This is a genomic window from Fibrobacter sp. (genome assembly GCF_017545445.1).
Lineage (GTDB): Bacteria > Fibrobacterota > Fibrobacteria > Fibrobacterales > Fibrobacteraceae > Fibrobacter.
On sequence record NZ_JAFWOM010000132.1, the window covers coordinates 1 to 57,671 of the forward strand.

General features: G+C 48.4%; 44 protein-coding genes (1 of these 44 running past the window's edge). 17 read left to right on the forward strand and 27 right to left on the reverse strand.

The window, feature by feature from the left end:
- Nucleotides 1-163: 163 nt before the first annotated feature.
- From IKG78_RS14210 to IKG78_RS14235, 6 genes are all read left to right on the forward strand, one after another.
- The gene (locus tag IKG78_RS14210) at nt 164-883 is read left to right on the forward strand and encodes a hypothetical protein (protein ID WP_290944647.1); all 720 of its coding nucleotides are present in this window, start codon (nt 164-166) and stop codon (nt 881-883) included.
- A 166-nt stretch (nt 884-1,049) separates the two neighbouring features.
- Nucleotides 1,050-2,189 carry a glutamate 5-kinase gene (proB, locus tag IKG78_RS14215; protein WP_290944649.1) on the forward strand — a complete coding sequence of 380 codons (1,140 nt, stop codon included), beginning with the start codon at nt 1,050-1,052 and terminating at the stop codon, nt 2,187-2,189.
- A 95-nt stretch (nt 2,190-2,284) separates the two neighbouring features.
- On the forward strand, nt 2,285-7,963 hold the full coding sequence (locus IKG78_RS14220; protein WP_290944651.1) for a glycoside hydrolase family 9 protein: 5,679 nt from the start codon (nt 2,285-2,287) through the stop codon (nt 7,961-7,963).
- A gap of 82 nt (nt 7,964-8,045) precedes the next feature.
- On the forward strand, nt 8,046-8,750 hold the full coding sequence (gene scpB / locus IKG78_RS14225; RefSeq protein WP_290944654.1) for an SMC-Scp complex subunit ScpB: 705 nt from the start codon (nt 8,046-8,048) through the stop codon (nt 8,748-8,750).
- Nucleotides 8,750-11,389, forward strand: coding sequence for a DNA mismatch repair protein MutS (mutS, locus tag IKG78_RS14230; RefSeq protein ID WP_290944656.1), 2,640 nt, complete (start codon nt 8,750-8,752; stop codon nt 11,387-11,389). The genes scpB and mutS overlap by 1 nt, the downstream gene beginning before the upstream one ends.
- A gap of 134 nt (nt 11,390-11,523) precedes the next feature.
- Nucleotides 11,524-12,027, forward strand: a complete 504-nt coding sequence (locus tag IKG78_RS14235; RefSeq protein WP_290944658.1) for a hypothetical protein — start codon at nt 11,524-11,526, stop codon at nt 12,025-12,027.
- Between the two features lie 319 nt (nt 12,028-12,346).
- Here the strand turns inward: IKG78_RS14235 and IKG78_RS14240 are convergent, their stop codons facing one another.
- Together IKG78_RS14240 and IKG78_RS14245 are read right to left on the reverse strand one after the other, a co-directional pair.
- Nucleotides 12,347-12,814 carry a RidA family protein gene (locus tag IKG78_RS14240; protein ID WP_290944659.1) on the reverse strand — a complete coding sequence of 156 codons (468 nt, stop codon included), beginning with the start codon at nt 12,812-12,814 and terminating at the stop codon, nt 12,347-12,349.
- Nucleotides 12,815-13,005: 191 nt separating this feature from the next.
- Nucleotides 13,006-15,045 carry a T9SS type A sorting domain-containing protein gene (locus tag IKG78_RS14245; protein ID WP_290944660.1) on the reverse strand — a complete coding sequence of 680 codons (2,040 nt, stop codon included), beginning with the start codon at nt 15,043-15,045 and terminating at the stop codon, nt 13,006-13,008.
- A 486-nt stretch (nt 15,046-15,531) separates the two neighbouring features.
- Between IKG78_RS14245 and IKG78_RS20425 the strand changes: the two genes are divergently transcribed.
- Nucleotides 15,532-15,639 (forward strand): type II toxin-antitoxin system RelE/ParE family toxin, encoded by a 108-nt coding sequence (locus IKG78_RS20425; protein WP_366075533.1) that lies wholly within the window; start codon nt 15,532-15,534, stop codon nt 15,637-15,639.
- 377 nt (nt 15,640-16,016) lie between these two features.
- On the opposite strand, the gene IKG78_RS14255 is transcribed toward IKG78_RS20425, so the two are convergent.
- The 12 genes from IKG78_RS14255 to IKG78_RS14310 all read right to left on the reverse strand — a co-directional run bounded on the left by IKG78_RS14255 (nt 16,017) and on the right by IKG78_RS14310 (nt 29,378).
- On the reverse strand, nt 16,017-17,453 hold the full coding sequence (locus tag IKG78_RS14255; RefSeq protein ID WP_290944664.1) for an NADH-quinone oxidoreductase subunit N: 1,437 nt from the start codon (nt 17,451-17,453) through the stop codon (nt 16,017-16,019).
- 77 nt (nt 17,454-17,530) lie between these two features.
- On the reverse strand, nt 17,531-19,027 hold the full coding sequence (locus IKG78_RS14260) for an NADH-quinone oxidoreductase subunit M (protein WP_290944666.1): 1,497 nt from the start codon (nt 19,025-19,027) through the stop codon (nt 17,531-17,533).
- 9 nt (nt 19,028-19,036) lie between these two features.
- On the reverse strand, nt 19,037-20,989 hold the full coding sequence (gene nuoL, locus IKG78_RS14265; RefSeq protein ID WP_290944668.1) for an NADH-quinone oxidoreductase subunit L: 1,953 nt from the start codon (nt 20,987-20,989) through the stop codon (nt 19,037-19,039).
- A complete protein-coding gene (gene nuoK, locus IKG78_RS14270) occupies nt 20,982-21,287 on the reverse strand; it encodes an NADH-quinone oxidoreductase subunit NuoK (protein ID WP_014546971.1) in 306 nt (101 codons plus the stop codon). The genes nuoL and nuoK overlap by 8 nt, the downstream gene beginning before the upstream one ends.
- Nucleotides 21,284-21,868, reverse strand: a complete 585-nt coding sequence (locus tag IKG78_RS14275) for an NADH-quinone oxidoreductase subunit J (protein ID WP_290944670.1) — start codon at nt 21,866-21,868, stop codon at nt 21,284-21,286. Before IKG78_RS14275 ends, nuoK begins: the two co-directional genes overlap by 4 nt.
- Entirely contained in the window at nt 21,868-22,341 is a 474-nt protein-coding gene (locus IKG78_RS14280) for an NADH-quinone oxidoreductase subunit I (RefSeq protein ID WP_290944671.1), read from the reverse strand. The genes IKG78_RS14275 and IKG78_RS14280 overlap by 1 nt, the downstream gene beginning before the upstream one ends.
- Nucleotides 22,342-22,472: 131 nt before the next feature.
- Nucleotides 22,473-23,594, reverse strand: a complete 1,122-nt coding sequence (locus tag IKG78_RS14285) for a complex I subunit 1 family protein (protein ID WP_290944672.1) — start codon at nt 23,592-23,594, stop codon at nt 22,473-22,475.
- Between the two features lie 3 nt (nt 23,595-23,597).
- Complete coding sequence (locus IKG78_RS14290; RefSeq protein WP_290944675.1) at nt 23,598-24,737, reverse strand: NADH-quinone oxidoreductase subunit D; 1,140 nt, start codon at nt 24,735-24,737, stop codon at nt 23,598-23,600.
- Entirely contained in the window at nt 24,734-25,993 is a 1,260-nt protein-coding gene (nuoB, locus tag IKG78_RS14295; protein ID WP_290944677.1) for an NADH-quinone oxidoreductase subunit NuoB, read from the reverse strand. Before nuoB ends, IKG78_RS14290 begins: the two co-directional genes overlap by 4 nt.
- Entirely contained in the window at nt 25,984-26,364 is a 381-nt protein-coding gene (ndhC, locus tag IKG78_RS14300; RefSeq protein WP_290944679.1) for an NADH-quinone oxidoreductase subunit A, read from the reverse strand. Before ndhC ends, nuoB begins: the two co-directional genes overlap by 10 nt.
- Nucleotides 26,365-26,610: 246 nt before the next feature.
- Nucleotides 26,611-27,204, reverse strand: coding sequence for a hypothetical protein (locus IKG78_RS14305; RefSeq protein WP_290944681.1), 594 nt, complete (start codon nt 27,202-27,204; stop codon nt 26,611-26,613).
- Nucleotides 27,201-29,378 (reverse strand): bifunctional (p)ppGpp synthetase/guanosine-3',5'-bis(diphosphate) 3'-pyrophosphohydrolase, encoded by a 2,178-nt coding sequence (locus tag IKG78_RS14310; protein WP_290944683.1) that lies wholly within the window; start codon nt 29,376-29,378, stop codon nt 27,201-27,203. Before IKG78_RS14310 ends, IKG78_RS14305 begins: the two co-directional genes overlap by 4 nt.
- A gap of 217 nt (nt 29,379-29,595) precedes the next feature.
- Between IKG78_RS14310 and IKG78_RS14315 the strand changes: the two genes are divergently transcribed.
- Nucleotides 29,596-31,233, forward strand: coding sequence for a hypothetical protein (locus IKG78_RS14315; RefSeq protein WP_290944686.1), 1,638 nt, complete (start codon nt 29,596-29,598; stop codon nt 31,231-31,233).
- A gap of 61 nt (nt 31,234-31,294) precedes the next feature.
- On the opposite strand, the gene IKG78_RS14320 is transcribed toward IKG78_RS14315, so the two are convergent.
- Nucleotides 31,295-32,248, reverse strand: a complete 954-nt coding sequence (locus tag IKG78_RS14320; RefSeq protein WP_290944688.1) for a metalloregulator ArsR/SmtB family transcription factor — start codon at nt 32,246-32,248, stop codon at nt 31,295-31,297.
- Between the two features lie 106 nt (nt 32,249-32,354).
- Here IKG78_RS14320 and IKG78_RS14325 point away from each other — a divergent pair, with 106 nt between their 5' ends.
- Together IKG78_RS14325 and IKG78_RS14330 are read left to right on the forward strand one after the other, a co-directional pair.
- On the forward strand, nt 32,355-33,176 hold the full coding sequence (locus IKG78_RS14325; protein ID WP_290944690.1) for a phosphatase PAP2 family protein: 822 nt from the start codon (nt 32,355-32,357) through the stop codon (nt 33,174-33,176).
- Nucleotides 33,177-33,308: 132 nt separating this feature from the next.
- Nucleotides 33,309-34,283: an FISUMP domain-containing protein gene (locus IKG78_RS14330; protein WP_290944692.1), complete on the forward strand. Its 975-nt coding sequence runs from the start codon at nt 33,309-33,311 to the stop codon at nt 34,281-34,283.
- Between the two features lie 180 nt (nt 34,284-34,463).
- Here IKG78_RS14330 and IKG78_RS14335 read toward each other — a convergent pair whose 3' ends face one another.
- Nucleotides 34,464-34,709, reverse strand: coding sequence for a hypothetical protein (locus IKG78_RS14335; protein ID WP_290944694.1), 246 nt, complete (start codon nt 34,707-34,709; stop codon nt 34,464-34,466).
- Nucleotides 34,710-34,854: 145 nt separating this feature from the next.
- Here IKG78_RS14335 and IKG78_RS14340 point away from each other — a divergent pair, with 145 nt between their 5' ends.
- The 3 genes from IKG78_RS14340 to IKG78_RS14350 all read left to right on the forward strand — a co-directional run bounded on the left by IKG78_RS14340 (nt 34,855) and on the right by IKG78_RS14350 (nt 37,673).
- Entirely contained in the window at nt 34,855-36,141 is a 1,287-nt protein-coding gene (locus IKG78_RS14340; RefSeq protein ID WP_290944696.1) for a tetratricopeptide repeat protein, read from the forward strand.
- A gap of 378 nt (nt 36,142-36,519) precedes the next feature.
- Entirely contained in the window at nt 36,520-36,930 is a 411-nt protein-coding gene (locus IKG78_RS14345) for a hypothetical protein (protein WP_290944698.1), read from the forward strand.
- Nucleotides 36,927-37,673, forward strand: coding sequence for a hypothetical protein (locus IKG78_RS14350; protein WP_290944700.1), 747 nt, complete (start codon nt 36,927-36,929; stop codon nt 37,671-37,673). Before IKG78_RS14345 ends, IKG78_RS14350 begins: the two co-directional genes overlap by 4 nt.
- A gap of 77 nt (nt 37,674-37,750) precedes the next feature.
- Here the strand turns inward: IKG78_RS14350 and IKG78_RS14355 are convergent, their stop codons facing one another.
- Complete coding sequence (locus tag IKG78_RS14355) at nt 37,751-39,280, reverse strand: FGGY-family carbohydrate kinase (RefSeq protein ID WP_290944702.1); 1,530 nt, start codon at nt 39,278-39,280, stop codon at nt 37,751-37,753.
- Between the two features lie 440 nt (nt 39,281-39,720).
- Nucleotides 39,721-40,923 carry a class I SAM-dependent rRNA methyltransferase gene (locus IKG78_RS14360; RefSeq protein ID WP_290944704.1) on the reverse strand — a complete coding sequence of 401 codons (1,203 nt, stop codon included), beginning with the start codon at nt 40,921-40,923 and terminating at the stop codon, nt 39,721-39,723.
- Between the two features lie 183 nt (nt 40,924-41,106).
- Here IKG78_RS14360 and IKG78_RS14365 point away from each other — a divergent pair, with 183 nt between their 5' ends.
- Together IKG78_RS14365 and IKG78_RS14370 are read left to right on the forward strand one after the other, a co-directional pair.
- On the forward strand, nt 41,107-42,642 hold the full coding sequence (locus IKG78_RS14365; protein WP_290944706.1) for a FecR domain-containing protein: 1,536 nt from the start codon (nt 41,107-41,109) through the stop codon (nt 42,640-42,642).
- Nucleotides 42,643-42,668: 26 nt separating this feature from the next.
- Complete coding sequence (locus tag IKG78_RS14370) at nt 42,669-43,073, forward strand: VanZ family protein (protein WP_290944707.1); 405 nt, start codon at nt 42,669-42,671, stop codon at nt 43,071-43,073.
- Here the strand turns inward: IKG78_RS14370 and murB are convergent.
- Nucleotides 43,070-43,996, reverse strand: a complete 927-nt coding sequence (gene murB, locus IKG78_RS14375; protein WP_290944709.1) for a UDP-N-acetylmuramate dehydrogenase — start codon at nt 43,994-43,996, stop codon at nt 43,070-43,072. The genes IKG78_RS14370 and murB overlap by 4 nt on opposite strands.
- A gap of 27 nt (nt 43,997-44,023) precedes the next feature.
- Between murB and IKG78_RS14380 the strand changes: the two genes are divergently transcribed.
- Complete coding sequence (locus tag IKG78_RS14380) at nt 44,024-45,178, forward strand: CHC2 zinc finger domain-containing protein (RefSeq protein WP_290944711.1); 1,155 nt, start codon at nt 44,024-44,026, stop codon at nt 45,176-45,178.
- Nucleotides 45,179-45,278: 100 nt separating this feature from the next.
- Here the strand turns inward: IKG78_RS14380 and IKG78_RS14385 are convergent, their stop codons facing one another.
- The 6 genes from IKG78_RS14385 to dnaX all read right to left on the reverse strand — a co-directional run bounded on the left by IKG78_RS14385 (nt 45,279) and on the right by dnaX (nt 54,917).
- Nucleotides 45,279-46,544, reverse strand: coding sequence for a GspE/PulE family protein (locus IKG78_RS14385; protein ID WP_290944713.1), 1,266 nt, complete (start codon nt 46,542-46,544; stop codon nt 45,279-45,281).
- A 354-nt stretch (nt 46,545-46,898) separates the two neighbouring features.
- The gene (locus IKG78_RS14390; protein ID WP_290944715.1) at nt 46,899-50,066 is read right to left on the reverse strand and encodes an efflux RND transporter permease subunit; all 3,168 of its coding nucleotides are present in this window, start codon (nt 50,064-50,066) and stop codon (nt 46,899-46,901) included.
- Between the two features lie 20 nt (nt 50,067-50,086).
- Nucleotides 50,087-51,136, reverse strand: a complete 1,050-nt coding sequence (locus tag IKG78_RS14395; RefSeq protein ID WP_290944717.1) for an efflux RND transporter periplasmic adaptor subunit — start codon at nt 51,134-51,136, stop codon at nt 50,087-50,089.
- A 23-nt stretch (nt 51,137-51,159) separates the two neighbouring features.
- Nucleotides 51,160-52,551 (reverse strand): TolC family protein, encoded by a 1,392-nt coding sequence (locus IKG78_RS14400; protein ID WP_290944719.1) that lies wholly within the window; start codon nt 52,549-52,551, stop codon nt 51,160-51,162.
- A 112-nt stretch (nt 52,552-52,663) separates the two neighbouring features.
- Nucleotides 52,664-52,966: a YbaB/EbfC family nucleoid-associated protein gene (locus tag IKG78_RS14405; RefSeq protein WP_290944721.1), complete on the reverse strand. Its 303-nt coding sequence runs from the start codon at nt 52,964-52,966 to the stop codon at nt 52,664-52,666.
- Between the two features lie 223 nt (nt 52,967-53,189).
- Nucleotides 53,190-54,917, reverse strand: a complete 1,728-nt coding sequence (dnaX, locus tag IKG78_RS14410; RefSeq protein ID WP_290944723.1) for a DNA polymerase III subunit gamma/tau — start codon at nt 54,915-54,917, stop codon at nt 53,190-53,192.
- Nucleotides 54,918-55,541: 624 nt separating this feature from the next.
- Here dnaX and IKG78_RS14415 point away from each other — a divergent pair.
- Nucleotides 55,542-55,925 carry a hypothetical protein gene (locus IKG78_RS14415; protein ID WP_290944725.1) on the forward strand — a complete coding sequence of 128 codons (384 nt, stop codon included), beginning with the start codon at nt 55,542-55,544 and terminating at the stop codon, nt 55,923-55,925.
- Nucleotides 55,926-55,980: 55 nt separating this feature from the next.
- On the opposite strand, the gene IKG78_RS14420 is transcribed toward IKG78_RS14415, so the two are convergent.
- Both IKG78_RS14420 and pheT read right to left on the reverse strand, forming a co-directional pair.
- Nucleotides 55,981-56,613 (reverse strand): nitroreductase family protein, encoded by a 633-nt coding sequence (locus IKG78_RS14420; protein ID WP_290944727.1) that lies wholly within the window; start codon nt 56,611-56,613, stop codon nt 55,981-55,983.
- Between the two features lie 167 nt (nt 56,614-56,780).
- On the reverse strand, nt 56,781-57,671 hold part of the coding region annotated (pheT, locus tag IKG78_RS14425) for a phenylalanine--tRNA ligase subunit beta (RefSeq protein ID WP_290944729.1) (this coding region is incomplete at its 5' end). The annotated region continues 1,152 nt past the right edge of the window; 891 of 2,043 annotated nt are visible.

Sequence of the window (57,671 nt, forward strand, 5' to 3'; positions counted from 1 at the left end):
AGAACGTCGAAAAGTACTGATTTCAGGACTATTAATCGCCCACAGGCCTTATAGAACAAGGGGTAAACATGAAATCGGGTCTCCAAATGACACTTAAATGAAAATGAGGCCTTGTTCAGGTCTCATTTTGACACTTAAGCCGAAATTTATATTTGCATGCTTTTTGTTCCTTGCCGTTTCGGCGTGGTCTAATATTTTCTCTATTGATGCGGGTGTTAGTTTTGAGAAAGGGTATCTGGAAATTGATACGACAAAAACGTGCAATGTTGATACGTCCTATATCAACTGTTCGCTGGAAAAGGGTTTAGCATATTACTCGACATTGGATACTGCTGTTGCAGTGTTCTTTATGCCTCGTATTGCAAAAGCTTCTGTCTATGCCTTGCAATCGAATCCGAATACGCGTTCCTTGACGGAAATATTGCGCTATGAGTTCATAAAATGGGTCGAATGGGGAATCATCGTTATGACGAAGGATAGTGCCCAACGCTTATTGGACCGCATTTTGCCGGATTCGCTGCAAATGAATAATCGTCACATTCTCCATAAAAAAGTATGTGATACAGATCCTTCGCAGTGTCCTAATTGGGGACCGTATGGAGGCGGTTTGGGTGGCGGAATTTCTGATGAAGAAGCGAATCGACTCCCACAAAAGAAGGTTCTGCTGAATGCGAAATCCGAAAATCCGGGTAGAACTTCTTTGAAGCGAGAATCTCGAATGTCGTCTCAAAGCGTTGGAAAAATTCCGCAGGGAACCGGCTATAAGATTTTCGATATGAATGGAATTTATCTGTACCGCGGCACTTGGCAGGGCGAGTTTAAGTCTCCTAGCGGTGCGGTTATCCTCAAGTTTGATAACGGACGAACCGCTTTATTCCGCTAGTAGCCCTTAACCTCTAGCCTATAATAACTAATGACCATTGACCAATGACTATTGACTAATGACTATTGACTAATGACCAATAGCCAATCCTTTGTATCGTCTTTTTTTGGCGAGTTTTAACGGACGAAACGAGCACCTGCGAGTATATATTCTATCTTTAGCATATATGAGTGAATTAAGAAAGAATATTCTGGATGAAGCCCGTCGCGTTGTTGTGAAGATTGGATCTCGCATTCTTGTGGATTCCGAACGTGGTGGGGTCCGTACACGTTACATTCAAAAACTTGCAGATTCCGTCGCACGCTTGATGGATGCTGGCAAGGAAGTTGTCGTTGTCACGAGTGGTGCCGTGGGAACAGGCATGGCTGAACTTGGCTATAAGCAGAAACCGACCGTCTTGGCCGAGAAACAGGCTTGTGCCGCTGTGGGCCAGATTGACCTCATGTACGCATACCGTGAAATGTTCCGCTGGGTTGAACTCTCCGTCGGTCAGATTCTTTTGTCCGCAGAAGACTTCCGCGACCGTGCACGTTACAAGAATTTGCAGAATACCATCAAGGCGATGCTTGCCAAAAAGATTGTTCCGATTATCAACGAGAACGATTCCTTGGCCGTGGCAGAAATCAAGGTGGGTGATAACGACAAGCTTTCGAGCGATGTGGCGCTGTTCCTCGATGCAGATTTGCTCCTCATCTTTACGGATGAAGACGGCTTGTTCGATGACAACCCGAAGAAAAATCCGAACGCTCGTTTGTTGAACTTTGTTCCTGAAATTACGCCTGCCATTTTGGCGCTTGCCGGAAAGCCGGGTGAAGCGGGGTCCGCAGTGAGTACCGGCGGCATGCGTAGCAAACTCGAAGCGATTCGCAATGTGACGAAGAGCGGTGCAAATGCATTCCTCGCGAATGGCATGAAGGTGCTCCCGCATCAGGTGTTCTTTGAAAATGCAAATGGTACTTTGTTTGCCGGTTCCAAGAAAAAGCTTAATAGTCGTCAACGTTGGCTGAGCTTTGTCACGACGCCGCGTGGAAGCGTTGTTGTGGATGAAGGCGGCGTGAAGGCTTTGCGTGAAAAGCATTCGAGCTTGTTGCCGGTGGGCGTTGTCGCTGTGCAGAAACATTTCGACAAGGGCGACTTGATTGAGGTCTTTGACGAAAAGAAAAATCCGGTGGCACGCGGCGTTGCTGGCTTTGATAGCGAAACGCTCAAACTTGTACTGCGCAAGAAGACTGCACAGGTGCATGAAATTCTGGGCAAGAACGTTCCCGATGAACTTATCCACAAGAACGACTTGGTAGTGTTTTAGCAAATCTGAGCTTATGGCGGACTGGTCTAGTCCGCCTTTTTTGCATTTTAGGAATTTTTTATTTATATTGAATTAGATGGTTCAATGAGGTTCCGATGCTTAAAAAATTTTTAGCAGCCCTACTCTTCTTTTCCACGTTGGTCTTTGCCAACTGGGATGGTTCTGTAAAGAAACCCTCTATTCGCGAAATCGACGGCAAAGAATTTTACGAGATAGCGACTCCTGAAAATTTGGCATGGTTTGCGGTTCAGGTGAACAAGGGAAAACTGAATTATAACGCTGTCCTCGTGAATGATATTGTTGTCTGGGACAGTCCGGTGTCAAGCGAAACGACGCCGTGGATTCCGATTGGTATTGAACGTGATACGGATTTGCAAGGCTTCAAGGGAGTCTTTGATGGTAATGGCTATAAAGTATCGGGAGTTTATATTAACTCGGAGCTATATGGCAAGACCGGTTTTTTTGGAGTTCTTGGTCAAGGAGCTGTTGTCAAGAATCTTACTATCGAAAACGCTTCGATTCAGGGACGTATGACAACGGCTAGTTATTCGGGTGGTATTACTGGCGTGTTTAGCGGTGATTCCATCATTAATTGTGAATTCCATGGAGCAGTCAAGGATTCCATTGCTGGAGGTCTTGTTGGCAAAGCTGAAGTGTTCGGAAGTAAAGAAGGCCGAGCGGTTGCCATTAGAAACAGTCGTAATTATGGAAATGTCGAATCGCTTTATTATGGTGGCGGTCTTGTAGCTGTCGCGGATGGCGCGAAAATAATTGCCTGTGAAAACTTTGGAAATGTGACGGGAGGCAAAAACGGAGGATTGATTGGCATTACGCTGAATGCGCGAATGGAAGATTCTCGCATGACGAAAATCGACAGTTGTGCAAATCATGCGATAATTTCGACAACGACCAAATACGGATATTCGGGTGGTATTATTGCTGAAGTTTATAAGTATTCTCGTGTATTTATTCAAAATACAGTCAATGATGGCGAAGTGTATTCGGGGGCTGATTCTGACCGCGGCTATATTGCAGGTGGCTTTGTTGCTTTGATGGATGGTTCTTTGACCATTGAAAAATGCGAAAATAAAGGAATCGTCTCTTTGGGTAAGAATATTGGTAGTGGAATTAGAGGCGGCTTTGTCGGTTATGCTTCTGGCGATTCGCTGTCAATTTCGGGTAGTATAAACAAAAGCAATCTTACTGGTTCATATGTGGGTGGTTTTGTAGCCTACACGAGTACCCTTGTTAGATCCTTAAATATTTATAATTCGATAAACGAGGGAAATTTTGACATACAGGGCGTAACCGCGAATGTGGGCGGCTTTGTGGGTTACATTAACGCGGGCTTGCTAGATGAAGGCTACTTCAGGAATGTTGTAAACAAGGGGAACATTCTTTATCGTGGATCTTTTGGTGGATATTTTGGAGGAATTGTCGGAAGAAACTTAGTTGACGATAATCCGTTTTTTAACCTGATTGTTGACAAAGCGAACAACTATGGCAATATAGATGTATCTCTCGATGCTGCGGCAGACAATTCTGTTTATGCGGGGGGAATTATAGGCTTGGAAAATGGAGGCTTATTGATGACGCGTTGCCTTAATAAGGGGAACATCTCTTATGTGGAAAATACGCATTCATCAACATATTCCTACCTTGGGGGACTTATGGGCCGAGGGGCTGCATGGAATAGTTTGGCTGCAGGTCCTCTTTTGAAAAAAGATTTTACGACAGAAATTGAAAGTTCTACAAATACGGGAAATGTCGTTGCTAAGGCTCAATATGGTAAATCGAAGAGCTATGTTTCTGGAATTGCAACGTCGGCGACTTTTGTTAGGAGCACGATAAACGAAGGTCGAGTAGAATTTGTAGGTAATGAACAAATTTTGGATGATTATTCTTTTGTGTCGGGAATCATTTATGCGGGAACTGCAATCAATTGTGTGAACAAGGGTAACATTTTCCATCACTGGTCGGTGAATTATAATGATATTGCTGCTATTTTGAAAAACGAAACTGATGGACAAGGAAATTATAGCATTGCCGATTCGGTGATGATCAATGCAAAAATGGTTGTCGGTGTTAGTGGTTGTAACTTTGTAGATAAGAATAAGCTTGGCTTGAAAAATATATCTGACAACAGTGCCCTTACGACAGACGAAATGCAGACGGTTGAATTTGCTTGGAGATTAAATACTTGCGACGGAACAGTGGATAATACAGGGGCTTGGAGCCAGAAAGGTAAAGATTATCCCGTCTTGGTAGGTGATTCTCTCCATGCAATTTATAAGGTTTCTTTTTGGGATACCGCTAAGGTTCTGAATGTCAAAAACTATACGCTAGGTTCTAGCTACACCGATTATAGGGGGCATGTTATCGGTATGCCTGAAGGCCCAGATCCGTCAGATGCTGATGAAGACCTTAAGTTTGGTTATTGGGGCATAAGTAAACTGCGACCGATTTTTGCAGAATCGGTTATTCACTCTGATAGTAGTTTGTATGCATATTATGTCGATAGGAATAAGGATCCGATTATTGTTTCTTTTATTGTTGACGGGATTCGAGTTGCCGATCATGCCTCGACCGGCAATTACTTGACAATGACTTTGCCGGATGCGCAGAAGCCGGGATGCACGTTCTTGGGTTGGTATGATGGCGAAACTTTGGTGGGCGAAGCTAAATCGACCAAAAAATTTACAGCGGGGGCGACCTTGACTGCAAAATTCAAAAACCTGTACTATACAGTGCAGTTCTTTGATCAGGGATATGTTTTGCAAAGCGATCAGCTCATTTATGGTGATTTGCCTAAGTACAAGGGCAAAATCCCCCAATATAAGGATTATGATTTTGTCGGCTGGACTCCTGAAATCACGGCGGTGACCGATGATGTTGTGTATTTTGCGGATTTCGTTAATCGAAATTCAAGTTCTTCTATTGTTCTGTCCAGTAGTTCTGCGGCAAGTTCTTCTAGTGCTAAGAGTTCTTCAAGTGCAAAGTCGAGTTCTTCGCAGCTGCCGATGAGCAGTTTTATAAGTCATGGGCAGAATTGGGTTGTCGATGCACTTGGTGGAGTCGGTAACTTTGACAGTACAAAGAGTCTTAAGGGATGGACGCTAAGAGGCGGTGAGTTGGTCGAAAATAATGACGGAGCCTATGTGCTTCAGCTAATGTCTGATTATAGTGGCAGAGAAATCTATGAAATTCAGGCGAAGTATCCTGTATATTTGCAAAAGGGACATTCCTACAAGATTAAGGGGCTCAGCTATCCCTATGAAGATTTGACTTGGGATACTGTATTTGTGGGGCTAATGACGCTCGACAAGTCTTATTCCGGTTATGCCATTGGTATTCCGGACGAGTATCATGTTTACTTTGAATATAAATTCAAACTTGGAGGAGCATTTGAGTCTGGAGTCTATAATCATTGCGATGATAGCAGGTCTGGCGAATTTTATATTAACGGAGGGGCTCGCCTTGGAGGGTTTGCTATAGAAAAAGTCGTTGTCGAAGAACGTGAAATTTCGTGTCCTGGTACGGTTTATGCTTCGCAGATTGGATTCCAGAAAGACGGCTTCAAGGAACTTGTTGTTGAATATGGTTCTGACGAACCCGTTAAATTTGTCGATGAGTCGGGAAATGTTGCTTTGACAGTTCCTATCGGAAAAATGTCGGGATACATGCCAAGCAATCAGTGGGTTAGACTTGTCGATTTTTCGAAATTGACGACAAATGGAACTTATGCTGTCGTGCAGGGGAAGGATACCATTTATAAAGACTTGGTGGTGACATCGAATGCCTACGGGGATTTGCTGAAAGGTGTCCTCAAGTTTTATTATTATCATCGTGCGTCGATGGATTTGGACGAAAAATATGCCGGCGTCTATGCCCGTGTGGGTGGCCATCCCGATACTGTTGTTCATCTCCATTCTTCTACGGGTGAGGAAGGGACTATCGTTGCGTCCAAGGGGTGGTATGATGCGGGAGATTATGGTAAATATATGGTAAACGCAGGCGTTTCGACTTATACGTTGCTGTCGCTGTACGAACGTTTCCCCAAATATTTTGATAAACTTAAGTGGAATATTCCTGCCGAAGGCAATTTGCCGGATTTGCTTGCAGAAATCAAGTATAGCTTGGATTGGATGCTTATGATGCAGTCGAAAGATGGCAGTGTTTATCACAAGCTTTCGGGATTAGAATTCCCGAATACGGTGATGCCTGTTCGTGACGAATTTCTTACGCGTTATGTTGTTGGTAAAAGCGTGACGGCGGCTTACGATTTTGCCGCTGTGATGGCAGCTGCTTCGCGTGTGTATAAGGGCTTTGATGCGTCATATGCGAAACGTTGCCTTAATGCTGCTGAATTTGCTTACCGCTGGGCGGAAAGCCATCCGAACTATTTCTTTACGGCAAACCCTGCGGGGGTAAAGACGGGGGCCTACGAAGATGCTGATGCTTCCGATGAACAGCAATTTGCGGCTACGGAACTCTATGTGGCGACAGGAAACCCTGCTTATAAAATGAATGGCTCGTCGGGAGTGATACCATCGTGGCAGAACGTGTATGGTCTGGCGACGTATGCAAAGTCTGTTTATAAGGACGATTTTGGAACGGGGGCCTATACGGATTTAGTTGCGACCGCTGACAGGTTGGTTCAGAATGCTTCGACTGGTTTTGGAATCCCGATGCAGATGAATGACTTTGTATGGGGATCCAATGGCGTTGCTGCAAATCAGGGAATGTGGCTCTTAAATGCTTATTATTTGACTGGTAAAGAAGAATACTACAATACGGCTGTTCGAACCCTTGATTACCTAGTTGGAAAGAATCCCTTGATGATGAGCTATGTGACAGGGTTTGGAACAAAGTCACCGCAGAATCCTCATCATAGAATTTCTCAGGCCGATGGAATTAAGGCTCCGGTTCCTGGAATGTTGGTGGGTGGTCCACAAAACAATGACAATAGCGATAAATCCTCCAAATGTTCTTATGCGACAAGTTACCCTGCAATTAGTTATTATGACAATGATTGTAGTTACACGACGAACGAGGTGGCTATTAACTGGAATGCTCCTCTCGCTTATTTGGCAGGGGCTTTGGAGGCTCTTGCATCTGGTGAAATACCGACATTTGCCCAAATCCCTGTTTATATGGCAAGCTCTTCGAGTGCGAAATCTAGTTCGTCTGTGTTGTCTAGCTCGTCTGCAAAGTCTAGCAGTTCCGCGAAGTCTAGCAGTTCTGCGCAAGTTGTGTCCAGCAGTTCTGCAAAGTCTAGCAGTTCTGCAAAGTCTAGCAGTTCTGCAAAGTCCAGCAGTTCCTTGGCAAGTTCTTCAAGCGTGAAATCGAGCAGCTCTCGTGTACCTTCCAGTTCTTCGATGGTGCCGAGTTCATCGAGCGTAAAAGCCAACTCTTCGAGTGCGAAGTCGTCTTCGTCATCGGTGAAGAGTTCTTCGAGCAAGGTTGTGAGCAGTTCTTCTGCAAAGTCATCCTCTTCTGCGAAGTCCTCTTCTTCGTCTAAGGCGAAGAGCAGTTCCTCGAAGAAAACGAATGTTGTCAGGAATGATGTGCTGCCAGCGTTCAACCTCGCCGTAAACGGCATGACGCTTATGCTCTCCAATACGCAGGGTGGCGTAGTTCGCATCTTTGATGCCCTTGGTCACTTGGCTGTTATGAAGCAGCTTGACGAAACGATGACGAGTATTACCCTGCAAACACCGGGCAACTACATCGTCCGCGTGAATGGGATAAGCCGTAGCGTGACGCTTAGATAATGTTGGATAAGAGCATCGATTTCCAACCCTATTTGGGGTTGGGGCGCTTTCGCTACAGTGAAAATTTTTATTTTGCGATTGTATGATGGAAAACCAGAATTTAGATGATTTACCAGAGGAATCGGCGGAACTCCCGAAAGTCGAAAGTCGGGAAGACTTGGCTCGCATTATACAGGCTCTCGTCTTTGCATCCCCGGACATCGTGACGCTCAAAAAGTTGCGCGAAATTCTCGGTGACTTTTTGGATGCTCGTTCTGTTGCCGATGCTCTCATTACGGCGAATGATTTTTTGAACAAAATCCAGTCCCCGTTTGAAATTGTGGAACAGGCTGGCGGTTATCGCTTTAGGACTCGTGCAAAATATTACCCGTGGGTGCGTAAACTTTTCCCGGAAGCAAATGCAAGGCGACTCTCGCAGGCGGCACTTGAAACGCTTGCCGTGATTGCTTACCAGCAGCCGATTACGAAGGCCGCGATTGAACAAGTTCGTGGTGTCTCGTCTGCTGATGGCCCGATCCGCAACTTGCTCGACAAGGGGTTTATTACTTTGGGTGCAAGAGCCGAAACGGTCGGAAACCCCTATACTTACGTGACCACGCAAGAATTTTTGAAATACTTTGGAATCAATCGCATTCCAGAAGACTTGCCGCGTTTGCGTGAATTCAGCGAGCTTTTGGAAGCTGGGGCTTTGGTGCCGCAATATGCCAAGCCGGAAAATGCTCCGGAAGAGCCTGCACCGCTTGAAGAATCTACAGATCAAATTGAATTGTCTATGGGAGATACTTAATGGCCGTTACTCCGTTGATGCAACAGTATTACGATATTAAGAAGGAAAATCCTGGTTGCATTTTGTTCTTCCGCATGGGGGACTTCTTTGAGCTTTTTGAAGACGACGCTGTTATCGCATCTAAAATTTTAGGATTAACGCTCACGAGCCGCAATAACGGAGCCGCTGGAGCGACGCCTTTGTGCGGATTTCCGCACCATGCCGCAGAACGCTATGTGCCGAAGATGGTCGCCGCCGGTTACCGCATCGCCATTTGCGAACAGGTAGAAGACCCGAAACTTGCGAAGGGCATTGTTAAACGCGATATCGTCGAAATCATCAGTGCCGGAACCGCGATGAACGAGGCGAATCTCGAAGCGAAAGAGGCCAATTACCTTTGTGCGTACATTCCTGCGATAAGCGAGGACGGCAAGGGCGGTAAAGGCGATGTGGCTGCGTTTGCGATTGCCGATGTCACGACGGGTTATTTGGCGGCGTGCCGCAGTAGCGTTCAATCCTTTGAATGCGAGTTCAGCCGCCGCATGCCGAAGGAAATCGTAGTTCCCGAAGGCACGACGATTCCCTCTGTCATTATGGACTTGATCAAGGCGGAAAACGTCTTGGTGACTGAACTCCCTGCGATTTTATTTGCAGAAGACCAAGCGAAAGATGTGTTGTTCAACCACTTCAAGGTCGAAGCGCTGGATGGCCTTGGTTTGGAAGGTCGTGCTTTTGAAACGTCCGTGACGGGCGCGTTGTTGCAGTATTTGATCAACCAGAAAAAGTCTGAACTGTCGCACTTTACGACGCTCGAAATCTTGAATCTGGACGATTACATGACGCTTGATCCGAGTACGTTACGTAATCTGGAACTCGTGCGTCCGCTGAATGCTGACGATTACTCCAGTACGCTTTGCTCGGTGCTCGACTTTACGGTGACGGCGATGGGTGGGCGTACGCTCAAGGACTGGGTGAGCCATCCGTTGATTGCTGTTGATCGCATTCGTGAACGTCAAGAAGCGGTGGGCGAGCTTGTGCAAAATCCGGTCGCACTGGATGAACTCAAGGAATCCTTGACGTCGATTCTCGATATGGAACGTTTGATGGGCCGTGTCGGCAGCGGTCGTGCAAATGCGCGAGACCTTGCGGGAATGGGGCGTTCCCTTTCGCAGGCATCGAAAGTCGCTGACGTTTTGGAAGGCTTGCATGCTTCGCTTTTTGAAGGCCTCCGCGAAAAGCTCAACAGTGCGAAAGGCCGTGGCGAAGACTTGCTCAAGTACTTCAACGACGATTTGCCGATGACGGTGCGCGAAGGCGGAATGATTCGCCCGGGGGCAAGTACTGAACTCGATGCAATGAACGAGGACATCAAGGAACGCCGCGAATGGATTGCTTCGTTGGAAGGTCGTGAACGCGAACGTCTCGGAATCCCGACTCTGAAAGTGGGTTACAACCGCGTGTTCGGCTACTACATCGAAATCACGAAAGCCCAGATGGCAAAGGCCACGCAGCCGATTCCCGATGAGTACATCCGCAAGCAGACGACCGTGAACGGCGAACGCTACATCACGCCGGAGATGAAGGAATGTGAATCTGTTATCAGCAATGCCGAAGCGAACATCCACGATCTTGAATACAGGATTTTCTGTGAAATCCGCGAACGCGTGAACAGCTGGCGTGCGGAACTCCAATCCATTGCCGATGCCGTGGCCCGTGTCGATAGTTTGTACAGCTTTGCTTTTGCCGCCCGCAAGTTCAATTACGTTTGTCCGGAAGTCTTTGAAGGCACTGGCATCGAAATTCGTGGCGGTTTCCATCCGGTGATTGTCGCGGTGAACCCTGATTTGAACTTTATCCCGAATGACGTTACTTTGTCGCCAGACGGAACGCGGCTCATGCTCATTACGGGCCCGAACATGGCCGGTAAATCGACGTACTTGCGACAGACGGGGCTTATTGTGCTCATGGCACAGATTGGCTGCTTTGTGCCTGCTGAAAGTGCCCGCATAGGCGTGGTCGATCGCATCTTTACACGTGTGGGGGCGAGCGACCGCTTGAGCCGTGGTCTCAGTACGTTCATGGTCGAGATGATTGAAACGGCGAACATTCTGCGAAACGCAACTCCGCATAGCCTTGTGCTGCTCGATGAAATCGGTCGTGGTACGAGTACGTTTGACGGTCTCTCGATTGCGTGGGCGATTGTCGAGACGCTCCACAGCGAACCGGCTCGCATGGCGCTTACGCTGTTTGCAACGCACTATCATGAATTGACGGGGCTTGTGGAATCGCTGGAACATGCCGGGAACTTCCAGGTGGGCGTGCAGGAAAAGGGTGACAAGCTCATATTCCTCCACAAGATTTTCGAAGGCGCATGCGATTCGAGCTATGGCATTCACGTGGCCGAAATGGCGGGGCTCCCGCCTAACGTGGTTCGCCGAGCACGCAAGATTCTGCTCCGCTTGGAAAAGCAGAAAATTGACCCCAGCGACGAGGCGCAAAACAAGAAAATCAAGGCTCAGCCGCAGATGGACCTGTTTGCCCCGCCGGACGAAAATACGCTCTTGCTCAAGGATGAAATCCGCAGGCTCAAGCCCGAGGAAATGACCCCGATGCAAGCGCTGCAGAGATTAATGGACCTGAAGGAAAATTACGGAAAGTAAAGAAGTGGTTAGTAAGCAGTGGTTAGTAAACAGGAATGTAAAAGGAACGTTCTTATTACAATCCTAACCACCAACCACTAACCACTAACCACTTTTGATTTAATTCCTAACCACCAACCACTAACCACTAAACTATGATCGATTTCGCCTCTTTAATGAACTTTGCTTTTGAAAATCGGCTCTACGAGTCCGATGTTCATGGCATTGAGCATTGGCATCAGGTGGAATACAACGGCATGTTGCTTGCCCAAAAGACGGGTGCCGACATTGATGTGGTTCGGTTGTTTGCCATTTTCCATGACTCTCAGCGTTTGGACGATGCGTACGACCGTGAACATGGGGTGCGTGGTGCTGAGCTTGCAAAGCTCTGTCGCGAAGAAAAACGCTTTGAAATCGACGACGATCGTTTCGGTTGGCTCTATGATGCATGCAAGCTGCACACAATTCAGCCGCGTACGGGAATTGTGACGATAGATACTTGTTTTGACGCGGATAGGCTGGATTTGGGTCGTGTGGGCATGCCTTTGGATCCTGCAAAAATGGCGACGGAATGGGGTGCAAAAATAGCCCAAAAGTCTCTCACTTCGGGCTATTCCGTATTCCACATGCGCGAATGGATCCGCAAATTAGTGCTTTAATATTTAAAACGGCGGTGTTTTTTGCAAAAGTGGCGGTGAAATGGCTTGAAAATTTGAAATTTCACCGCCAAAATTTAGTTTGTTTGTTATTTTGGAGGGGCGAATGCATCAAGTTGCGGGTTCCTTGGCTGTGAAAAATGCAGAAAAATGCTAAAATCACCGCCACTTTCTCGATGCTAAACGCCTTCACAATGCATTTTTGACAAAATTAATGCGAATAAAGTATAAAGATGGCGGTGAAATGGCCTAAAAATTTGGAATTTCACCGCCAAAATTACGAAAATCGCGAACAATGTGGCCTTTCCGGCTCTCTTGCAACTTATTCTTTAATTGCCTGGAACGTGCAGCTGATTTCGACAGCGGCATTTTTCGGGAGTGCCGAAACGCCAACGGCGGTACGTGCATGCTTTCCGTTTTCGCCGAGAATCTGCACTGCGAGTTCGCTAGCCCCGTTCAGTACGGCTGGCTGCTCGTGGAAATCGCTAGCGGATTGTACAAACCCCTGCATCTGCACGAGCTTGAGCGTTTCGCCACTCTTGAGCTGCGTGAGTGCTGCAGCGATGTTGTTCAAAATGCAAATCTGTGCCGCTTCTTTGGCTTTTTCCGCAGTGAGTTCTGTTGGAACTGTGCCTGTATATGCTGAAAAATCCCCGTTGACCGACGGGAGCTGTCCCGAGACAAAGATGATGTCGCCACTGCGGGTGGCTGGAACGTATGCGGCAAGCGGTGCCGGGCAGTTGGGGAGCGTTAGCCCCAATTCTTGAAATTTAGAGACAATTTGGCTCATGAAATCTCCTTTATAACATCATTAAACAACATCTTTTTTTGACTTCAATAATATAAAATATTGACCACAATCGATCTACTAATCTCGCATTCGTTAGAGCCAAAAGCATATAAAAAGCCCCAGCCTAATCGCAGAGGCCGAGGTAAATATGTTATCTGTTCCGCTGATATGCAGAGAATTGGTTTGTCATATTACTTTACAATAATCTTTGCCGTACGTATTTCTCGGCTGCCATCGATGATGCGTATGACGTAGTTGCCTTTATTCAAATGGGCTAGGCTGAAACTCTTGACGCCGCTTACATGTTCGATGAACGATTCCGCCAAATGTCCTGTCAGGTCGAATACTTGCACGCGGATCATCGATGATGTCGGCTGTGTTACCGTCAATTTGTTATTTGCAAAACTGAACTTGACGTTTTGCACGGCGGCAAATGTATTCAAGTCTGTCTTGCTGTCCGAAGATTTTTCGTTAGAAGATTTGCCGCTAGAAGAAGACTTCGTGCTAGAACTCGACTTTCCTTTGCTCGAAGACGACTTGACGCTCGTCGAAGACTTTGCGGAATTGCTAGACTGTTTGATACTCGACGAGGATTTGGAACTGTTGCTGGAACCAGCTTCGCTATTGGATGACGAAGATTTTATAGAGCTTGAAGATTCTTCATTCTTGATACTCGACGAAGACTTTGCAGAACTGCTTGTTACGCTGCTAGACGACGTTTCGGCAGACGAACTGCTTTGCTGCGGTGCTACGACATTGATTGTTCCTGTTACTGTTGTCTTGATGGATTCCAAATCCAGCAATTCTATCGTATAAGTATATTCCTTGATTTCTGCGTCAGAGGCGACGGTTCCGAAAATCTTGAACAAATGCTCATCCTGTATCAAATCATATTGAACGTTGTCTGGGAATCCGCCAACTTTGATGCTTGACAGACGTTCATAGTGGTAAACAATCGGAACAATGGATTCGCCTGCAACAACAGTCTGCTTGTCGCTACCCTCGATAATTTTAAACTCTAATGGCAACGGGTTCACTTTAATTGTCACAGAGGCCGTAGCGTTGTTGTCGATTCCGGTTGCCTCGACCGTGATTGTATAATCTCCCTTTGCATTCTTGTTGAGTAATCCTATGAGAGTCGCTGTTTTTTCATCTTTATTTATTTCTAAAGAAGACGAACCTGGGAATCCTTCTTGATGAAAAGAAGTTGCATTTTCAAATTTAAAGACCACCGGCTTGATAGAGTCACCTGCATTTGCCGTTAGCGGGGAGCCATCGCCAATAAGTTCAATTTTAGTCACCGCGGGTTTGTGAGTTATCTCAAATGTTGCTGTGACAGTAGCATTATTGCTCTCTCCCTTCGCGGTAATTTTGATGGCATAATTACCATCTTTTGTATTTTCATTGACACGCCCAAAAACGGTCAACGTGTGATTCGTCTTATCGTTACTAATCTCATATTCACCGGGGAGGGTCGGAGCTAATACAGGCTCCGTCATGTTCGTATATTTGAGCACAATCGGTTTGATGGAATCGCCTGCTACAAGTTTCTGCGTTCCATTTTCGACAATTTCTATAGTTGTGGTTCTTGGTATTCCCTGCACATGGATCGTTCCAGAAACTTCGAGTGTATCATCCTGCTCTGTTATGCCGAGAATTTTATAACCGTAATCACCTGTTTCGACGGAGTTATCAACGGTGCCTTTGATTGTAATTTCGTGAGTCTCGCTATTTCTTTCAAATGAAATTCCATTCGGGAAAGCTGTCCGTTCAATTTTCGTTATGTTGTCATATTCAAGGATAATCGGCGAAATTGCTTCACCCGCTTTCACGCTTTGATTCAATGAACCGCTAACGACTTTAAGCGCTGTTTCTCTCGGAAGCAAATTGAATGTGATTCCCGTAAAAGCGGAATCGTTCGGAGCGGTTCCTTCGAGTATGATTTTGGTTGTGACTTTAGCTGGTGCTTCTAGATTTCGGTCAATCTTTCCTGAAATGTAACAGACGTTCTCGACCCAGGATTCCGTCAAGCCCAATGCTTCTATAAATTGGGACTTATGGCTTTTTAAATTGGTGTATTTGATGACGATTTGTTCAATCGACTCCCCGACGATTACGGTTTGTTCAAGGCTGCCGGACAACACTTCCTGTTTTAGCTTTTCCGAATCCTCTTGTGCAATCGCGGACGTTGCAAATAGCAACGCGAATACCAAACCGATAAATTTTTTCATACGAACCTCCCACGAATTTTGAATTCGACCTAGTATCTTTCTATAAATCTAATATTTTTTTTGCCTAATCAAACACAAATGTGAGTTGTCTGCGGTACTTTGTGGTGTGTGCAAAAATTTTGGTCCAAAATCCTCGTTCGTGCGTGTTTATATAATTGGAGGCTTGTTCAAATTGCTCTGACCCACGTGAAAAGAGGATAAAATGAATGCTCAAAATAATGTGCAAATTATAAGTGATAAGAGTTTTTTGATTTCTTGAATGTGTTGACAAAATCAAAATGTTGGAGTATATTTTAATATGAAATTTGCTGTGGAAAAAATATCTTCAGTTGTTGCTGAAATTAATGCTTTAGAAAAAGAGCAACAAGATGTTCTAAAAAGAGATTATGAAATCATAGAAAAACAAGGTATTGAATATGTTCGTGTGCGACCGCTCCAAAAAGAAATTTTTGAGATTAAATCAAATGAGTTACGCTCTCTGTTCAAATACAAGGCTGGAGCCATTATCGTCATTGGAGTTGTTTTTGTAAAAAGACTCAAAAGACTCCCAAAGACAAAATCAAACTCGCCATACAACGATTGAAGGTGGCTTAGCGATGCAATACGTTTATGTAAAGGATTCCGAAGGATTTGTTTTCAAGAAAAAAAAATCGGAGGTTGCTTCGGATGAAAAAATTATCTCCGAAAAAGAGTATAAGAAAAAATCGGGATTAGCCTTATACGAAAAGAAATTTGGACATGGTGGGGCTCGTGAAAACGCGGGCCGAAAAATAAAATTTGCTTCCCCTTTGAAATTTCAAATTCGAGTCACGAAGGAAGAAAAAGATTTTTTGTCTTATGCGAGAGAAAAAAAGTTGGATTTTACAGTTTTGATGAATATCGCTATGAAAGCCGATGTATAAAAAATGCCCCCGATCGGGGGCAAAATTTTTGTCTTTCTCCGTTAGGAGAATCCATACTTCTCAGCTTGCTTAATTCATAAACCCGGCAAAGACGTTGTTGCTCAGGAACGGTACAAAGCCGAGGAGGATTACCGCGATGCTTAGCAAAATGATGACTTCGCGTTGACGCTTGGTGAGGCGGAGCGGATTCAAATGACCGTCCGGTTCATCGACCCAAGCAGCTTTGATGAGCTGCAAGTAGTAGAAGAGGGCTATGACGTTGTTCAAGACGGCGAAGGCTACGAGTGCGTAATGGCCTGTCGAAGCTCCGCTGAAGAACAGGTGGAATTTGCCGAAGAATCCAGCGAGAGGCGGAATGCCTGCCAAGCTGAACATCGAAATCGCAAGTGCGATGCCGAGGCTCGGGTTCTGCTTAGAAAGTCCGCGAAGCGACTGGAATGTTTCTTCGCGGTGATGCCCGATGATGCCGAATACGAAGAAGGCGAGGTAGTTCGAAACGGCATAGACGAAGAGGTAGTAGATGATAGCCGTCTTTGCGATTGTTGCAGGGCCAAGCAATGCTACCATGATGTAACCGGCCTGAGCGATGGAGCTGTAAGCCATGAAACGGCGGAGGCGGCTCTGCTTGAGTGCTCCGAGGTTTCCGACGAAGAGCGTGACTCCTGCCAAGAGGGCGATGAGCGGGGCTATCTTGTCTTGAATCGGGGAGAGCGGACCATAGACGAGCATGACGAGGAAGGCGATTGCAGTTGCTTTCGAAGTTACGGAGAGCACTGCGGTAACTGGCGTCGGGGCGCCTTCATAGACATCGGGGGCCCAAGTGTGGAACGGGAAAAGCGTGAGCTTGAAACCGATTCCGCAGAACAAGAACAACACGGCTACCCACAGGAGCGGGTTCGGACCGTTTGCGACAGCGGCTTGGATTTCGTCGAAGTGGAGGCTCCCTGCAAAACCGTAGAGGTAGCTGAAGCCGAACAGTTCAAATGCCGTCGCGACTGAACCCATCAAAATGTACTTGGTTGCGGCTTCAGAACCGAATTGGTCGCGTTTGTTCCAAGCGGCGAGGGCGTACATCGGGATGGTTGCGATTTCGAGCCCGAGGAAGAATGTGAGCAAGTCGCAGGCACTCACGACGGTGAATCCGCCGAACGTCGCAAAAGCGATTGCTCCGATGAATTCGGCAATTTGGTGCATTTGCGGCTTACCGTCTCCGCCGTGTTCGAAGTAATCCTTCGAGAGCCACATGCCGAGCAATGCGCTCACCATGAGCACTTCGCGCATGAGCACGCCGAAGTCATCGACTTTCCAGTTGCTGATGAAGAACTTTCCGATTCCATCGTCGAACGGAATCAAATTCAAGAGGATGAAGATGGCGATAAAGCCGATGTTCGCCATGCGCCAAGGAATCTTGGATTGCGTTGTCACGAAAAGGCGTATCCCGATTACGACGAACGGGAATATCAGCAGCAAAACGTCAGGTAGAATGAAGTTTGAATTGTTAAACATAGGTAGTAAACAGTGGTTAGTAAAAAGTGGTTTATAAAAAGCGGTTGGTAATGCTAATACCTACAACCTATAACCTATCACCATCTAATCATCGGTGCTATGCTCTGATCCAAGAGTTCTGAAATCCAGCCGGGGCAAACACCGATGAACAACAAGCAGGCGACGAGAACGACAATGACCAGTTTTTCGCGGAAGCTTCCATCGGTGAGGCTTTCGTACTTCTGCGGGAGCGGGCCGTGAAGCATGCGGTTCGCGGTTTGCAGAATATAAACGGCAGTCGTCGTGATGGAGAGAATCGCGAGAATTGTCACAATACGTGTGAGCGTAGAATCTTGCTGGAACGCTCCAATGAAGATGGTGCTTTCGGCGATGAATCCGCTAAAGCCCGGGAGGCCAAGCCCTGCAAAACCGGCAATCACAAAGCCTACGCCGAGGAACGGCATTTTACGCATGATGCCGCCCATTTCCGTGATGTCGCGGGTGTGGGTGCGTTCGTAAATCATGCCGATGGTCGCGAAGAAGAGGCCTGTCAAGAATCCGTGTGAAATCATCTGGAGGCTAGCACCGCGAAGTCCAATCGGAGTCATGGCAGCAAGGCCCAAGAAGATGAGGCCCAAGTGGCTGATGGAACTGTAAGCGGTGATGTACTTGAGGTCCTTGTGGCGAATGGCGATGAAGGGGCCAAGGACTACGTTAAAGATGAGGAGTGCTACGACGTAGGGGAGCCAAATCTTGGCGGCTTCGGGCATGAGGAACATCGCGACGCGGAGGCATCCGTAAGCACCCATTTTCATCATCACGCCGGCGGCGAGCATCGAAACGGCAGTCGGTGCGGCGGAGTGACCGTCCGGGCTCCAGAAGTGGAACGGAAACAGTGAACTCGAAACGGCGAATCCCATGAACATGAGCGGGAAAGCCCACATCTGGAAATCCATCGGGAGAGTCGTCTTTGAAATCTCAATGAGGTTCCAGCTGTTTGCGCCGCTTTCGAAGAAGAGTCCGAAAAGCGTTGCAAGAATCATCGAAGAACCGAACGCGAGCGTCAACGTGAGCTTTTTACCACCGTAGTCGCGTTTGCCGCTGCCGTAGCAGGCGATCATCAAGTACATGCAAAGCGCTTCCATTTCGTAGAACACGAAGAACAGCACCAAGTCAAAGCTCATATAAACGCCATAGACGCTTGTTGCCAGAAGCTGGATAAGCGCAAAGAAAATCTTCTGGTTTCCTTTGATGTGGAGACTTACGAGCACACCTGCCCAGACGATAAACGCCGTGAGCACGAGCAAGAGCATGTTGAGTCCGTCTGCACCGACTATATAGTGCGCGTTGAACATCGAAAGCCACGGAATGTCCGTGAAGAATCGGAGCGCAAGCGGAGCAGCCGCAGAGGGACTTGGCGTTCCCGAAAGTGAATAGACAACGTAAGTGAGGTAGCAAACGATTGCAAGCACAATCGATGCCGATGTCACGTGTATCGTCCGCAACGCCTTTTCGTATTTTACAGGAATCAAGACGCAGGCGAGAACGGTTAAGAGGGGAATGACCCAAATGGAGTTAAAAAGTATTGTATTCATGGGTAACGCCTACAGGGGAAGCTGGCCGAAGAATCGCCAAAGGAGAACGCCTACAATCAAAGTGCCCAGATAGAACGGCAAGTAGCCTGCTTGGGCCAAACGGACCAAGTCTCCGAGCTTGTGGACAAACCATACCGTAAATGCAAGCAAACCTTCGATAACGTAATCGTTGAAAGCTCGTGCTACGCGAGCGACACCGCCAAAAATGAACTGACGGACAACCGTGTAGTACATTTCGTCAAAGTAGAACTTGTGGTAAATAATCTTGTATATACCACTGCGGTTTGTTTCGTCGAGAGCACGTCCAATTTTTGCCCACTTGCTTGCGTAGAGCAGCCACGCAATTACGAGAGCGATAACGGCGATGCCGACAGCGACAAACGGGAGCCATTCGGCGTGTTCGAGCTTGACGAGCTGCGGAACGTTCATCTGGCCAGGAACAAAGAATTCTTCGAAAAGTCCTTTGCAGAGAATGCCGCTCAAAAGTGCCGGAATTGCAAGAATCGCAATCGGGAGCGTCATTGCGAAATCTTCGTGCACGTGTCCTGCCTTGACGCCTTCATGGCGCGGCTCCCCGTGGAAAGCGAGGAAGAACAGACGGAACATGTAGAACGTCGTGAGGCCGCTCGTGAGGAGCGCAAGTCCAAAGACGACGTAATGCTGCCCTTGGAATGCGGCGAGAATGATTTCGTCCTTGGAGAAGAATCCGGAGAACGGCGGAATGCCCGAAATCGCGAGAATGGAAATCAGCGTGCAAGCGTATGTGAGCTTCATCTTTTTGCGGAGTCCGCCCATCGCGTCGAGGTCGTTCGTGCCGACTTGATGGATGAGGCTACCGGCGATGAGGAACAAGCTGCACTTGAAGAAGGCGTGCGTAAAGATGTGGAATGTCGAAGCGGTCCAACCGGTGACGGCGACGACCTGCCCAATCTTGCATGCGCCAAGCGCAAACATCATGTAACCGAGCTGCGAAAGCGTGGAGTAGGCGAGGATGCGCTTGATGTCCTTTTGCGTACAGGCGATGACGGCGGCAAAGACCATCGTGAAGGCGCCGACCCACATGATGAGCGTGAGTGCGTTTTCGCAAACGGCAAAGAACGGGAAAAGTCGAGCGACGAGGTAAACGCCAGCGACCACCATCGTTGCACTGTGAATGATGGAGCTGACCGGTGTCGGACCTTCCATCGCGTTCGGGAGCCAGATATGCATCGGGAACATGGCGGACTTGCCCCAGCCACCTGTGAAGATGAGGATGGAACCCAAGACTAACGCCTGAGCTTTGCTCATGGTCACGAGACCGAGATTGATGAAATCTTTTTGGAAATCTGCGAGGGAGAGCGCGTTGATCGTCGAAAAGTCAAAGCTTCCGACAACGTAGCTCACGAGCACAATGCCGAGCAAGAAGAAGCTGTCCGCAAAGCGGGTGAGGATGAATGCCTGCTTGGAAGCGCTTACGGCACTCGGCTTGTGGTACCAGAAACCAATCAGCAAGTAGCTCGATACGCCGACGAGTTCCCAGAAGATGAACATCTGGAAAAGGTTTGTCGCGACGACAAGGCCGAGCATGCTAAAGCTGAACAGCGAAAGCAATGCGAAGAATCGCCCGGCGGCTCGGTCTTCTCGCATGTAGCCGATGCTGTAGATGTTCACCATGAAGCTGATGAATGTGACGACCACGAGCATCATCACGGAGAGCGGATCGATGAGCATGCCGATTCTTGCGACCAAATTGCCCACGAACGGTATGAACGTGTGGTCAAAGAGAATCGTCTTTTGCGGCGCGAAGTCCGAGAAGTAGATGTATGCGATTATTCCTGCGGAGACAAATGCAAGCCCGTTGCAGATGACGGCGAGAGCCGCAGCCGCTTTGGGCATCTTGTTGCCAAGGAATAGCCCGTTCACGACGAACGTGAGGAACGGAAGCAAAAGAATCGAATAGCCGAGAGTAATATCATCAATCATGGAGGTCCCTCAACTGGTCAACGTCAAGACTCTTGTGGCGGCGGTACATGGTCACGATAATCGCAAGCGCGATTGCCATTTCGCAAGCCGTCACGGCAATGACAAAGATACTGAACAACGCACCTGCGGTTGCATCGTGCGCGGTGAAGTACGCGAAACTGATAAAGTTGATGTTCGCTGCATTCAGCATGAGTTCAATCGAAATGAGCATGCCGATGAGGTGGCGGCGGCGCATCAAGCCCCAGACGCCAATCCCGAACAGTAAAAATGCGAGAATCAAGCAATTCAAAAGGTTCATTTGCTGGCCTCCTCTTCGGTATCTTCTTTACCGCGACGGGCGACGGTAATGGCACAGATGAGTGTCATGAGCAAGAGCACGCTAACTACCTCGAACGGGATGATGAATCCGCTTTGGTCGTAGCCGAGCAAACGCAATGCGAAGTTTTCGAGCGATGAGTAATCAGCTGGCGAGTTTACTGCTCCATTTGCAAGGCTCGGAAGGGGCAAAATGCACTTGATCATCACGAACACAAATGCAATGGAGAGTGCAAATGCTGTGAAAATTCGCGGAGTCTTTGTCGAGAACGCATCTTCGCCCAAGTGGCTTGTGAGTAGAATCGTAAACACCACGAAAATCACGACACCGCCCACATAGACCATCACTTGGGCAAGTGCAATGAATTCGGCGTGCATAAGCAAGTAGAGGATGGCTGTTGTGACAAAGCTAAAGATGAGGAACACGGCACTCTGCAAGATGTTCTTCACGGCAACGCAACAAACCGCCGTTATTAAAATCACGAATGCGACGACATAGAACGCGATGTCCATGCCTCCAGTCGGGAAAGATAAGGGTAGCGATAAAGGCAAATTCGGGAACATTAGCCTTGTCCCTCCTTTTTGTTTAAAATCATTTCGAGATCGTTCGGGTCTGTTGTCGCAACTTCGAATTCAGGACTCATGGTGATGGCTCCAAACGGGCATGCTTCCACGCAGAGGCCGCATTGGGTGCAACTCGCAAAGTGATAGACATAACGCCCGAGAACTTTCTTGCCCGCAATGTTCTTTGTGGCAAGCACGTTGATGGAGGCATTCGGGCAAGCGCGTTCGCACATGCCGCAGGCGGTACAGCGGTTGTTGCCGTCCGCATCTTCTATCATCTTCAAGCGACCGCGAAAGCGTTCGTGCATCTTTAACGTCTTGCGGTTTTCCGGGTACTGTTCTGTAACGATGCGTTTGGGACTGAAAAAATATTTAAGGGAAACGGAAAGCCCACACATCAGGCTCCACGGACCCGTAATGCAACGCTTCAGGTAGCGTTTAAAATATTGAGTCATTGAAATATTTTTATCCATAATCATTAGCCATTTGAACTCGTCATCCTGAGCGTAGCGAAGGATCCAGTGATTATTTTACTTAACTGGATGCTTCGTTCTTTGAACTCAGCATGACAATTCTTAAATCCGAATTTCTAATTCCGAATTACCTATCCTCCGATGGCAATAAATGCTGCGCCAGCGACGAGCAAAACAAGGTTGACCGGTAATAAGAATTTCCATTCAAAGTCCATGAGCTGATCGACACGCGGACGCACGAACGTCCAGCGGACCATCATGTAGCACCAAACCATAAAGTAAATCTTCGCGAAGAACCATACGACACCGGGAACCATCTTGAGCACGTTGTCGATAGCGTCAATGCCGATACACGGTGGGAAGAATCCGCCGAGGAAGCATGTGGTCGCAAGGGCGGAGTTCGTAATGAGCGCAATGTATTCGGCGAGGTAGAACATGGCAAACGGAGTGCCGTTATATTCCGTGTGGTAGCCGCCCGTGAGTTCCTGTTCCGCTTCGGCAATGTCAAACGGAGCGCGGTTCATTTCGGCGGTACTCGAAATAAAGAACAAGATAAAGGCGATGAAACCAAGGACTGGAATCTTGAAAATCCACCAGTCAGCGATTGTGCCTTCTTGGCCCATCGTAATGCTCATGAGGTTTGTGGATCCCGAAATCATGACGACGAACAAGAGAATCATCGCAAACGAAATTTCGTAGCTGATCATCTGGGCGCCACTGCGGAGTGCACCGAGCAAGGAATACTTGTTGTTGCTGCTCCAGCCGCCAAGCAAAATGCCAAGCACGCCAAAGCCGTTCACCGCGATAATGAGCGGAATGCCCATCGAGACGTCTGCCACGACGAGATTCTTGTCGAACGGAATCAACGCACAGACGATAAACGGTGCTATCAAGACGATAAGCGGTGCCAAGTAGAACATGAGCTTGTCGGCTCCACTCGGGGCGTAAACTTCCTTGAAGAGCATCTTGATCACGTCTGCGATGGTCTGGAGGGTGCCGTGCCAGCCGAGACGCATCGGCCCCAAACGGCATTGCACGTGGGCGCAGACCTTGCGTTCCATGTAGATGAGAATCGGGGCAGAACCGATGTTCACGATGCAGACCGCGACAATGCAAATCACGGCGTTGATGAGGAAGGCGATAATGCTGTTGAGCGTATCGGACTGGATGCTTGCCGGCAAATATTCTGCAAGTCGCGGAACCCAGTCGCGGACAAAGTCGCCAATAGGATGAGTTACTGAAGGTGCAAACATAAACTACCTGTCAATTTCCGGGATCACGGGGTCAAGAGTTGCCATGATGGTCACGAGGTCCGAAATCTTGTGGCCTTGAACCATCTTGTTGAGAGCTGCAATGTGCGGGAAGCTTGGACCGCGTGTATGGATGCGGTACGGCTTTTCGCCGGTCGTTGCGGCTACTACGTACGTTGCGTAAAGACCCTTTGCGGTTTCGATTTCGCTGTAGTAGCGGCCCACCGGGAGGCGTACCGGTTTTTCCTTGGAACGCCACGGACCTTCGGTCGGAAATTTATCGACGCACTGGCGCAAAATCTTCATGGATTCGTGTATTTCTGCAATGCGGATTTTGTAGCGGTCGTAGCAGTCGCCGTTATGGAACACGGGAACTTCAAAGTCGAACTGGTCGTAAATGCTGTACGGGTTTGCGCGGCGAACGTCAAAATTCACGCCGCTTGCACGGAGCACAGGGCCGGAGCAACCATAAGCAATCGCGTCTTCTTTAGTGAGGACGCCAATGCCGATGCTGCGTTCCAGCACGATGATGTTTTTCGAAAGGAACCTTTCGTAATCCTTCATCGTATCTTCCATGTGGTCGAGGAACGCTTTCACGCGTGGAATAAACGTATCCGGCACGTCGTAGCGGCTTCCGCCCGGTCTAAAGAAGTTTGTCGTGAGGCGAGAGCCTGTCACTTCTTCGAGCATGTCGTGAATCATTTCACGTTCTTTAAAGCCGAACAGCAAGCATGTTTGTCCGCCAAGGTCGCCGCCGAAGCAGCCGTAGAACACCAAGTGCGAGGCTATGCGGCCAAGTTCCTGGAGCATCACGCGGATGAATTCGCCACGGAGCGGAACGCCCACGTTCATGCCCTTTTCAAGTGCGATGACAACGCCCAAGTTGTTTTGGATTGCGGTCAAATAGTCTTGACGGTCGCTGAGTGCAATATACTGCAAATAGCTCATGGATTCCGCTTGCTTTTCCATACCGCGGTGGATATAGCCAAAGTGCGGTACGAGTTCTACGATGTTTTCGCCATCCATGCGGAGCGTGAGGCGTAGTGCACCGTGAGTACTCGGGTGCTGCGGACCCATGTTGATGAAAAATTCTTCGGTATTCGATTTGCGTTCGAGGCGAAATCCCGGAGGTAATTGATGACTCATATAGGCCTCCTGATCATTTCCGGGTGAGTAAAGTCTTTACGGAGCGGGTAACCCACGAAGTCCTTGTCCAAGAAGATGCGGCGAAGGTCGGGGTGATTTTCAAACTTGATGCCAAACATGTCATAAACTTCGCGTTCCTTGACTTCGGCACCGGGGTAGAGGTGCGAAATGGTCGGGACGCTTGCCAAGAGCGATGTCGGGCGTTTGTCTTCTTCGATGGAGAAGTCTTTCTTGAGCTGCACGCAGAGGAAAATCTTGTGCCCGATTTCAAGGCTTCTGAGCATGGTCACCATGTCGAAGTGGTCGTCGTAGTCAATGGCGGTCACGTCAATCAAGTAATTCATCTTGAATTCGGGATCGTTTTTGACAAATTCAACAACGTTCAGGTAATCTTCTTTTTCGAGCATGACTTCGAGCGGACAATCCGCAGGCATCTTAGCGACAACGTCTTCAATCGCGTCTTCGCTGTGCGTATGCACGGTTACGTTCGGGAACTTGGCACGGAGTTTCGTGAACAGTTCGAGCTGCGTTAAGCCGAGACGCTTGAACGGCACGCGTTCTACAACAGGAAAATCTTCTTTTTTGACGCGGACGGGCTTGAAGGTGCTCTTGTAGTCAGGATTTTCTTCTTTGAACTTCGCACGGGCTTCGGCCATCTGCTCGTCTTTCATTTCTTCGAGGGCGGCCCAAGTCTTTGCTGCTTCGCGATAGCGGTCCATCGTCGAAACGTCTTTCGGTTCGCCTTCGTGCCACGGGTTGCGGCAAGTTTCCTTGAGAATCTTTTCGCGGAGCGTCAAAAGACCGTGGAACAACGCTTCGGGGCGTGGCGGACAGCCGGGAACGAACACATCGACCGGAATCAAGTTCTGTGCACCACGGACAACAGAATAGTTGTCGTAGATGAACGGGCCGCCGCTAATCGTGCAGGCCCCCATGGCAATGACGTACTTGGGGCCAGGAATTTGTTCCCAAAGCATCTGGATGGCTGGGGCCATGCGGCGGGTAATTGTACCTGCCAAAATAAACAGGTCCGCCTGTCTCGGGGACGAGCGGAACACTTCAGAGCCAAAACGGGCAATGTCATAACGAGCCATGGAACTCGACATCATTTCGATAGCGCAACAACTTGTACCGTATGTAAGCGGCCAAATGGAGTTCGCACGAGCCCAGTTGACTACGTAGTCGATAGCGTTGACGACGTATTTTCCACCGGGAATCGGGTCTAAAATCTTTGGAGCTAAATTAATTATTCCCATTTGAGAATTCCTTTCTTCCAGGCGTAGGCAAGACCTGAAACGAGAATCGCGATAAAGATAACAAGGTCGATAATGACAATTGCAGGGGAGAGCGCCGTATGCCCGGCCATGATTTCCCTAAAGTTCATCATGACGGGGAAGAGGAACAGCGCTTCGATGTCAAACACGAGGAATAGCAGGGCGAACAAGTAGTACCCCACCTTGAACTGGATTCGGGCATTGCCGATGGTTTCCATGCCGCATTCGTACGGAGCCATCTTGTTCTTTGTCTTCTTGGTGCGGTAGCCTAGCAATAGCCCCGTGACGGTTGCCGCCGCCGCGATAAACGCGCCCAGAAAAAGGAAGATTGATAGAATGATGTATTCTGGCATTAGCAGTAAACAGTGGTTAGTGATTAGTAGTTAGTTAAAAGTCTATAGTTAAAGTTTTGTTGTTAGTTGTTAGTCAATAGTTAATGGTCTTTGGTTGTTAGTTATTCGCTTTCGTCATCCTAGTTTTTTGCTTTCGTCATCCTGAACGTAGTGAAGGATCCAGTGATTTCCCTTAACTGGATGCTTCGTTCTTCGAACTCAGCATGACGTTTTTTCATCTTTCGTCTCTCGTCTTTCGTCTCTCGTCTAATAGAAATTCTGCAAGTCTTGTACGGTTCCGAAGAGCGTGTTGCCTATCTGGAATCGATCGAGGACTCGTTTGAATAGCTCCTTGAATTCGTCAATGGTTCCTGCGTTCATGGTGTTCAACTTTCCCTGGATGTCGCTCACGAATCCGTAAGTGACCGGTCTTGATTTCATGCCCTGCATGGCACCACTCCATTGCTGTAAGACTTTGTCTGTGTCAATCCTTGCGATGACATACCGAGTTGTCGAAAGCAGTTCCTGCAAAAAATGCACTAGGAAAATTTCTTCTTGCAGAATACCCCAGCGTTTATCCTTGGAGTAAAGCGAAGAATATTCTGCCTTGCCGTAGAAAATGGCCGCTTGTGCGTATTCAAGGCACGTCATCAAGAGTCGTTCGTAACGCTTGATGTCCTTGCTCAAGTGCTGATACCATGCGCTGTTTTCTTCGGGCGTGGGGGCCTTGGCTTCTGCAATTTCGTTCGGGAACAGTGCTCGGAACGCATAATACACTTCTTCGTAATAACGGTTCCTCATGCGGCAGTTGAACGCACGGTTTTTTTGTGTGTAATCGCAATGGTGCAGGGACGATATCATGCTTTTTCGACCCTCCTCACACCTTCGACTTGCCGGATTTTATTCACGATGGAATCCACTTGATTTTTGCGGAACGCCTTGAATTCCATGCGGATGCGACCGGTATATTGGGCGCTCGCGATGCTCATTCTGTCTAGCGACAAGTTTTCGTCTTTGAGTACCATCAAAATGCTGAGTGGCAGATTCTTTCTGTTGTCTGTTTCGATGGTGAGGTGTGTCGTGAACGGTTTCGTGACGTCGGCACTCCAATCGACGGGGAGTCGCTGGTCGGCTGGTAAATCCTTGAGGCAAGGGCAATCGCTCTTGTGGACTTCGATGCCGATTTGCGGACGCATTACGCCGACAATTTTATCGCCAGGGACAGGACCGCAACAACTTGCAAAATGGATGAGTAGGCTTGTTTCGTGACCGATCATCAACGGCATTTCGTCAGTGGGCGAACTTTCTTTGTCTTTGCCGAATTTCGGATAAAAGCGAAGTGTCGCCGTCTCTTTAGCTATGTCGTTTCCGCCGTTCAAGAAACGGTGGATGTCCTGGAGCGGAAGTTCACCTTGACCCAGATGCTCAAAGAATGCGTTCAAACTAGTTTGACCAAAGTATCTGAGAATGTCTTCTTCTTTGGGCCGTTTGTCCTTTTCGATTTTCAGGAGTCTGAGTTCGCGAGTCCAAATTTCTTTACCGAGGCTGCGGGACTGGTTCGTGATGCTTGTCTTCATCCACTTGCGCAGTTCCTGCTTCGCTTTGATGGTCTTGACCATTTCAAGCCATTCCGGGCTCGGTTCCTGGTTCGGGCTTTTGAGAACTTGTATGGTAGCACCGTGCGGCACCGGTTCATCAAGGCTTACTACTTTGTCGTTAATGCGGGCACCGATGCAGTGGAGGCCGAGTTCCGTGTGGACTGCAAATGCGAAGTCCAAGACGATGGACCCTTCGGGCAATTCGATGGATGCTCCCTTCGGAGTGAACACTGTCATGCCTTCGGGCTTCAAATCGACCTTCAAGAAGTCGAGGTATTCCTTTGAGTCCGAAATTTCGGATTGCAACTTGACCATGTGGTCGAGCCACGCCAGTTCTTCGCCTTCATGCTGCGTTTCCATCTTGTAGGCCCAGTGCGCGGCGAATCCTTTCTCGGCGGTGAGGTCCATGTCCTTTGTGCGGATTTGGACTTCGACCATCTTGTTTTCTGGACCGATGACCGTTGTGTGGATGCTCTGGTAGAGGTTCGGCTTCGGGGTCGCGATGTAGTCCTTGAAGCGGCTCTGCAGCGGAGTCCACAGGTTATGGACGTAACCGAGAGCAAGGTAGCATTCGGGGATTGTTTCAACGATAATGCGGATGGCGAAAATGTCGAAGATGTCCTCGAAACCGCAACCGCGTGCAATCATCTTGTTGTAGATGCTGTAGATGTTCTTGGTGCGGCCTTGGATGGTGCAGTCGAAGTCTTCGAGGGCCATCTTGATTTGCAGAGGGCCAATCACGGACTGCACGTAGTTTTCGCGTTTTTCCTTGTTCTCGATAAGCGCATCGACGAGCTTTTGGTATTCGTCCGGGTTTACGTACTTGAAGCTCAAGTCTTCGAGTTCCGTTTTCAGCTTGTAGAGACCGAACCTGTGCGTGAGCGGTACGTAAATGTCGAGCGTTTCTTGCGCGATAATCTTTCGCTTTTCGGGCTTCATGTATCGCATGGTGCGCATGTTGTGGATGCGGTCTGCGATTTTAATCATGATGACGCGAGGGTCTTTCGCCATAGCTGTAATGAGCTTGCGGTAAGTGCTTGCCTTTTGGGCCGTTTTGCTCGCCTCTTGCACTGCGGTAATTTTTGTCACCGCATCGACCATGAACGCTGTGTCTTCGCCAAAAAGTTCTGAAATTTCGCTAAGCGTATGCGGAGTGTCTTCCACCACGTCGTGCAGTAAGCCTGCTAGTACCGTTGCCTGGTCTTGCTTCAAGTCCGCAAGAATCTTGGCCACTTCGTAAGGGTGTTCTGTGTAGGGCATGCCGCTTTTGCGGTACTGACCATCATGGGCATCGGCAATAAAGGCTATAGCTTTTCTGAGAATCCCTTCATCCAGTTTCGGATTCTTCTTAAGGAGCACACTTACGATGTGCTCTTGATTCGTTGTAAAATTAGCCTGATCCATCAATCCCAATTTATCTAATATTTTGATATTCATGCGGCTTTTTTTCGTAAATATGCCAAAAATAAGCGGAAAAACGCATTGTCCCTATTTTAAAGAATGTAAAAATTCCTATACAAAAGTTCTTGATAATTTTTCCGTTGTAACTCTTACAACAAAAAAAACACAACAGCGTTGCGTTCAAATGTTGAATAGATTATCTTAATAAACAACATACTGTCGAATTTCCGGCTGTTGTTGGGGTTGGTATAAAATGAATAAATACAAATATCTAGTGCCAGTGGCAGTAGTTGCCTTTGGTTTATGGGCCTGTGGTGATGATTCTACGTCTTCCGCAGATTGTTTAACACCAGATTGCTTTGCTCAGGCGGGATCATCGTCTGATGCTGTTGATTTTGGGCTTTCCAGTGCGACCGTGCCGGATTTGGGCTTGTCCAGTTCTGTCGATGCTGTTTTGCTGAGTTCTAGCTCTCTTGATTCCGCTGGTCAAAAAAATCCGGATTCAAATGGTTCTGCTCTTGGCAGTTCTTCTAGTGTTGCTGGGCCTGTCGTGGGTTCTTCGGCAACGGCTCCTCTCAGCAGTGCAGGGCCGGTAGCGACGAGTTCAAGCGGACATCGTCATCGCTCCAGCAGTTCGGCAACAGTTCCGGCCAGTTCGGCAACTGACGCTCCGGCATCGTCTTCGAGCGAAGCTGCTCCTGCCAGCAGTGAAACGGCTCCGCAGCCGGTGGCAAATGCTTTTGTCGAAGACCACCGCAGCGAATGCCAAATCGGCAATATTCCTTCCAGCGTGAACAACGCCAAGCTCCCGGACCCGTTCATGGGGCTTGATGGCAAGCGTATTTCTTCTAAGGCGGATTGGAAATGCCGTCGCGAAGAAATCGGTGCCATGTACGAAAAGCTCATGTTCGGTACAAAGCCGCGCAATCCAGAAAAGGTCGAAGGTAGCTACTCCGGTGGAAAGCTCACCATCAAGGTGACTGACAAGGGCAAATCCGGAAGTTTCTCCGTGAAAATCAGCAACGCCGGTACGAAGGATAAGCCGAAGCCGGCCATGATCGGTTTTGGCGGTGGCATGATGGGCGGCGGTTGCGGAAGCCTCGGCAACGCGACGAATGGTCTCGACATCGCTCAGATTACTTTCAACCCGGATGACGTTGCCCCCGAAAGCGGTGGCGGCATGTTCTTCCAGCTTTATAACGGCGGTCAGGGCACCATTATTGCATGGGCATGGGGCGTGAGCCGTATTATCGACGCTCTCGAAAAGACGCCTGAAGCTGGTATTGACGTGAAGCACCTTGCGATGACGGGTTGCTCTCGTTGGGGCAAGGGTACGCTTGCCGTGGGTGCATTCGATGAACGTATCGCCCTCACGATTCCGCAGGAATCCGGTTCCGGTGGCGCATCGCTTTGGCGTGTCGGTGCTCAGGTCAACAAGCAGAAGGGCAAGCAGTTCGTGCAGGGCCTCAGCAGTGCCGGTACCGAAGGTAAGTGGATGATTTCCAGCTTCAAGAACTACGACGGCAAGGAAAATACGCTCCCGTTCGACCAGCACATGTTGGTGGCCATGGTTGCACCGCGTGCACTCCTCATTCTCGACAATGCCGGCCAGGAATGGCTGGGTGAAGTTCCGTCGAACTATTGCGGACAAGCTTCTAAGGAAGTCTATGACGCTCTCGGTGCAACAGAAAATTACACCTACAGCCAGGAAGGCGGCCATGGTCACTGCCAGCTCCCGAACGGACAGTTCGACGAAGTCAAGGACTTCATGAACAAGTTCTTGCTCGGCAAGGATGCTAAGACGGGTAAGATTGATTACACCAAGAATACGCAGACCATAAGCTTCAAGAAGTCTGAATGGATTGACTGGGAAACCCCGTCTCTGAACTAAAAACTCCGCACAAACAATACAAAAGAACCGCCGGTATTCACCGACGGTTCTTTTTATATCTCTACTCTTTTGTAATAATCATGCAAATCACGGGGAGTTTTTTATCGACTTCGTTTTCGCTGGGGATGATTTCGCTTTCGAGCACTTTGCAATTGAGTTCTTTCACAAAGAATTCGAGCTGGCTCCTTTCGAACCCAAGCCAAATGTGTCCGTGAGTGGTGCGGAACGATTCTTCTTTGTGCTGGGCGAGGTCCAGGAGAGCTAGTCTTCCGCCAGGCTTCAAGATGCGGGTCGCTTCCTTGAGGGCGAGTCGCGGATCGGTGGCATGGTGCAATACTTGGCTCATGAGCACGAGGTCCGCGTAGTTTTCGGGGAGTCCCGTTTGCGTCATGTCGGCGACTTTGGGCGTCACATTTTCAATGCCCTTTTGTTGTAAAATTTGCTGCAATCCGCTGATGATTTTTGGGTCGTAGTCGAGGGCCGTCACGTTCTTGCAGCGGCTCGCGAGCATGAGCGAAAGGTCTCCGCCTTCGCCGCACCCGATATCGACTGCGTTTTCGAACGGCACCATGAGCTTGCTGAACAGGCTGATTTGTGCCTTGAGGCTTCCGCCGGCTTGGTCGAGCTTGTGAATTTGCCCCTTGGTCTTGTCCGTACGTTCTTCGAGCGCTTGTGCGGCGCGACATTTTAAAATGTCTTTGTCTTGCAGTTCGTCGTAAGCTTCGCGGATAATCTGCAACAGGCGGCTGCTCATGTAAAGTTCTTCGCTCAGGCGGTAATACGCCTTGATGCCGTCACGTCGGTCTTTCACGAGTCCGCATTGCGACAGCTTTGCCAAATGGCGGCTCGCGTTACTCTGGTGGATATCCAGAATGTCCTTGATTTCGTTGACAGTGAATTCGGACTGGTCCAGCAGGAGTAAAATCTTGAGGCGCATTTCGTCGGAAATGGCTCCAAAAAGTTCCATGTTCGGGATAATCGGTTCTCGGTTCTGGTTAAAATTCGAATTTGTCACGTGGTCCGCCAATACTTTTTTATGTTTGTCGTTGTGAATATAAATTTTTAATGGACTTTTGATGGAAAAAAGGTGCTTTAAAAGCTTTTTTCGAGTGTTTTTTGCCGTGCTATGTGCGGCAACGCTTGCTTTTAGTGCGCTCGGCGCATCTGGAATAGCCTCAAGCGCATTTCCCGTAGAAAATTCCGCGCCTCGTCATTACGATGTCTCGGAGCGTCTCGATGTTCCGCTTGCGCTTGGAATTGCGTTGACTTCGGCGTTAGGCGTGTATCAATATTACGGCATGGAACGCGTTTCGGCTGGCGATTTGAGGGCTAAATCGGATTTTTTGCCTTGGGATAGGCCTTTTGTGGGGCGTTACAGCGAGTGGGCGACGGTCGTGAGTCATTATACGGGTGCGCTTGCGGTTGTTCCGCTTGCTTTGGCGGGGTATTCGTGGTACAATGGCGATGCTGATGCGTACGACTTTGGTGCTTTTGCGCTCATGTTCGTTGAGGCTTTTGCGTTGCAGAATGCCTTGAACCAGATTGTCCGTTCTTCGCAGCTCTGGCCTCGACCTTATGTATATGCAGAACGTGGAAAGGGTGCTAAAAAGGCGAAGGAGGCTCGCGGCGAGGCTTATGGATCCTTTTATTCGGGGCATGCTTCTGCGGCTTTTACGGTTGCGACGTTTACAGGCGAATGGTTTTCGGAAATTTACCCGAATTCGAATTATAAGGCTCTAGTCTGGACTTCGTCATACGCTTTGGCCGCTGGCGTGGGCATTTTGCGGGTCGTGGCGGGCAAACATTACCCCTCGGATGTGATTTTTGGAGCTTTAATGGGCGCCGGAGTGAGTTTTGGAGTCCTAAAATTGCATGAGATTTGTAAAAAGAATATTGCGATATGGGCAATTCCGGGAAATATTGGGGCTGTATTTTATTTTTGACATTTTTTTTAACTTTTTTTTCAAAAACTGTATATATATTTTTCCTCGTGGGGTTTCCTGTTGGAGCCACCATAAAAATGAGGTTTTTTGATGTTGGAAGGCTTTAGGCGTGTCTTGTGCGCCGCAATTTTTTTGGCAGTATCTATAGTTGTATGCGATGCCGAAGAAGTAAAAGATTTTAGGGATGGACACGTCTATAGGACGATTAAATCCGGTTCGTTAAATTGGTTCAGTCAAGACCTCAATTTCCGCAAAACTGCAAATTTCTCAGATGACGAAGGCCGTTCTTTCTATCGCAATGAACGGTGGGAACTTTCGTGCCCGGAAGGTACGCGTTTGCCGGACGCCCTTGATTGGGATAAATTAATTCATGATAGATTTATGGGACCGCGTAAAGTGCAGAACATGAAATCTTTTGTGAGCGGTTCTTCAATGGGTTATTACAAGTTTGAAGAAGATAACGTTGTAAACAAAAGAGATTATGCTGCCTATTACGCTGCGGTGGGCGGTGTCGGTACGCAAGTCATGATGCTTGATACAAAACGCGGTGTTGCTAAACTTGTTCGAATTGAAGATGCCGATGCCGTGCAAGTGCGTTGCATTTACGACCGCGACCTTTTGGCAGAAAAAGGCGTTTCGAAAAAAGATATGATGCTTACGGACAACCGAGATAAAAAGAAGTACAAAGTAGAAGTCCGTGCCGGTAAAATTTGGATGAAACAAAATCTTGCATTTAGCCTTACGTCTGAAAAACAGTGCTACATTGAAGATAAAGCATTCTGTGAAAAATTTGGACGTTATTACACTTACGATGAAGCTCTTAAGGCTTGCCCTGCGGGCTGGCATTTGCCGGATGACGGTGAATGGCGTGATTATCAAAAAGAACGTGCTACGCTTGATTGGGATAATCTAGGACGTGGCGGATGCCAGGATTGGGATGGCTATTGCGATGCTGAATCGACGGGGCATTACTGGTCTTCAACGTCTATATTAAAAAATTCCGCGCGCTCGTGGGAATTCCGGCGCTTGGTGCGTGATATCAACCGCACGGATGAAAGCGTTCATAAAGGCCTCTACGTCCGGTGCGTCGCGGATATGGAAGAATGAAAATAGGTTTTAGGTAGTAGGTTTTAGGTGGTTAGTTGTCATCCCCGACTAGTTCGGGGATCTCTTTACACGGTTCTGATTACAGACATGTCACTGGATTCTTCGGCCCTTCGGTCCTCAGAATGACGATTCAACGTTCTAATCGCTATTCTCTCGTCTTTCGTCTCTTGTCTCTCGTCTCTACAATTCATCGTCGCTTTCGGAGACGTCTTCGAAGTGGCTCCCGTATTCGTCGAAGTTAATTTCTTCGGCGATGTCGTCGTTGTCTAGGTCGTCGTTATCGAGTCCGAGCCCAAGCCTTGCACAAATGCGGTCCAATAGAATCAAATCCACATCTTCGGTGTCGCCCCCTTCGCGTTCATAGGCTTCGATGATGAGTTCTTGTTCGTCCGGTTTGTACTTATCAACAACTTCGGTGATTTTCATTTTTTTCTCCTTTGCGGATAGATAAAAAATATCCACATCACTGCTACTAATATCGTCTATCTAAATTACATTGTCAATGGTTTTTACTAATTTTTTTTCTATGAACAAGAAATTGCCTTTTATCGCGCTTGCTTTTTTGTTGGGTATGTCTCAATCTTGGGCCGTTGACCCCCGTATTGAACAAGGTGCACGTTTTGAGGCTAAGGGCCAGTACGAAAAAGCCCTTGGCGAATACCGTGCCATGCTTGCCGAAAATAAGAAGAATACCGAAGCTTACATGGCTGCCGGTAATGTCCGCATGAAGATGAAAGATTATAAGGGTGCTGTGGCGAATTACCGTTTGGCTTACCAGTATAATCCGAGTTTGACAGCCGCTTATGAAGGTGCCGCTAAGGCTTTCGAAGCGATGGGACAGCATGCCAAGGCCGATGCCGAACGTGCGAAGATGAAAGGCGGAAAGGCTTCAACAGCAACTGCTAAGATCGAGACAGCAAAGGCTGAACCAGCTAAGACGGAAACAAAAACCGCCGCTGCCGCTCCTGCGAAGGCTGCTCAACCGGCAACTCCTGCGAAAGCCGAAACGCCTAAAACTCAGCCTGCATCTCCGGTTGCGCAGAATACTGCAACTGCGGACGCTTCTGAAGATCCGTTCGAAAAAGGCAAGGCTTTGCTTGCTGCAGGCCGCTATGCCGAAGCCGCTCCACTTTGGAGAACCGTGCTTTCGAAGAGACCTGGCGATGCCGGTGCGTACTTCTATGCTGGCGTAACCCGTTATGAAATGGGAGAATACGACAAGGCAGAGTTCAACCTGAAGAAGGGACTTTCGTATAAAGAACGCGGCAACGACGCCAATTACTATTTGGCAAAGATTAACCAGAAAGGCAAACGTCTGGATCAAGAAAAGAAGTATTTGTCCGCTTACTTGAAGAAGGCGGCTCCTGATGCGAAGTTCCGCAAGGCCGCAGAAGACCGCATGGCTGAAATCAACGCGGTCGCTAATGCCGCTGCCGAAGAAAAGGCGGCGAAGGAAGCCGAAGCTAAAGCCTTAAGGGAAGCGCAGAAGACGGGGAACGACAAGGCGAAGTCCGCTGAAATTGCGACGAAACCGCAGAATGAAGTTGTCTCTCCGACGGCGGCGAATTCCATCGCGAATGCGAACGCTTTGTTTGCGGATGGCTACAATGAAGCGGCTCTCCAGATGTACAAGGCGTTGCTCGAAAACGAAATTACGTCGGACGAACGTTACTTTGCTTTGCTCCAGATGGGCAACATCTATCGCGAAATGCGTGATTTCCACAGTGCGGTGAACCGCTATCGTGAAGTTGTTCGTGGTTTCCCAGATTCCGATTGGGCTGCCGAAGCTGAACGTGCTATTGAAGATGCCGTGTGGCTTGAAAAGCACGCTAGTGAGCTTCCGCGCAATAAGCGATAGACTAGTTATTAGTTGTTAGTCTATAGTCATTGGTCAATGGTCGTTAGTCAATAGTCATTAATTTTTAGTTTGTTGTAGCTTGCTGTGTGTGTTGTCATGCCGGACTTGATCCGGCATCAGTTGCTTATAGAGAGATGGCTTGCCTCGGCACTGTGGCTGGGGGCGGCTTTTTACGAGAATTCTCTTTTGTCGTTAACTGTAAAATCAATGATTTATGTTGTGAAAAATTAGGATGACGTTTTGCAACGGTCATTCTGGAGCCAACGGCGTAGAGTCCTTTTTTTTTGTGTGTAAAGAAAAGTAAATGTTTGTAACAAATTGTTGACAAAGTATATATATTAAGTTGCATGACTATAACCCCTATTACAAATCCATACGATGAAGAAGATGGATGCCGTTGTTGGGCGATTGCCATATGCAATTGTTTTGCTTCTTTTAAAATTATCATGGTCGAAGCTAGTGGCAAACTCTATTTTGATGAAGGCGAATTTTCAGTGGAATGCTGCTACCGAAAATGAAGAAAAAACTATCATAGCGAATGGTTTTAAGTTATATTATTACGGTAGCGATCGGTTTTTTGTTCATGGTGCGTGGGCAGGGACAATTATAGCTCCTAATGCTCAGTTGGTGCTGGGACAAACGCACAATAAAGAATTATACGGTCAGTTTTATGGAAGGGGCGTTGTTGTGCACCAGTATTCCAAGGTTTACCGAGTTCCATTCAACCCGCAAAAATCAACTACATTTAACACGCAACTTGATGTAGCTTGGTTAGGAGTGCTAAAATGAAAAAGACGTTGATTCCGTTGCTTGCGTTGGCCGTAATGGTTTGGGCTGAGGTCAAAATCGAAATGGCCGTTCGTGTAGAAAAAATGCCTGAAACGTTATTTGATTTTTATAATTGGGATGAAAATTGTGGTGATTTTGGTTGTTGGGGGGAGAATCGAACTGTATGCTCGACAGATCTTGATTCGAATATTTTGTATGGTTGCCCATATGAAGGGGAGACTATTGAATTCTATGTTTTTACGGGTGCAACTCATTCATGGAGAGATGTTTTTGAGAATCAATTAAAACGTTATAGAAAATGTGCTAAGGGAACTGCCAACGATTCTACGTACAATGCTGTAATTACTGAAATTGAATCTGTACTAGTTTCCGAGATTGAAAAAGAATCACAAAGTAATAACAAGTACTCTAAACAGATTATTTATGATTATGCCTTTAGGACAATAATGGGTCATATTGATGGACCTGGCCCTGTCTTTGAATTTTATGATTACGCAATGGACTCCGTCAAAGTTCGCAATGCCGCCATTTCAAGCATTGTTCCGGCCAAATACAAACTCGAAACAATCCGCGTGCAGAATCATCGTTTGACAATTTCCCCAAAATTGTTTGGTCGCGATTTTGTACTGTTTGATGTCAACGGTCACGAACTGCGTCGTGGAACGCTGCAAAACAACATGCAACTCCCCGCGTACCCAACGGTTATAAAAATCCAAGGCCTTGGAACTCGGTTGTTGAAGTAGGAAATAGAATCTAGAGGTTAGTGATTAGAGAAGATCCTCGATCAGGTCGAGGATGGCGTTTTGCTTTTGTTATTCGTCTAGTCCGCAAGCTTTCGGTCGCTTTTGACTTTAGCGAGATATTTTTGATAAATTTTGTTGTAAATCTCGTGCGTCTCGGAATCAGGTTTGTATGTATTTGCGACTTCGATGTAGTCGTGAATATCCTCGAACTTGAGCTTTCCAAGACCGATGGCGGCAATGGCGGATGCTCCTAATGCACCGACGTATTGCGGGTGCTTCACGACTTCGATGGTGTGACCGGTGATGTCTGCGAGAATTTGTCCTAAAACGTTTATTCTAGCAAGCCCACCGGCAAAGCGGATTGTGTCAGATATTTTGCATTTTTTTGCTTGGCTTTCGAGCATCCAACGGAAATGGAAGCAGATACCTTCGACTACGGCTCGCAGTAAGTCCCCTTTATCGGTTTCGAGATTGATGCCGGAAAGAGAACTGCGGATGTCGCCGTTTTCAAATGGCGTTTTGCACCCATGCAAGAACGGCGTGAACAAGATCCCTCGGGAACCTGGCGACGCTTTAGAGATCAGCGAAGCGCATTCTTCATAGCTGTATTCCGTTTCATCCATTTTGCCAATGAGATGCCTAGCCCAGGCGAAACATTTTCCAGCAGTTTCCAGTTCACCGTAAAAATATTTTTGTGACGGATTTGGCCCTTTGATGGAAATCATCATGATGTCGGAAAATTGCATTTCGCGATGGACTACGGTGCAGACCGAACCCGATGTTCCGCAGTAAATGCCGGTCATGTTCTTTTTGGTGTTGCCGCAGCCAATAGCAACCATGGATACGTCACCGGCGCCTGCAATGACGGGAGTCCCTTCGCTTAAACCTAATTGTTCAGCGACTTCTGCGGAAAGGTGCCCTATGATATCGGTGCATTTGACGATTTCTGGCAAATGGCTTTTGTCAATGCCATAAGCTTTTGCCATTTCAAAACTCCATCCGGAGTGGTCTTCACGGCAATCGTTGAGCGCTGAGCAAAATGCGGAATCCTCGGTGCGGACAAACCGTCCAGTCGTCTTGTAGAGCATGTAATCGCCGACATCAAGAAAATAACGGACTTTTGCAAAAATTTCAGGTTCGTTGTTTTGAACCCATTTGTATTTCCAAATGGGATGATAGGTTCCGACGGGTACCATTTTTGTATGGTGTATGGCCTTCAAGAGTTTCCAAATGTTAAGCCCGTGGATGCGAAGTCCCGTGTCGAAATATTCCTTGAATTCCTTGTCTGCACGCCTGTCGAGGAATGTCATGGGCGGTCGGACGACGTTGCCGTTTTCATCGACGAGGACAGTTCCGCTTAATTGCGAACAGAAACTGATGCCATTGATTTGGTCGCTTGAAATACTGTAGTTCTTGAGGAGTTCTTTTGTGCTGCGGCAAATCGTGTCCCACCATTCATCGGCGTTCTGTTCGTTGCCTCTGCGGTCTTCTGTCGCTGTATTGTGGGTCCCTACGACAGTGGCTCCCACGAACTCGATTTTGTCCGTGACATTGGTGAGAGTCGTTTTTATAAAGGACGTACCTATATCATATGTCATTAAATACATTTTATCATCCCTTATAAAACAGTCCACTTTTCTTGTTCGTTCAATAGAATTATATAAAAAAATATGGAAAAAGTGTTACTAAAAAATATTTTTTTAGTAACAAAAATAACTTTTTGAGGGCGGTTATGAGGTATGAGGTCGGCACGTTGTGCCTGTGGGCACGCTTCGCTTTGACGCCTTCGGCGTCCGCGGCTGCACTCGGTCATAGAAAATGCAAGCATTTTCTGCGACGCTCGTTTTGCACGCTTTTGTGGTCGCTCGTAAACTCACTTTGAGTAAAGCCCATACCCCAGAGGGCCATAGGCCCGTGCCCATACCTCATACCTTCACTGGATCCTTCGTCCCGGCGGTCCTCAGGATGACACCATCCTTCCAACTTCCTACTGCCTACCGCCTACTGTTTACTAATCACTAACCACTAACCACCAACCACTAGTCTCTCACACCACCTGCACGAGCAGGCCTTTGAGGTATTGGCCTTCGGGGAAGGCGGTGTTCACGGGGTGGTCGGCGGGCTGTCCAAAGCGTTCGATGATTTGAACGCGGCGGTGGGCGTCGGCTGCGGCATCGGCGATGATTTTTTGGAACAGGTCCATTTCCATAAGGCCGGAACAGCTGAAAGTCGCGAGCATGCCGCCTTCGGCAAGGAGCTTCATGGCAAGCAGGTTGATGTCCTTGTAACCGCGGGCGCCTTTCTGCAAGTTGTCCTTGCTTTCGACGAACTTTGGCGGGTCGAGCACGATAAAGTCGAACGTTTCCGCTTTGTCGCGGCACTTGCGCAGGTATTGGAATACGTCGGCTTCGACATGCGTTGCGTGTGCTGTGCTTAGTTTGTTCCGCATGATGCCTTCCTTGGCGAGCTTGAGAGCGTCCTTGGAAACATCGACTTGATAAACCTTTTCGCAACCGCCACGGAGGGCGTAAAGACCGAATCCGCCGGTGTAGCAGAAGCAGTTGAGCACTTTTTTGCCCTTGGAGAGTTCGCCTACGCGACGGCGTGCATCGCGCTGGTCGAGGTAGTAGCCCGTCTTGTGGCCGTTCCTCACGTCGATGGGGAACAGTATGCCGTTTTCGTCGATGATGACCGGTTCGTCGGGAACTTCGCCAAAGACGGTCCCAGTGCGCAGCGGGAGACCCTCTTTTTTGCGGACTTCGGAATCGCAGCGTTCGTAAATGCCTCGGCAATGCGTCTTTTCGGCCAAGAGTTCGTAGATGTCCTTGCGGTTGACTTCTGCCCCTGCAGCGAGAATTTCTACGGAGTAGATGTCCGCGTACTTGTCGATGATGCAACCGGGAATTCCGTCGTTTTCCGCGTTAATCAGGCGGAATGCGCTATTCTTGTCTTCGATGTCGAAACCACGGCTCTTGCGGGCGGCGATGGCGCGGTCGAGAATGTCGCTAAAGAAGTCGCGGTCAATCTTTATGTTTTTTCCTTCGCTTCCAAACGTCCAGAATCGGCCACGGATTTGCGATTTGGGCGAGTAAGCGGCAAGTCCCAGAAAATCGCTATGGTAGCTATAGACTTCGACAACATCACCGAGTTCGGGGTCGCCGATAACTTCGTCAATGGCTCCGCTAAAAATCCACGGATGGTAACGGAGAGCGGATTTTTCACGTCCGGCTTTAAGAGTTATTGCTTTCATGGCGAAAAAATTAGAAAAATTTTATTATATTTCTTTTATTGTATATTTAGTTATTGTGGAAACGTAAGAAAAAACTCAATTTTGGTGGTTTATAGAGGGGATAAAGTGATTGTAAATTTCTTATTTGAAATTATAATTACTAGATTGAAATGCATGTGCGGCAATCTTCATACGAGGATTAATTTGAACGGACTGTGTGGAGTTGTCCTCCTTATTGTTGTGTCTTTGTTGTTTACCGCTTGCGATGAAAAGTCGAAGCAAACCCATAAAAAGAATAAAGGCTCAACTCAAAATGTTGTGGCAACGCAAATTTTTAATGGGTATGTCAAGGATGTTCGTGGTGGGGCGAGGTTAAGGTATTTGAACGGCATGCCTCGCAGTTTAAGTGTCGGTCAAAAAGTTTTTGAGGGAAATTTGCTTTTGACAGAGGCGGGTGCGTCGGTTGTTATATCGTCGTCCGAGGGGTCTGCTATTCGGATTGACGGGAAGTCCGAGGTCGAACTGGATGCGAAAAAGCTTGAATCGTTGAAGCAAACATTTACGATTTCTCTCCATTATGGAAGATTGTTTTTTGATATTCAGAAGCAGGCGGTCAGGGACGAATTTGAATTTCGAACGGAGAATGTCGTTTCTATAGCACGCAGTTCTGCCGGCTTTACCGAAAATGTCGATGGGCTGGAAGTATATTCTCTCAAGGAAGGGAAACTTGAGGTGTCGCTGAAGGATTCTGCTTTGGTGATCAAGAGTGGAGAAACTTTGCTTGCCAACGATAATGGCGTAAAGGTTTTGCCGCTTGCCGGGTCCGGATCTTTGATTCTGGCACGGGCTATTGAAACAATGGTGTCTAAAGCTGCCGTGTCGCAAGACATGCAGGTTTCCAAATTGAATTTGGACAAAATAGCAACTTTGATAAAGAAATTTGATGAAGCCTACAAGAAAAAATCGGACGGTTTTGTTAAGAAGAATCGCCAGCAGTTCAAACCGAAGATTTTGGTTGAATACATCGGAAAGCCTAGTGTTACGCTAGAGGCGTTGTTTGTTCCGGGGAGTTATGTCTCGGTATTGGGTATCCGCGATACGATTCCAGAAAGTGGAATTTACAGGCGTACGTTTGAGTGGGATGATTCCACGGCGTTTGGTCCGAAACGTTTTATTGTTACTTGTGGCAATGGAGATGTGGAATATACTTGCCATACGTGGAATACGAATTTTGTATCGGCGAAAATGGCTGAAATTTTGACAAAGGCGAACGAACGCAAATCGCAAGCCTTGAAAGATTCTGTGCAACAGTTGCATAAACTCAAGCCTACGGTCATTATTGAAGGGCTGGGGCGCGAACGCATCCATGTATTGCCCGAAGAACGCGATATCCCGGCAACGCTTCGCTTTAGCGTGGTTGGCTTGACTGGGGGCGATGTTAAGCAAATTAAGAAAATTATTATTAAGCGCAAAGGGGCTGTTGTCAAAACTATAAAAGCGGATGAAATAACGACAAACTCATTCAAGTTCCCGATCCGTCTCAAGCAGAACAGAATTGCTCATTTTGAAGTCGAAGTGACGCTGGTCAAAGGCAAGTCCATCAAAGCGAAGAAAGTTTACGAAACTTACTGTTATTTTGAAAATTACGAAGATGGCAAAAAGAGCAACCGTATCAATGACATGACTGCGGAAGAAGAGTACAAAAATGTGGTTTCAAAGCACTTGCTCAAGAACGAATAGCTTTTTCAAAAGCTAAATTTGGGCGCATGTTTGAATCGCTCTTTGACAAGTACCCGTTTTTCAGAAAAGTTCCAGCCATCCTCTGTATGGCGATTATCTTCAAAATTTCTTCGATGACTTCTGTGCAACTAGAAGATTTTCCGCATGTGTGGGACAAGCTTGCGCATACTTGCGAATATGCGACTTTGGCAGGATGTTTCTGCATGTGGTGGACTCGTAAGCAATGGTCCTCTAAGCCTTGGCTCAAGGTATTGATCGTTGCTCTCATTGCCCTTGCTTATGGATGCACGGACGAATACCACCAAAGCTTTGTGGAAGGTCGCGATTGCAGCGCCCTTGATTTGGTGGCAGACTTGACTGGCGGTTTGATTGGCGGTTCGGTCTATGTTCTAGTCGTGTGGATTTTGAACAAATTTGATCCGCTGCCTTAAAACTCTCCGACCAGTATAATTTCTCGTTGCAACTGAATGCCGAATTTATCGGCAACGGCTTTTTGGATGTATTCGCTGAGCGCTTTGATGTCGGCGGCGGTTGCGTTGCCAGCATTGACGATAAAGTTGGCGTGAACACGGCTCACTTCGGCTCCTCCGATGCGGTATCCTTTTAAGCCTGCCTGTTCGATGTAGTAGCCGGGAGCGATTTGTGTGGGCGTTTCGACGGCGCCTGCATCAAGACGCTTGAATGTGCTGCCGGCGTTTGGCATGGAGAGTGGCTGGCTGTTGCGGCGCTTTGTCATGCATTCCTGCATTTCGTTTTCGAGATCGTTGGCTGTTTTGCCAAAGCCCCCTGCTGGGGTAAGTTGGAATGTGGCGGAGATGATTGTTTCTGCATTTTCGCGGGAGGTGGCGAGTTCTTGAAAAACGCTGTGGCGGTAGCCAAAATTGCATTCGCTTGCGGTTCTCGTGTGCAAGTTCCCTGCCGCATCAATCGTTTCAACTTCAATGCAGGTTTGTGATATATCTTGTCCATAAGCGCCAGCGTTCATGTAGATGGCGCCTCCGAGGCTTCCTGGAATTCCCGCAAGTTTGTGGATGCCTGCAAGGCTTTCGTTGATGGAATAGCGTGCGAGGCGGGCGAGCGGCGTAGCTCCTTTTGCACAAATTTTTCCATTGCCGAGATTCATGATTTCCGAGAAAAATTTACCGAGCTGGATGATGACTCCGTTGAATCCGCTGTCGGAGACGAGCAAGTTTGTGCCCTTGCCGAGAATGAAGCTTGGGAGAGCTTGCTTTTGGGTGAATTGAATCGCGTCTTTGATATCGTTTATGGATTCTGCTTTGACGAAATATCTTGCGGCACCGCCCACTTTAAAAGACGTGTGCTTGCACATCGGTACATTTTCTTGAATTATCATGCAGAAAATATATATATTCTTTTTGCCATGACAGAAGAGGAACTGAAACAATTTAAGGCTGCGTTATCGATTACGAAGGTTGCTATGGATTTGGGTATTCCCGTGGCGCGTAATCGTTTCCATTGCTTTTTTCCAACACGTCATGCGCATGGCGATAGAACGCCGTCGGTTTCGATATCTGAAGAACGTGGAACTTTCCGTTGCTGGGTCTGCGATGATGTTCGTGGCGATGTGATTTCACTTGTTCAATTTGTCAAGAATTGTTCGTTCTTGGAGGCGCTGAACTGGCTCAAGGGAATGTATGGATTCTTGGTTCCAGGGGCAAAACCACCTTTGCAAAATTGCGATGATATTGCGAATGCGGCTCCTGTGAACAAGGCATCGACGCCGAACCGTATGGTGCAAACTGCTGCTCTTGTGGCGAAAACGGCTGTTCGTGAAGCATCTCTTGAATACAGTTCTCCAGAACCTGTTAAGGAACTTGTGAGCGAAGACGAACGCAAGAAGATTATTCTCGCGTTCCTAAAAATGTTGAGTCCTGTCGATAGAACGCCTGCGGCTGCGTATTTGGCTCGCCGTCGCATTTTCAAGCCGACTTGGGACAAAATGCTCTTGCGCACGATTACGGATTATGGGACCTTGAACAATAAGCTCAAGGAAATGTACGACTTGGAAGTCTTGAAGTACGTGGGGCTTTTCAATGAGAAAGGGAATTTGAGGTATTACAAGCATCCGCTGTTTTTCCCGTACTTAGACACGAAACGTCGTTCGTGCTATTTTCAGGCTCGGGCCATTGATAGTTCTGTGGTGCCAAAGGAATTGAATTTGCGTGGAACGGTTCCGTATCCATATAACGTATCGGCTCTCGATCAAAAACCGGGTTGGGTTTATTTGTGTGAAGGGGTTGTCGATACGCTCACGTTTTTAGGGCAAAGCATTGCGGCTATAGGGATTCCGGGCGTGCGCTCCTTCAAGACGGAATGGTTGCCGCTTTTTAAGAACAAAAGCGTTGTACTTTGTCTGGACAAGGATGAAGCGGGCCGCAGTGGTACTGAATATTTGCAATCTGTTTTCGCTCAAACGGGTATTCGTACGGTTGTGCTAGGTGAAGGGCTAGAAAACCTCAATTCTTCCATGAAAGAAGGCGACGATATCAATTCATGGTTCGGCGGAAAAAAGTGAATTGGGGGTAGTAGGCAGTGGTTAGTGGTTGGTGGTTAGGAATCGTCATCCTCGAAGCGAAGCTGAGGGGATCCAGTGAAGATTCCTTCAGCTTTGCTTACTATCTCCCCATGACTCTATCTATTTCTTCTTGATGGGTGATGCCGGATTCTACGAGTTTTTGTGCGCTTTCTTGCATGGTGGTGTCGGCGTAGGTGCCGTTGGGCAAGAGCAATTCGCAGATTGTGGTTCTGCCACTGTATTGCAGTGTCGAATCATGAGATGCTGTGTTGTCGAACTTTCGCACGAGGCGTTGGGCGAAAACGCCGAGCAATGCTTCGTCTAAGACGTTTTGGGATACGCCGAGGTCTAGCAATCGGGCGGCGGCTCCTTTGGCGCTGTTCGTGTGCAGCGTGCTTAAAACGAGGTGTCCGGTTTGTGCAGCGCGGAGTGCAATTTGCGCGGTTTCTCTGTCGCGGATTTCGCCAACGAGAATTACATCTGGGTCTTGACGCAAAATGGAACGCAAGGCGACTGCAAATGTGAATCCGCATTTTTCATTTACAGAAACTTGGTTGGCTCCGAAAAGCTCGTATTCTACGGGATCCTCGATGGTGGTGACGTTGATTTTTCGTTGGATGATTTCGCGGAGGCCTGCGTAAAGCGTTGTCGTCTTTCCGCTGCCGGTGGGGCCTGTGACGAGGAACAGACCTTGCGGCGCGCTGAAAATACGACGGAGGGCTTGGAGCGTTTTTTCGCTGAAGTCGAGACTTGTAAGCGTTTGTGCGGAATCGCTTGCACTGAGCAATCTCAGTACGCATTTTTCGCCGTTGCTTACGGGAATGGTGCTAAGTCGTACGTTAATTTTTTGCTGAAAATTATCGAAAGCAAAACTTCCGTCGTGGGGGAGGCGGCGTTCCGTGATATCGACGTTCGCCATGACTTTGAGGCGTATCAGCACGGGCTCGGCAAGCCATTGCGGAAACGTGCGGTATTCCGTCAAAAGTCCATCGATACGTAGTCGCACGCGGAGCGAGTCGGCAGTCGGTTCTAGGTGGATATCGGTCGCTTTTTTCTGGAGTGCTTTTACGATTAAACTATCGACGAGGTTTATAATCGGTTCTGATTCCCAAGACGAATTTCTTGATGCATCTAAATGTTTGAGGTGCTTGAGCAAATCTTCGTCATCGAAGGTTTCGGCGTGACTGTGCATCAGCCTGATTTCGGCAGGGGAGTGCTGCTCGGGAACAACTCTTTGTTGTGTGAGAAAGCGGATTTTTTCGAGGGCGAGTTCGTCGCTTGCGTTTGGGATGGCTATGGTCCCATTATCTAAAATTGCAATCCCGTTTTTCTGACACCATTTCTTTGACAAGTTTTTTGTATTCATTCTCGTAAAATACAAAGAAAATTTTAAAGAAATCAATTTATTGCAAATTTGGCAAACAACCGTTTGCACGAGAGTCGCGGAAACAAGCTTGCTTGTTTCCATGACCGAGTAAGCAGGTTGTTCTGCAAACAACCGTTAGCACGAGAGTCGCAGCGGCAAGCTCGCTTGCCGATAGGACCGAGTCGCAGGTTGTTCTGCAAACTACCGTTAGCAAAGTATGTAAACGTTGAATGTTTTATTTCAATTGGAATAACTGATGCCGGAACGGAGTCCGGCATGACAGCTTCGGGGATGAGACCGCACAAAAAAAGTCCCCCGGATGGGGGACTTTATGGAGTAGTCTAATGAAAGCTATTATGCCTTTCGCATCAGTTTCTTCTGGATGTTGCTAGCACCACTCTTGGCCTTGCTGAAGAGGGCGTTCGGGAGCCAGAAGAATGTCGGCACAAGGAACATGGTAAGCACTGCGGACACAATCAAGCCACCCACAGAAGCGATACCCATCGGCTGCGTCATGGCGGCCACGTTACCACCGAGAGCAAATGCCAGCGGAAGCTGTGCAATCACGGATGCAAGCGTTGCAAGCATGATCGGCTGGAACTTGGACTTTGCTGCGGTCAACACTGCCGAACGGCGGCCCATGCTTCCACTACGCAACAGGCGGTTTGCTTCGTCGAGCAAAAGAATTGCGTTGTTCACCACCACACCAATCAACATCACGATAGCCATGAGGGCAATCATGGAGAGCGCCTTGCCGGTAAAGATAAGGGCGAGGAGCACGCCAATAGCGCCCATCGGGATGGTCGTCATGATAATGAACGGCTGGGCAAAGCTTTCGAGGAGAGCAATCAGCAAGATATAGGTGAGGAGAATTGCCATCACGATTGCCGTCATGAATTCCTTCTGCATGTCGTTCTGCATGTCGGCGTTACCACCGAAGCTGAACATGATGCCTTCCGGGAGTTCGTCCTTCATGCTGTTTGTAAGTTCCGTGAGCTTGCCCATGATTTCACCGGTCGTGTGGCCCGGGAGCAAGTTCATCGAAACGTCAACACGTCTCATCTTGCGCTTACGGTCAATACGTGTCGGACCAGCACCATCTTCGATGTGGAAGAGTTCGCTAGCACTTACGTAGCCCTTCGGAGTCTTGACAGGCAAGTCTTCGATGTCAGCATGGCTCTGTCTATCCTTTTCCATCAAGCGCACATAAACATCGTATTCTTCACCGTCTTCGGTATATTGTCCTGCTTCGAAACCGTTCACTGCAATGTAGTTGTAGTTTGCGACGGTTTCAAGCGTTACACCGTAGTCAGCCATAGCAGCACGGTTCGGAATCAAGCGGATTTCCGGCTTACCGGCTTCGTAGCTGGTCTTGATATCCACGATACCGTCAATCTTTTGCTGCACGCGGTCAAGGACGATTTGAGAAGCCTTAATTACGGAGTCTGCATGGAGACCGCTCACTTCAAGCACCACGTCACCGGCGGAGTTGTTCTGCATTTCAGAGGCGGAGGTGGATTTCACGGAAATGTAGGCATCAGGAATATTGGCGAGGTACGGACGGATGGAATCAACGATCTGGTCGGTGCTGCGATGCTTGCCCTTCCATTTAGGATCGTTCTTCTTTTCCCAGTCCTTCAAAAGCCTTACACGCATGGTGGCCTGGTTTACGGTCGTAAAGCCGTTGGAACCACCCACGTTCATGCTATAGTGAACAATTTCAGGAATATCCTTGACGCGAGATTCAATAATGCGAGCCACGCTGTCGGTTGTCTCGATGTTTGTACCCACAGGCATTTCGAGTTTGATGCTCATCATGCCCTGGTCTTGTCTCGGGGCTAGTTCAACCGTCAAGTTGTTCTTGGCAAGACCTGCCACAAGGAAGATGGCGGCACCAAGAGCGACAACCTGGAAAATCACGCCCGGAACAGAAAGGCAGAAACTGAGCATCTTCAAATAGACAAAGCGAACCCCGTTCAAAGCCTTGGGGAAAAGTCCCAACAAGCTTCCGATAAAGCCCGGCTTTTCTTCGATGATGTTTCCGTTTTCGTCTTTCTTTTTACCCTTGAACAAGTAGGCGGCCATAAGCGGCGTGAGCGTAAATGTCACGAGGAGCGACACGAACGTTGCAAACACCATGGTCATACCGAATGTTCTAAAGAAGATACCTACGATGGATTTCATGAATGCGATAGGCACGAACACGCAGACGTTGGTGAGCGTCGATGCCATGATGGCGATCATGATTTCGGAAGTGCCCTTGTAAGCGGCTTCCTTCGGGTCAAGGCCTTGGTTCAACTTGCTGTTGATGTTTTCAAGCACGACGATGGAGTTTGTCACCAACAGACCCACGGAACTCGAAAGAGCCATGAGGGACATCATGTTGATACCAAAACCTGCAAAGTACATGAGCGTGAAAGCGCCAATCACAGAAATCGGCATTGTAAGGGCCGCAATAATCATCGTGGAGAACTTGCCGAGGAACAAGAGCAAGAGGGCTGCGGTAAGCACAATGGCGATAATGATGTTCTGGATAACGTTGTCGATGGATTCGTTCACGGCTTCGGACTTGTCGTAAATGAGCGTGAGTTTGAAGCCTTTCGGGAGAGTCTTGTTGACTTCGTCCAAACGCTTGAGCACGCCTCTGGAAACTTCCACGACGTTTGCATCGGAACGTTTCTTGATATCGAGTGCGACAGAGTTGATGCCGTTAAAGCGGGAAGTCGATGTAATCGTTTCGATAGTGTCTTTCACGACGGCGATTTCGGAGAGCTTGACCACTCCGTTTGCCGTTGGAATTTCCATATTGCGCATTTCATCGAGGTTCCTGAACTTACCTGCGGTACGCACGGATGTGTTCTTGTGCTTGCCGATAACTTCACCAATCGGGAGGTTAACGTTGGACATGCCGTAAAGGCCCATCATGGTGCCGATATCGACACCGCGGTCCATCATTTTTTCCTTGTCGACTTCGATGGCTATCTGGCGGGTTGTACCACCGAAAACATCGACGCTAGCAACACCGGAAACAGAAGTGAAGAGCGGTTCGATTTCGTCTTCGACTTTCTGGCGGAGTTCTGTAGAGTTTAGAGGACCGGTGAACGAGATTGCCATGATGGCTGCACCGTTAATATCGACCTTCGAAATAATCGGCGCCTGTACTGCATCCGGAAAGTCCGCAGAGGCGAGGTCCACCTTGGAACGCACGTCATTTGCGGCAACGTCCACGTTCACGCCCATGTTGAACATGGCGACGATAATGCCGTAGTTTTCCAAGCAGATGGACTGCACGTAGTCGATACCGTCCACGAGTTCCACCTGTTCTTCAATCGGCTTGATAATTGTGGTTTCGATTTCTTCAGGGTTTGCGCCCTTGTAAATGATGGTGGCCGTAACCACGGGGACTTCGAATTTCGGCATCAAGTCCACCACCATCATAGAATAGGTATAAAGACCGAACACCACCACGGTCAAGATGACCATGAGCATGGTGATTGGTTTGTAAATACTGGCTTTAATCATTGACTATACTCCAGTGTCGATTATTCGACGATCAGCACCTTGTCGCCATCGTTCATGCGGTTCTGGCCTTCGACCATCACGATGTCGCCTTCGTTAAGGCCATCCTTGATTTGGATGTCGGTCTTGGTCTGCACACCGAGTTGCACAATTTTGCGCTTGGCCTTGCCTTCCTTATCGACAATCCAGACCGAGTTCACGCCGTTGCTATAGACAATGGCTTCGACAGGGACGGTAACGCCGGTGACTTCACGGGCGTCAATCTTTGTGGTGAGGTACATGCCCGGGAGGAGTTTACGATTTTTGTTTTTGAAGGTGACTTCGACCGGGAAGAAACGCGTAATCGGGTTTGCGGCGAGCGGGATGAGGCTCACTTCGCCTTGGAGCTTTTCGCCGTTCAGTTCGATTGTTGCCTTGGCGCCCTTCTTGAAGAATCCGATTTCGGAACTTGTGACGTTCAGCTTGAGGATTACTTTGTCGAGGTTTGCGATGGTGAACATGGCACCACCGACACCCGGGACTTCACCGACCTTGTACTTCACTTCGGTAACTGTACCCGAAGACGGGGCGAGCACGAGTGTTGCACGGCGTGCGGTTTCGAGGTTCATCTTGTCTACATTCAACTTCGTTTCGAGTTGATCGACGTCCTGTTGAGAAACGCCACCCTTGGCTTGCACTTCCTTAGTGCGGGCGAGAGTCTTTTCAGAAAGTTCGATGTTTGCCTTAGCTTGCTGGTAGCTGGTGTTATCGCCGGTGAATACGAATTTGGCGAGGACCTGGTCTTTCTTGACCTTGGAGCCGACTTTGACGTTGATCTTGGCAATCGGGTCGCCGAGCTTGGCTGTTGCGGTTGTCTGTTGGCTGCCTTCAATAGTGCCGCTGAAGGCGCGGACATCAGTGAGTTTTACAATGTTGGCCTTTACGACACGGGCGGGCTTGCCTTTAACCTTCTGGATTTCTTCGATGGTCGAAACTTTCTTTTCGGACTTAGCGTCTTTCTTGGCTTCGCCACATCCGGCAAGGAGGAGCGACAGGGCAGAAATAGTAATGAGTGTTTTTGTAATCGTTTTCATGATTGTTGTCTTCCTCTTAAATCTTAGTATTCACCTGTGGCTTGGAGCAATGCGTTGTAGGCGTCATTCCAGTTGAGCACCGCTTGCATGTAGTCCACTTTTGCTTCGCGAAGTTTCACGTTTGCATCAAGCAGGTTGATTTGTGTTTCGCGGCCAATTTTGTAAGCAGCTTCGGTCATATCGTAATTGCGGGTTGCCAAGTCGACTTGACGCTTTTGAATGCCGAGCTGAGTTTGTGCATCTTCGAGTGTATTGGCGCAAGATTCGATTTGAATGCGGAAACCGCGTTCTGCATTTTCGCGTGCAATCTGTGCAGAGCGGAGAGTGGACTTTGCTTGGACAACACCTTCTTGGGACTGGAAACCTTTGAAAAGGTTCATAGTCAATTTAAGGCCTACAAATTTGTTCAATTTGCTCCACTTTGGGGCGTCCCACTTGTAGAATTCGTTTTGATTGTTGCTGTAGACGATTCCGCCATACAGGGCTACTGTCGGCTTGTATTCGGCTTCGGCAATGTCGATTTTGTTAGCTTCGATATCTTCTTTTGTCTTGAGAAGTGCGATTTCTTTACGACGCTGCAAAACATTGGTCATAGCCGTGTCTGGATAAGGCAAATTGGAATCGGGGCTGCGGAGTTCTCCAGAGAATTCTACGTCGGAGTCCCAATCAAGGCCCATGGTGCTCAAAAGGTTGTTTCTTGCAAGAATGCGGTCTTTTTTTGTTTTTTCGTACTTGGATTTGAGACCTTCAAGAGCGAGTTCTGCACGAATTTGATCGAGCTCTTTACCCGTGCCGCTAATAACGCTCTGCTTTGCAAGTTCTACGTTGGCTTCGGTCAACTTGATGTTTTCTTCGAGAATCGTTATGGAAGAATCCATGAAGAGCAAGTTATTAAAGGCTTTTTCGACATCGTAGCGGACGCTGGATTTTTTGTCTGCAAGTTGTGTTTCGGCGAGGAGCTTATAGCCTTTTGCGATGTTGATACCTGTACCGATTTGGCCTGCTGCATAGAGCACTTGCGAAACCGTAAGGCTTACGGAAGATTGCCAAGGGTAAACTTGGGCTTTCATTGCATTGGATAAACCATCAAGAGTGGGGGCTGCAACTTTTTTGTCGAATTTGTTGGCTCCCATAGAAGTGTCATTGGCTGCATCAGCTATTGGGGTGCCGAACGTTACGTCATCACGTCCCAAAAGCCATTTGATATCGGCGTTCAAGTCAACTTGTGGGTAAGCTGCACCATAACCGCCATCTACTGCGGAAGATGCTTTAACGAGGTCTTCTTCAGCAGATTTGATATCGGCTGAGTTTTCCATGGCGGTTTGAACCGCCTCTTCTCGGGTGTAGGTCTTTGCCGAGGCTGGTACCATCAACCCTAACGCTAGGGCAGAAAGGACTATAAATTTCCTTGACATTCATTCTCCTAATCTAATTAACTGGCCAAATGTAAAAAAAAAGCACCATTTGCATAAGGGTGCTTTTTAGTGTTTGTGATGAAATGCAAATTTAAGGGATGAAATGCAAAAATTACATCAAACCAGGGATTTTCATGCCGCCGGTGATGTCGGAAATGCTTGCCTGCTGGGCTTCGTCTTTTTTCTTGACGGCTGCGTTGATGGCAGCCATGATGAGGTCTTCGAGTGCTTCGACATCGTCCTTATCGACTGCATCCGGATTGATCTTGACCATCGTGAGTACGCCTTTCCCGTTCATGGCGACCTTCACCATTCCGCCACCAGCTTCGGCATCAAAGCTCTGTGCCTTGAGGTCGTTTTGTGCCTTAAGCATCTTGCTCTGCATTTTCTGAAGGTCCTTAAGCATCTTGCTCATGTCCATGAATGTATCCTCGCTTTTATAAAAGTTTTTTGATTTGAATTTTCGTGGTAATTATAGAATTTTTTTTCTTTGTCACCCCGGTTTTATGCCGGGGTCGGCTTGGTAAATTTTACAACTGATCCCGGCATGCTTCGGCATGCTCACTTCGGCGTTGCTCAGTGCAGGCAGCACAGGCTCTGGCCGGGAGGACGTATCGTGCGGCGTTCTGCTAACTCATTTACGCGTCGCATTCCTCTTCGTCAGTCTGTGCGACCATGGCGGCTCGCTTGATTTTCCTGGAATAAACCAGTTCCGCGGCGAACATTTTGTGGAGGTTCGCAAGCCCGGTGTCTTTTTCCAGGTCGAGTTCGTACGGACTCATCTTGGCGGCGCGCTGTTCGGCTAGCTCGCTTTCGGTGTAGGCTCGCGTGCGGATGGAAAGCGCAATCTTTGTCTGTAGGCGATCTTCCAAGATGCGTGTGACGCGTTCGACGTAGTCTTGGCGTTCCATCATCTGGCGGTAGCCCCAGTTGTCAGCGTTTTCTGTGGTGCCCGCGTAGGTGAGCGCAATCGGGAACGGGTTCATTTCTGGGTCGCCCGTTTCGAGCGTCGTGTTAGCGATGGCGGCGGAGAACACGTAGTCGCCGTCATTTGCGATGTTCGAAAGAATGGACGGCCACGCGGCAGAAATCTCGTAACGCGAGAACGCTTGGACGCTGCTCTGTTCGTAGCCAGCAAACGGATCGTCGTAAGACGCCTGGACTTCTTCCTGGGCGTCTATCATTGCGGCAACTTCAGTTACTTTTTTTTTTACCGCGTCGTTTTCGGCGCTTTTAGGATCGTTTATTGCTGCAAGAGCTTTTCGTAAATCGACCAGTCGGTCGAGCCACGCCATTCGGGCAAAAGTCGTCTCGACGAGGAGGCGCGGGTTCGTGCTGTAGCGGAGCGTGCCCTGCAAGTCAATGAGCATCTTGCTGATACGGAGCAAGTCGCCGTTCGTAAGACCTTGTGCGCAACTCTTGTACTTGGTGTAAAGTTCTTCGGTGATGTTGAGCGCGTCCGGCGTGAAGGCGTCGAGGCGGGCGTAGAGCAAGTTGCGGAGGAACTTGCCGAAGCCGTCGAGCAGCGGGATGAACTCGATACCGATTTTTACAGCATCATCCACCATGCGGAAGCAACCCTTGATGTCGTGGTTCTCGATAGACTGGATGAGCGAGAAGAACAGTTCTACAGGCGGGATGCCGAGGACGGAGCGGACCGATTCCGCGGTCATCTCGTTCCCGGTAAAGGCGTAAGCCTGGTCAAAGTAGGTGAGGCCGTCACGCATGGAACCGTCGGCCTTTTCGGCAAAGATGTCGAGGGCTTCGTCGGTAGCCTTGATGCCTTCTTGTTCGCAAATGTAGCGGAGTCGGCTGCGGATCTGGTCAACGGTCAGGCGCTTGAAGTCAAAGCGCTGGACGCGGCTAAGAATAGTCTGCGGAACCTTGTTGACTTCGGTTGTCGCAAAAATGAAAATCACGTGGGCGGGCGGTTCTTCGAGCGTCTTGAGGAGAGCGTTGAATGCGCCAGTCGAGAGCATGTGGACTTCGTCGATAATGAAAATCTTGTACTTGCCGATGACGGGCGGGTACTGCACACGTTCAATCACATCGCGAATGTTATCGACGCTCGTGTTGGACGCAGCATCGATTTCGTAAATGTCCATCGGGTTTCCGCCGGCGATGTCCTTGCAGCTGTCGCACTCGCCACACGGGTGCAGCGGGTCTGAGCCCTTGCAGTTCAGCGTGCGGGCGAGGATACGGGCACTAGTAGTCTTGCCCACACCACGGGTGCCGGTAAAAAGGAATGCATGATGGAGACGACCGCCTTGGATGGCGTTCTCAAGAGTCTTTGCGATATGTTCCTGACCGACCATATCGCTGAATGATTGCGGGCGCCACTTACGCGCCATTGCGATGTATGCCATGACTAAAGTATAGTAAAGTAGTTAGTGGTTGGTGGTTAGTGGTTAGGATTTTGGGGTGCAAGTAGGAAGTAGGCGGTAGGAAGGATGGTGTTCTTGTGCCGTCATCCTGAGCGAAGCCGAAGGATCCAGTAAAGTCTTGTAATGCGTGGGCCCTATCGGTCGTTGCACTCCCTCCAGGGTGACAGAATGCGATAGGATCCAGTGCTGTACCCCTCACACTGTCACCCCGGACCCCGTTCCGGGGCCAGCTTACACAGTTCCCCTCACAGATACGACACCCACTGCGTTCTTCTGACCTCTAACCACAGCCTACTGCGACTCCGCCTCTGAAGCTGTCATCTTGGAGGCGTTAGCCGATAGGATCCATGCAGAAACCGTCCTCCTGAACGCAGTGATATAGAATTGTTGGCAATTCATTGCCTTACAATTCTTAGGTTCGAAGGAGCAGGATCCAGTAAAGTCTTGTAATGCGTGGGCCCTATCGGTCGTTGCACTCCCTCCAGGGGGACATGGTGAAGGGTGTCGTGTAAGCAATAAGAACGATCTTTTTGCAATTCCTGTTTACGGACTACTGTTTTCTAATCACTTTTTTCGTATCTTTATTCTTGTTAAAACGAGGTTTTTATGAATTCTAATATGGCGCTTTTGATTTTGAGTTGGCAAACGGCTTGCCTTTCGCATAACCACGAAAATGAACAGCTTTTGCCGGGGGCGACTTCGGCAACAGAAGCGGAAAGTGCGGAACTTGACAAGATTCATGACGAAGTGACTCCGAACGCCAGTTGGGATGAATTCAACAACCTTTACGCGAACTTCAAGTCGGCTAGCGACCGCACTAAAGCTTGCGTTAAGGCTCTCCAGTCCGAATCCCGCGATTTTAAAGTTCAGGTGACGAACTGCATGACGCGCATCGCCAATGCTTCTCGCGAAGACTACAACAAAAGCAACATGTCACCCGAAGAATATGAATTTATCAAAAATGTTCGTGCACAGCTGGGATTAGAATAATCCCCTTGTTTGGGAAAATAAAAGCCACCGAAATTTTCTCGGTGGTCTTTTTCATTTACTTGGCGAAACCCACGGGATTGTTCAACAGGGGTGTTTCTGTATCGGACAATTTCAAGAGTTTTTTGATGGCTGGGATGTCCATGGTCATGCGTGGACGAGTGACGAAACCTGCACCGGCACAGAAAATATTGATGTTCTCGCTCACGATGCCTGCATCGATTCCCATGGTCACTTTTGCTTTGGAATCGCTACTCCCGAATTTCTTTTCGTCGGCGACGATCAGGAGGCTGACTGGAGCTGTTTTAGCCCAGTCTTGGCGATCGGCTATAAGTCCGCGGTGGTCGCCTTTAGCTACTTGCTTTAAAGCGTTTTCTTTGTTCAAATACTCCGATACACCTTTGGCTGTGAAAACGAAAACTCGGATTTCCTGAAAGTTGCGGGCGGTGGGCGAGGTGAGTTTTCCTTCTGACGGGCGGTTTACTCCGATGGCTGCAAAAAGCAGGTTTGACAGATCTTGGTCGCTGAGCATCTTGTCGCTGAATTCCGTGCTGGAACTGCGGCTCCAGAGAGCTTCCATCACGTTCTTGCCGAGCGATTTGGAGGGGGCTGGAAGTTTTTGGACTTGAGCCATGGAAAGAGAGCTACAGAGAAGAGTCGCTAAGACCATGGAGACGAATAGTTTTTTCATGGGATTCTCCTTGCTAGAATTTGTATAAAGATAAATAAAGTAGTTGTAGGGAAATTTAAAAAGCAAAAAGAGTTGGCCGCTTGACCAACTCTTTTTTTTGTAATGTTCGAGGATGACAAGTTGCAGTGTGTGGCGTTCCTAACCACTAACCACTGCTTACTAATCACTTATCTTAGCACGATGTCGCCGTTCGCGACGAGCTTGTCGCGGAGCTTGTTGTGAGCCTTGTTGACTTCGTCGTCCGTGAGCGTGCGGTCCATAGCCTGGTAGGTGAGGCTGTAAACCATGTTCTTCTTGCCGGCTTCAATCTTTTCACCTTCGTAGATGCTTTTGAGAGTAATCTTGGCGAGGTTCTTCGGGTTGAGAGCCTTGATGCGGGCGAGCACGTCTTCGTGAGTCATCGACTTGGCAACTTCGATAGAAATGTCGCGGGTCGAAGGCACCTGGCGGCTGAAGGCCTGGAACACAATCTTCTTGTGGCTTTCGTGTTCCATCTTGTCCATGTCGGCTTCCATCACGTAAGTCTCGTAGCTGATTTCGTTAGCCTTGAGGCAGTTCGGGTGGAGTTCGCCCATCGTTCCAAGAACCGTGCCGTTGCAGACGATTTCAGCCTGCTTGCCCGGGTGGAGGAAGAGTTCCGGCTTTGCTGCGGCGCGGAATTCCACGACGAGGCCGAGACGCTTGAAGAAGCTCTGGACAAAGCCCTTGAAGGCGGCAAAGTCAATCTGCTTCGGCTTGTCGTTGAGCGGATCGGTATCAAAGTTACCAGCGATGGTAAGGGCGACGAGATTGGATTCGTCAAAGCCCGTATCGCGTTCGTCCTTGCGTGCGCGCTTGAACTGTCCCTTGGCAACTTCGAACAGACGAACAGATCCCGGACGGTTCTTTTCGTTTTCGGCAACAGCCTTGAGCAAGTTCGGGAGGAGGCTCGTCGGCACAGCACCGAGTTCTTCGGAAAGCGGGTTCAAGAGGAGAGCCGGCTTGCTGCGACGGTCGTCACTTTCGGGGCCAAAGAGGGCTTCGGTGCGGGCCTTGCTCGTGAAGCGGAGGCTCAGGCA

What these genes read in the sequence shown, in the direction of transcription:
- proB (WP_290944649.1), top strand. Translation starts at nt 1,050, where the DNA reads ATGAGTGAATTAAGAAAGAATATTCTGGATGAAGCCCGTCGCGTTGTT.
- IKG78_RS14220 (WP_290944651.1), top strand. Translation starts at nt 2,285, where the DNA reads ATGCTTAAAAAATTTTTAGCAGCCCTACTCTTCTTTTCCACGTTGGTC.
- scpB (WP_290944654.1), top strand. Translation starts at nt 8,046, where the DNA reads ATGATGGAAAACCAGAATTTAGATGATTTACCAGAGGAATCGGCGGAA.
- mutS (WP_290944656.1), top strand. Translation starts at nt 8,750, where the DNA reads ATGGCCGTTACTCCGTTGATGCAACAGTATTACGATATTAAGAAGGAA.
- IKG78_RS14235 (WP_290944658.1), top strand. Translation starts at nt 11,524, where the DNA reads ATGATCGATTTCGCCTCTTTAATGAACTTTGCTTTTGAAAATCGGCTC.
- IKG78_RS14240 (WP_290944659.1), bottom strand. Translation starts at nt 12,814, where the DNA reads ATGAGCCAAATTGTCTCTAAATTTCAAGAATTGGGGCTAACGCTCCCC.
- IKG78_RS14245 (WP_290944660.1), bottom strand. Translation starts at nt 15,045, where the DNA reads ATGAAAAAATTTATCGGTTTGGTATTCGCGTTGCTATTTGCAACGTCC.
- IKG78_RS14255 (WP_290944664.1), bottom strand. Translation starts at nt 17,453, where the DNA reads ATGTTTAACAATTCAAACTTCATTCTACCTGACGTTTTGCTGCTGATA.
- IKG78_RS14260 (WP_290944666.1), bottom strand. Translation starts at nt 19,027, where the DNA reads ATGAATACAATACTTTTTAACTCCATTTGGGTCATTCCCCTCTTAACC.
- nuoL (WP_290944668.1), bottom strand. Translation starts at nt 20,989, where the DNA reads ATGATTGATGATATTACTCTCGGCTATTCGATTCTTTTGCTTCCGTTC.
- nuoK (WP_014546971.1), bottom strand. Translation starts at nt 21,287, where the DNA reads ATGAACCTTTTGAATTGCTTGATTCTCGCATTTTTACTGTTCGGGATT.
- IKG78_RS14275 (WP_290944670.1), bottom strand. Translation starts at nt 21,868, where the DNA reads ATGTTCCCGAATTTGCCTTTATCGCTACCCTTATCTTTCCCGACTGGA.
- IKG78_RS14280 (WP_290944671.1), bottom strand. Translation starts at nt 22,341, where the DNA reads ATGGATAAAAATATTTCAATGACTCAATATTTTAAACGCTACCTGAAG.
- IKG78_RS14285 (WP_290944672.1), bottom strand. Translation starts at nt 23,594, where the DNA reads ATGTTTGCACCTTCAGTAACTCATCCTATTGGCGACTTTGTCCGCGAC.
- IKG78_RS14290 (WP_290944675.1), bottom strand. Translation starts at nt 24,737, where the DNA reads ATGAGTCATCAATTACCTCCGGGATTTCGCCTCGAACGCAAATCGAAT.
- nuoB (WP_290944677.1), bottom strand. Translation starts at nt 25,993, where the DNA reads ATGGGAATAATTAATTTAGCTCCAAAGATTTTAGACCCGATTCCCGGT.
- ndhC (WP_290944679.1), bottom strand. Translation starts at nt 26,364, where the DNA reads ATGCCAGAATACATCATTCTATCAATCTTCCTTTTTCTGGGCGCGTTT.
- IKG78_RS14305 (WP_290944681.1), bottom strand. Translation starts at nt 27,204, where the DNA reads ATGATATCGTCCCTGCACCATTGCGATTACACACAAAAAAACCGTGCG.
- IKG78_RS14310 (WP_290944683.1), bottom strand. Translation starts at nt 29,378, where the DNA reads ATGAATATCAAAATATTAGATAAATTGGGATTGATGGATCAGGCTAAT.
- IKG78_RS14315 (WP_290944686.1), top strand. Translation starts at nt 29,596, where the DNA reads ATGAATAAATACAAATATCTAGTGCCAGTGGCAGTAGTTGCCTTTGGT.
- IKG78_RS14335 (WP_290944694.1), bottom strand. Translation starts at nt 34,709, where the DNA reads ATGAAAATCACCGAAGTTGTTGATAAGTACAAACCGGACGAACAAGAA.
- IKG78_RS14340 (WP_290944696.1), top strand. Translation starts at nt 34,855, where the DNA reads ATGTCTCAATCTTGGGCCGTTGACCCCCGTATTGAACAAGGTGCACGT.
- IKG78_RS14345 (WP_290944698.1), top strand. Translation starts at nt 36,520, where the DNA reads ATGAAGAAGATGGATGCCGTTGTTGGGCGATTGCCATATGCAATTGTT.
- IKG78_RS14350 (WP_290944700.1), top strand. Translation starts at nt 36,927, where the DNA reads ATGAAAAAGACGTTGATTCCGTTGCTTGCGTTGGCCGTAATGGTTTGG.
- IKG78_RS14355 (WP_290944702.1), bottom strand. Translation starts at nt 39,280, where the DNA reads ATGTATTTAATGACATATGATATAGGTACGTCCTTTATAAAAACGACT.
- IKG78_RS14360 (WP_290944704.1), bottom strand. Translation starts at nt 40,923, where the DNA reads ATGAAAGCAATAACTCTTAAAGCCGGACGTGAAAAATCCGCTCTCCGT.
- IKG78_RS14370 (WP_290944707.1), top strand. Translation starts at nt 42,669, where the DNA reads ATGTTTGAATCGCTCTTTGACAAGTACCCGTTTTTCAGAAAAGTTCCA.
- murB (WP_290944709.1), bottom strand. Translation starts at nt 43,996, where the DNA reads ATGATAATTCAAGAAAATGTACCGATGTGCAAGCACACGTCTTTTAAA.
- IKG78_RS14380 (WP_290944711.1), top strand. Translation starts at nt 44,024, where the DNA reads ATGACAGAAGAGGAACTGAAACAATTTAAGGCTGCGTTATCGATTACG.
- IKG78_RS14385 (WP_290944713.1), bottom strand. Translation starts at nt 46,544, where the DNA reads ATGAATACAAAAAACTTGTCAAAGAAATGGTGTCAGAAAAACGGGATT.
- IKG78_RS14390 (WP_290944715.1), bottom strand. Translation starts at nt 50,066, where the DNA reads ATGATTAAAGCCAGTATTTACAAACCAATCACCATGCTCATGGTCATC.
- IKG78_RS14395 (WP_290944717.1), bottom strand. Translation starts at nt 51,136, where the DNA reads ATGAAAACGATTACAAAAACACTCATTACTATTTCTGCCCTGTCGCTC.
- IKG78_RS14400 (WP_290944719.1), bottom strand. Translation starts at nt 52,551, where the DNA reads ATGTCAAGGAAATTTATAGTCCTTTCTGCCCTAGCGTTAGGGTTGATG.
- IKG78_RS14405 (WP_290944721.1), bottom strand. Translation starts at nt 52,966, where the DNA reads ATGAGCAAGATGCTTAAGGACCTTCAGAAAATGCAGAGCAAGATGCTT.
- dnaX (WP_290944723.1), bottom strand. Translation starts at nt 54,917, where the DNA reads ATGGCATACATCGCAATGGCGCGTAAGTGGCGCCCGCAATCATTCAGC.
- IKG78_RS14415 (WP_290944725.1), top strand. Translation starts at nt 55,542, where the DNA reads ATGAATTCTAATATGGCGCTTTTGATTTTGAGTTGGCAAACGGCTTGC.
- IKG78_RS14420 (WP_290944727.1), bottom strand. Translation starts at nt 56,613, where the DNA reads ATGAAAAAACTATTCGTCTCCATGGTCTTAGCGACTCTTCTCTGTAGC.